General features: G+C 51.1%; 56 protein-coding genes, 1 tRNA gene and 3 pseudogenes (2 of these 60 only partly in view). 21 read left to right on the forward strand and 39 right to left on the reverse strand.

The features are described from left to right. From LPB400_RS02315 to galE, 7 genes and pseudogenes are all read right to left on the reverse strand, one after another. On the reverse strand, window positions 1-240 hold the start of the coding sequence (locus LPB400_RS02315) for a tetratricopeptide repeat protein (protein ID WP_219089262.1). Its footprint begins 1167 nt before the window's first position; only the first 240 of its 1407 coding nucleotides appear in the window; the start codon lies at window positions 238-240; its stop codon lies off the left edge, out of view. Between the two features lie 368 nt (window positions 241-608). Then, window positions 609-1292: pseudogene (locus tag LPB400_RS02320) on the reverse strand (capsule biosynthesis protein); the annotation flags it as partial. A gap of 114 nt (window positions 1293-1406) precedes the next feature. Next, window positions 1407-3371 (reverse strand): annotated as a pseudogene (locus LPB400_RS02325) (capsular polysaccharide biosynthesis protein); the annotation flags it as partial. 23 nt (window positions 3372-3394) lie between these two features. Then, on the reverse strand, window positions 3395-3934 hold the full coding sequence (rfbC, locus tag LPB400_RS02330) for a dTDP-4-dehydrorhamnose 3,5-epimerase (protein WP_039861926.1): 540 nt from the start codon (window positions 3932-3934) through the stop codon (window positions 3395-3397). A gap of 53 nt (window positions 3935-3987) precedes the next feature. Beyond that, entirely contained in the window at window positions 3988-4854 is an 867-nt protein-coding gene (gene rfbA, locus LPB400_RS02335) for a glucose-1-phosphate thymidylyltransferase RfbA (RefSeq protein WP_070584359.1), read from the reverse strand. Window positions 4855-4928: 74 nt separating this feature from the next. Then, complete coding sequence (rffG, locus tag LPB400_RS02340) at window positions 4929-5996, reverse strand: dTDP-glucose 4,6-dehydratase (RefSeq protein WP_070584357.1); 1068 nt, start codon at window positions 5994-5996, stop codon at window positions 4929-4931. A gap of 116 nt (window positions 5997-6112) precedes the next feature. After that, window positions 6113-7129, reverse strand: coding sequence for a UDP-glucose 4-epimerase GalE (gene galE, locus LPB400_RS02345; RefSeq protein ID WP_219089264.1), 1017 nt, complete (start codon window positions 7127-7129; stop codon window positions 6113-6115). Between the two features lie 129 nt (window positions 7130-7258). Here galE and LPB400_RS02350 point away from each other — a divergent pair, with 129 nt between their 5' ends. The 3 genes from LPB400_RS02350 to LPB400_RS02360 all read left to right on the forward strand — a co-directional run bounded on the left by LPB400_RS02350 (window position 7259) and on the right by LPB400_RS02360 (window position 11106). Continuing rightward, window positions 7259-9532, forward strand: a complete 2274-nt coding sequence (locus LPB400_RS02350; RefSeq protein WP_219089267.1) for a Tex family protein — start codon at window positions 7259-7261, stop codon at window positions 9530-9532. Window positions 9533-9614: 82 nt separating this feature from the next. Next, on the forward strand, window positions 9615-10628 hold the full coding sequence (locus LPB400_RS02355) for a hypothetical protein (RefSeq protein WP_219089269.1): 1014 nt from the start codon (window positions 9615-9617) through the stop codon (window positions 10626-10628). A 136-nt stretch (window positions 10629-10764) separates the two neighbouring features. Next, on the forward strand, window positions 10765-11106 hold the full coding sequence (locus LPB400_RS02360; protein ID WP_003683849.1) for a hypothetical protein: 342 nt from the start codon (window positions 10765-10767) through the stop codon (window positions 11104-11106). A gap of 57 nt (window positions 11107-11163) precedes the next feature. Here LPB400_RS02360 and LPB400_RS02365 read toward each other — a convergent pair whose 3' ends face one another. Continuing rightward, window positions 11164-12054 (reverse strand): LysR family transcriptional regulator, encoded by an 891-nt coding sequence (locus tag LPB400_RS02365; RefSeq protein WP_219089271.1) that lies wholly within the window; start codon window positions 12052-12054, stop codon window positions 11164-11166. 116 nt (window positions 12055-12170) lie between these two features. Here LPB400_RS02365 and LPB400_RS02370 point away from each other — a divergent pair, with 116 nt between their 5' ends. Together LPB400_RS02370 and LPB400_RS02375 are read left to right on the forward strand one after the other, a co-directional pair. Beyond that, entirely contained in the window at window positions 12171-12566 is a 396-nt protein-coding gene (locus LPB400_RS02370) for a DoxX family protein (protein ID WP_219089273.1), read from the forward strand. A 15-nt stretch (window positions 12567-12581) separates the two neighbouring features. Beyond that, complete coding sequence (locus tag LPB400_RS02375) at window positions 12582-13187, forward strand: nitroreductase family protein (protein ID WP_219089275.1); 606 nt, start codon at window positions 12582-12584, stop codon at window positions 13185-13187. Window positions 13188-13297: 110 nt separating this feature from the next. Here the strand turns inward: LPB400_RS02375 and cysS are convergent, their stop codons facing one another. The 16 genes from cysS to rpmE form a co-directional block, all read right to left on the reverse strand. After that, window positions 13298-14719, reverse strand: a complete 1422-nt coding sequence (cysS, locus tag LPB400_RS02380; protein ID WP_219089277.1) for a cysteine--tRNA ligase — start codon at window positions 14717-14719, stop codon at window positions 13298-13300. A gap of 65 nt (window positions 14720-14784) precedes the next feature. Beyond that, the gene (locus LPB400_RS02385; RefSeq protein WP_219089279.1) at window positions 14785-15399 is read right to left on the reverse strand and encodes a zeta toxin family protein; all 615 of its coding nucleotides are present in this window, start codon (window positions 15397-15399) and stop codon (window positions 14785-14787) included. Next, the gene (locus LPB400_RS02390) at window positions 15380-15568 is read right to left on the reverse strand and encodes a hypothetical protein (RefSeq protein WP_219089281.1); all 189 of its coding nucleotides are present in this window, start codon (window positions 15566-15568) and stop codon (window positions 15380-15382) included. Before LPB400_RS02390 ends, LPB400_RS02385 begins: the two co-directional genes overlap by 20 nt. A 79-nt stretch (window positions 15569-15647) precedes the next feature. Continuing rightward, entirely contained in the window at window positions 15648-16802 is a 1155-nt protein-coding gene (gene obgE, locus LPB400_RS02395) for a GTPase ObgE (RefSeq protein ID WP_219089283.1), read from the reverse strand. A 143-nt stretch (window positions 16803-16945) separates the two neighbouring features. After that, the gene (locus LPB400_RS02400; protein WP_219089285.1) at window positions 16946-17434 is read right to left on the reverse strand and encodes a peroxiredoxin family protein; all 489 of its coding nucleotides are present in this window, start codon (window positions 17432-17434) and stop codon (window positions 16946-16948) included. After that, window positions 17431-17814 (reverse strand): acyl-CoA thioesterase, encoded by a 384-nt coding sequence (locus LPB400_RS02405; protein ID WP_219089287.1) that lies wholly within the window; start codon window positions 17812-17814, stop codon window positions 17431-17433. Before LPB400_RS02405 ends, LPB400_RS02400 begins: the two co-directional genes overlap by 4 nt. Next, the gene (locus LPB400_RS02410) at window positions 17814-18176 is read right to left on the reverse strand and encodes a hypothetical protein (protein WP_003681812.1); all 363 of its coding nucleotides are present in this window, start codon (window positions 18174-18176) and stop codon (window positions 17814-17816) included. Before LPB400_RS02410 ends, LPB400_RS02405 begins: the two co-directional genes overlap by 1 nt. Before the next feature lie 114 nt (window positions 18177-18290). Next, entirely contained in the window at window positions 18291-19118 is an 828-nt protein-coding gene (locus LPB400_RS02415) for an MlaA family lipoprotein (RefSeq protein ID WP_219089290.1), read from the reverse strand. Further along, window positions 19115-19393: an STAS domain-containing protein gene (locus LPB400_RS02420; RefSeq protein ID WP_036493932.1), complete on the reverse strand. Its 279-nt coding sequence runs from the start codon at window positions 19391-19393 to the stop codon at window positions 19115-19117. Before LPB400_RS02420 ends, LPB400_RS02415 begins: the two co-directional genes overlap by 4 nt. Window positions 19394-19455: 62 nt before the next feature. Continuing rightward, window positions 19456-20046 carry an MlaC/ttg2D family ABC transporter substrate-binding protein gene (locus LPB400_RS02425; RefSeq protein ID WP_003681817.1) on the reverse strand — a complete coding sequence of 197 codons (591 nt, stop codon included), beginning with the start codon at window positions 20044-20046 and terminating at the stop codon, window positions 19456-19458. Window positions 20047-20078: 32 nt separating this feature from the next. Further along, the gene (gene mlaD / locus LPB400_RS02430) at window positions 20079-20573 is read right to left on the reverse strand and encodes an outer membrane lipid asymmetry maintenance protein MlaD (protein WP_003681819.1); all 495 of its coding nucleotides are present in this window, start codon (window positions 20571-20573) and stop codon (window positions 20079-20081) included. 49 nt (window positions 20574-20622) lie between these two features. Further along, window positions 20623-21399, reverse strand: coding sequence for a lipid asymmetry maintenance ABC transporter permease subunit MlaE (gene mlaE, locus LPB400_RS02435; RefSeq protein ID WP_049359439.1), 777 nt, complete (start codon window positions 21397-21399; stop codon window positions 20623-20625). A 65-nt stretch (window positions 21400-21464) separates the two neighbouring features. Next, window positions 21465-22265, reverse strand: coding sequence for an ABC transporter ATP-binding protein (locus LPB400_RS02440; protein ID WP_070748228.1), 801 nt, complete (start codon window positions 22263-22265; stop codon window positions 21465-21467). 222 nt (window positions 22266-22487) lie between these two features. Further along, entirely contained in the window at window positions 22488-23375 is an 888-nt protein-coding gene (locus tag LPB400_RS02445; RefSeq protein WP_225905452.1) for a hypothetical protein, read from the reverse strand. Window positions 23376-23523: 148 nt separating this feature from the next. Beyond that, a complete protein-coding gene (locus LPB400_RS02450; protein ID WP_219089292.1) occupies window positions 23524-25182 on the reverse strand; it encodes an ArnT family glycosyltransferase in 1659 nt (552 codons plus the stop codon). Window positions 25183-25421: 239 nt separating this feature from the next. Further along, complete coding sequence (gene rpmE, locus LPB400_RS02455; protein ID WP_107696777.1) at window positions 25422-25637, reverse strand: 50S ribosomal protein L31; 216 nt, start codon at window positions 25635-25637, stop codon at window positions 25422-25424. 281 nt (window positions 25638-25918) lie between these two features. Here rpmE and LPB400_RS02460 point away from each other — a divergent pair, with 281 nt between their 5' ends. Continuing rightward, window positions 25919-26452: an acyltransferase gene (locus LPB400_RS02460; protein WP_107768660.1), complete on the forward strand. Its 534-nt coding sequence runs from the start codon at window positions 25919-25921 to the stop codon at window positions 26450-26452. Window positions 26453-26514: 62 nt separating this feature from the next. Here LPB400_RS02460 and LPB400_RS02465 read toward each other — a convergent pair whose 3' ends face one another. The 4 genes from LPB400_RS02465 to LPB400_RS02480 all read right to left on the reverse strand — a co-directional run bounded on the left by LPB400_RS02465 (window position 26515) and on the right by LPB400_RS02480 (window position 29326). Next, entirely contained in the window at window positions 26515-26979 is a 465-nt protein-coding gene (locus LPB400_RS02465) for a four-helix bundle copper-binding protein (protein WP_107768661.1), read from the reverse strand. A gap of 296 nt (window positions 26980-27275) precedes the next feature. Then, a complete protein-coding gene (locus LPB400_RS02470; RefSeq protein ID WP_049329449.1) occupies window positions 27276-27704 on the reverse strand; it encodes a hypothetical protein in 429 nt (142 codons plus the stop codon). Window positions 27705-27712: 8 nt separating this feature from the next. Further along, window positions 27713-28228, reverse strand: coding sequence for an outer membrane protein assembly factor BamE (locus tag LPB400_RS02475; protein ID WP_070461158.1), 516 nt, complete (start codon window positions 28226-28228; stop codon window positions 27713-27715). A 459-nt stretch (window positions 28229-28687) separates the two neighbouring features. Beyond that, window positions 28688-29326, reverse strand: a complete 639-nt coding sequence (locus tag LPB400_RS02480) for an MBL fold metallo-hydrolase (protein ID WP_107792176.1) — start codon at window positions 29324-29326, stop codon at window positions 28688-28690. A 111-nt stretch (window positions 29327-29437) separates the two neighbouring features. Here LPB400_RS02480 and LPB400_RS02485 point away from each other — a divergent pair, with 111 nt between their 5' ends. Further along, on the forward strand, window positions 29438-30244 hold the full coding sequence (locus LPB400_RS02485; protein ID WP_107792175.1) for a DNA ligase: 807 nt from the start codon (window positions 29438-29440) through the stop codon (window positions 30242-30244). Between the two features lie 65 nt (window positions 30245-30309). On the opposite strand, the gene LPB400_RS02490 is transcribed toward LPB400_RS02485, so the two are convergent. Together LPB400_RS02490 and LPB400_RS02495 are read right to left on the reverse strand one after the other, a co-directional pair. Beyond that, window positions 30310-30960, reverse strand: a complete 651-nt coding sequence (locus LPB400_RS02490; RefSeq protein WP_219089295.1) for an HAD-IA family hydrolase — start codon at window positions 30958-30960, stop codon at window positions 30310-30312. A gap of 10 nt (window positions 30961-30970) precedes the next feature. Further along, entirely contained in the window at window positions 30971-31957 is a 987-nt protein-coding gene (locus LPB400_RS02495) for an RluA family pseudouridine synthase (RefSeq protein WP_107792173.1), read from the reverse strand. Between the two features lie 514 nt (window positions 31958-32471). On the opposite strand from LPB400_RS02495, the gene LPB400_RS02500 reads away from it, so the two are divergent. Beyond that, complete coding sequence (locus LPB400_RS02500) at window positions 32472-35357, forward strand: Rne/Rng family ribonuclease (RefSeq protein WP_219089296.1); 2886 nt, start codon at window positions 32472-32474, stop codon at window positions 35355-35357. A 252-nt stretch (window positions 35358-35609) separates the two neighbouring features. On the opposite strand, the gene mscL is transcribed toward LPB400_RS02500, so the two are convergent. Continuing rightward, window positions 35610-36053, reverse strand: coding sequence for a large conductance mechanosensitive channel protein MscL (gene mscL, locus LPB400_RS02505; protein WP_070591900.1), 444 nt, complete (start codon window positions 36051-36053; stop codon window positions 35610-35612). Window positions 36054-36440: 387 nt separating this feature from the next. Continuing rightward, window positions 36441-37229 carry an enoyl-ACP reductase FabI gene (gene fabI, locus LPB400_RS02510; protein WP_003748060.1) on the reverse strand — a complete coding sequence of 263 codons (789 nt, stop codon included), beginning with the start codon at window positions 37227-37229 and terminating at the stop codon, window positions 36441-36443. Window positions 37230-37437: 208 nt separating this feature from the next. On the opposite strand from fabI, the gene ppk1 reads away from it, so the two are divergent. Next, window positions 37438-39495 carry a polyphosphate kinase 1 gene (gene ppk1 / locus LPB400_RS02515; protein ID WP_049332845.1) on the forward strand — a complete coding sequence of 686 codons (2058 nt, stop codon included), beginning with the start codon at window positions 37438-37440 and terminating at the stop codon, window positions 39493-39495. A gap of 64 nt (window positions 39496-39559) precedes the next feature. Here ppk1 and LPB400_RS02520 read toward each other — a convergent pair whose 3' ends face one another. Then, window positions 39560-41752, reverse strand: a complete 2193-nt coding sequence (locus LPB400_RS02520; protein WP_219089299.1) for a TonB-dependent siderophore receptor — start codon at window positions 41750-41752, stop codon at window positions 39560-39562. 228 nt (window positions 41753-41980) lie between these two features. On the opposite strand from LPB400_RS02520, the gene LPB400_RS02525 reads away from it, so the two are divergent. Continuing rightward, complete coding sequence (locus LPB400_RS02525; RefSeq protein WP_219089300.1) at window positions 41981-43996, forward strand: prolyl oligopeptidase family serine peptidase; 2016 nt, start codon at window positions 41981-41983, stop codon at window positions 43994-43996. 248 nt (window positions 43997-44244) lie between these two features. Here LPB400_RS02525 and LPB400_RS02530 read toward each other — a convergent pair whose 3' ends face one another. Then, window positions 44245-44418 (reverse strand): DNA topoisomerase, encoded by a 174-nt coding sequence (locus LPB400_RS02530; RefSeq protein ID WP_219089302.1) that lies wholly within the window; start codon window positions 44416-44418, stop codon window positions 44245-44247. Between LPB400_RS02530 and LPB400_RS02535 the strand changes: the two genes are divergently transcribed. Beyond that, window positions 44417-44632, forward strand: a complete 216-nt coding sequence (locus tag LPB400_RS02535) for an aminotransferase class IV (protein ID WP_225905451.1) — start codon at window positions 44417-44419, stop codon at window positions 44630-44632. The genes LPB400_RS02530 and LPB400_RS02535 overlap by 2 nt on opposite strands. A 44-nt stretch (window positions 44633-44676) precedes the next feature. Here the strand turns inward: LPB400_RS02535 and LPB400_RS02540 are convergent, their stop codons facing one another. Beyond that, window positions 44677-46134 (reverse strand): DUF389 domain-containing protein, encoded by a 1458-nt coding sequence (locus LPB400_RS02540; protein ID WP_070734913.1) that lies wholly within the window; start codon window positions 46132-46134, stop codon window positions 44677-44679. Between the two features lie 274 nt (window positions 46135-46408). Continuing rightward, a pseudogene (locus tag LPB400_RS02545) lies at window positions 46409-47063 on the reverse strand (IS1595 family transposase). A gap of 252 nt (window positions 47064-47315) precedes the next feature. On the opposite strand from LPB400_RS02545, the gene acpP reads away from it, so the two are divergent. The 3 genes from acpP to LPB400_RS02560 all read left to right on the forward strand — a co-directional run bounded on the left by acpP (window position 47316) and on the right by LPB400_RS02560 (window position 49835). Next, window positions 47316-47552: an acyl carrier protein gene (gene acpP, locus LPB400_RS02550; RefSeq protein ID WP_003679644.1), complete on the forward strand. Its 237-nt coding sequence runs from the start codon at window positions 47316-47318 to the stop codon at window positions 47550-47552. Window positions 47553-47713: 161 nt separating this feature from the next. Beyond that, on the forward strand, window positions 47714-48961 hold the full coding sequence (fabF, locus tag LPB400_RS02555; RefSeq protein WP_039861923.1) for a beta-ketoacyl-ACP synthase II: 1248 nt from the start codon (window positions 47714-47716) through the stop codon (window positions 48959-48961). A gap of 181 nt (window positions 48962-49142) precedes the next feature. Further along, the gene (locus LPB400_RS02560) at window positions 49143-49835 is read left to right on the forward strand and encodes a hypothetical protein (RefSeq protein ID WP_219089304.1); all 693 of its coding nucleotides are present in this window, start codon (window positions 49143-49145) and stop codon (window positions 49833-49835) included. Window positions 49836-49890: 55 nt separating this feature from the next. On the opposite strand, the gene LPB400_RS02565 is transcribed toward LPB400_RS02560, so the two are convergent. Both LPB400_RS02565 and LPB400_RS02570 read right to left on the reverse strand, forming a co-directional pair. After that, entirely contained in the window at window positions 49891-50220 is a 330-nt protein-coding gene (locus tag LPB400_RS02565) for a rhodanese-like domain-containing protein (protein ID WP_003679997.1), read from the reverse strand. A gap of 52 nt (window positions 50221-50272) precedes the next feature. Continuing rightward, the gene (locus LPB400_RS02570; RefSeq protein WP_219089306.1) at window positions 50273-50929 is read right to left on the reverse strand and encodes a protein-L-isoaspartate O-methyltransferase family protein; all 657 of its coding nucleotides are present in this window, start codon (window positions 50927-50929) and stop codon (window positions 50273-50275) included. A gap of 182 nt (window positions 50930-51111) precedes the next feature. On the opposite strand from LPB400_RS02570, the gene tpiA reads away from it, so the two are divergent. The 5 genes from tpiA to LPB400_RS02595 all read left to right on the forward strand — a co-directional run bounded on the left by tpiA (window position 51112) and on the right by LPB400_RS02595 (window position 53489). After that, window positions 51112-51885: a triose-phosphate isomerase gene (gene tpiA / locus LPB400_RS02575; protein ID WP_004519014.1), complete on the forward strand. Its 774-nt coding sequence runs from the start codon at window positions 51112-51114 to the stop codon at window positions 51883-51885. A 7-nt stretch (window positions 51886-51892) separates the two neighbouring features. After that, entirely contained in the window at window positions 51893-52252 is a 360-nt protein-coding gene (gene secG, locus LPB400_RS02580; protein WP_003683944.1) for a preprotein translocase subunit SecG, read from the forward strand. A 15-nt stretch (window positions 52253-52267) separates the two neighbouring features. After that, window positions 52268-52353 (forward strand) — tRNA-Leu (locus tag LPB400_RS02585). Window positions 52354-52443: 90 nt separating this feature from the next. After that, window positions 52444-53001: a UbiX family flavin prenyltransferase gene (locus tag LPB400_RS02590; protein WP_219089307.1), complete on the forward strand. Its 558-nt coding sequence runs from the start codon at window positions 52444-52446 to the stop codon at window positions 52999-53001. A gap of 53 nt (window positions 53002-53054) precedes the next feature. After that, window positions 53055-53489, forward strand: a complete 435-nt coding sequence (locus LPB400_RS02595) for a pyridoxamine 5'-phosphate oxidase family protein (protein ID WP_070843303.1) — start codon at window positions 53055-53057, stop codon at window positions 53487-53489. Between the two features lie 53 nt (window positions 53490-53542). Here the strand turns inward: LPB400_RS02595 and ppk2 are convergent, their stop codons facing one another. Then, entirely contained in the window at window positions 53543-54472 is a 930-nt protein-coding gene (gene ppk2 / locus LPB400_RS02600; RefSeq protein WP_070583865.1) for a polyphosphate kinase 2, read from the reverse strand. A gap of 167 nt (window positions 54473-54639) precedes the next feature. Here ppk2 and LPB400_RS02605 point away from each other — a divergent pair, with 167 nt between their 5' ends. Together LPB400_RS02605 and LPB400_RS02610 are read left to right on the forward strand one after the other, a co-directional pair. Further along, window positions 54640-56424: a bifunctional chorismate-binding protein/class IV aminotransferase gene (locus LPB400_RS02605; RefSeq protein ID WP_219089309.1), complete on the forward strand. Its 1785-nt coding sequence runs from the start codon at window positions 54640-54642 to the stop codon at window positions 56422-56424. A gap of 101 nt (window positions 56425-56525) precedes the next feature. Beyond that, window positions 56526-56566, forward strand: partial view of a ParB/RepB/Spo0J family partition protein gene (locus LPB400_RS02610; protein WP_039863743.1) — the 5' end (the start) only. Its footprint extends 820 nt past the window's final position; the window shows 41 of its 861 coding nt (coding positions 1-41); its start codon is at window positions 56526-56528; its stop codon lies off the right edge, out of view.

The raw sequence follows: 56566 nt of genomic DNA on the forward strand, positions 1-56566 counted from the left end.
TTCGCGTTGTTGCAGCAGGGTAAAGAGTGCCTTAGGATGGCGTTGGGCCGCGGCGGCTTCCAGCCATGGAAGTGCCTGCTCCGGATGACCATTTTGCAGCAGATGATTGCCCAATACAAAAGCAGCTTCCGTATAACCCTGCTCTGCGGCCTGTTGCAGCAGGGGCAGGGCTTGGGCGGTATTGGATTGTTCCAAAAGGGCGGCGGCTTGCCGGTAGAGGATATCAGGAGCGGCGGTCATGGTTTGCGGGCGGATATAAAGTGGAAGACGGATGCTGCGGCATATGGGCGGCGATACCGGTTGAGGGTTTTGTAAAAATATTGCTCGCCACAGTTTTGTAAAGTGTATTGCCTTGCTGGCTTATCTTTAGGATGTTTGGCTTGTTATATTGTTTTGCCTGGGAGTACATCCATATTTTGTGTGTTATTAAGGCCTCAGCTTGAGTTGGTATGCTTTTATGACATCTCAGTTATTATACTGTCTTTGTAATTTATTGTTAATGATAAATGCAGTTTTTATGTTTTATTTACATGGTAGTAGCTAAGATATTGTTTGCTTCAGGCCGTCTGAAATGTTTTTCAGACGGCCTGAACTTTTCCTTCACTAAGTCAGGTTGTCGGTGTGGAAGAGTCGGATGTGTTTTTGTGAGGAAAAAAGACCTTACTGTAGAAGTTACCGTTAATTTGGGTCACGTTGAGGTGGTACATTCGGTAGGCATGGAACAGCTCTTTATCAGGCGGTGTCGGATGATTCCAAAATTCTGCCAAGGTATTTTGGTCAGTAATGCCGGGAATATCATAATAGGCACGGCCGAGCACTTTGACAGGCATATTGTGAATCAGGCCGGACAGGCCGCTGGTGCTGTTGATGGTGACCATGCCGAGGCCATGGCGCAGGAAAGCGGGCAGGGGGACATCATGGACGTAAGTCACGCGGCCTTTGAGTTCGGGGTGTTCTTTGATAAAGCGTTTAATGTCGCGCCAGTAGTCGATAAAGCCGCGGTCCATCGGATGATGCTTGATGATGATGTTGGTATCGGCAGGCGCGTGCGCGGCGAATGAGCTCAAAACATGGAGCAGGAAGCTGCGGACGCTGGGAAAGTCGCAATGGATACGGACTTGGCTGTCGTTGAATACCTGCAGAGGAACAATAAAAAACTTGCCGTATTTGCCCGCCTCCACGCGTTTGGCGATTTGGATGTCTTCAATATAGTAGTTCAAACGCTTGAGGATGGAGAGCGACCACAGTTTGAGGTAATGGCCGGCATTGGATGCGCGGTGGTGGATGTAGTCGAGGTGGTGGATGTAGTCGGGGTAGTGGATGTAGTCGGGGTAGTGGATGTAGTCGGGGTAGTGGATGTAGTCGGGGTAGTGGATGTAGTCGGGGTAGTGGATGTAGTCGGGGTAGTGGATGTAGTCGGGATAGTGGATGAGCGTGCCGGCAATCAGCTGCCAAAGCTCAAGCCTGCGGCTGCGGCGTGGAATGGGCAGCAGATCTTGGGTAAGCCCCCAGCCTGCATAGAAAGGCAGGCCATAGCAGCTGACTTTTTTGCCGCGCAACAAGGCTTCAAAACCAGTCAGCGAAGTCATGGTGTGAACTTCGTCTGCGTATTGGAGACAGGTCAGGATATCGGCTTGCTCGGCGGTTTGGTCGGCATATCGTGCCGTATCTTCAGGGGAAATATGGCCGATGCGGTTACCGCTGACTACATCGGGATGCGGTTTGTAGATGATATAGGCATCGGGATTGCGTTCGCGTACGGTACGGAGCAGATCCAGATTGCGATAGATTTGGGGTGAACCGTAGCGGATAGACGCATCATCTTCAACCTGGCCGGGAACGAGGATCACGGTTTTGTCGGTTGACGGGACGGTGAAGTCTGAGCTGCCGACGTTGTATTTACTGATGTGGTTTTCGGTCAGCATTTTTTGCAGCTTCAAGGCCGTCTGAAAGTCTTGATTGTCGAAGTTTTGGTTTTGCAGGATGTGTTCAAGACGGGACGGGGTTTCGGCGTTGAAATAAATGCCCATATCGTCGGTAACGAGCGACAGTGGTGGGACTAAATTAGAACCAAGCCCGACCGAGCGGATAAAGCCGTCTTCCATGCGCAGCAGGGGGATGTTGTGTTGTTCGGCAAAACGGACGATGGCCTCTTTGCCGTTGCCCCAAGCAAGGATGCGTGCATCGTTGGATAGTTTGACCCCGGCCAGTTTTTGGGTGGAGGAGATAAATTTCAGACGGCATGAGGGTACGTTAAAGAACGGTTTGGCAACCGCGCGTTTCCACAAAGACATGCCGACGCAATACAACTCGCCACGCAATTTGTCGTTTTTGCGTTTGACCGTCGTCAGATAGTCGATGACATCAAAGAGGCTGCCTGCTTCACCGGTATTGGGGTTGAGGTAGCGGCTGTATTGCAGATAGGCCGCGGCGAAGAGTTGTAGCAAGTTGCGGGGGGCGCGGCGTTGGGTTTGAACAAGGCGGTTGATTTCAGGATGGCGGTCGTCACTCACGCCCCATCCGGCATACCACGGCAGGCCGAAGGTGGTCAGCGGTTTGCCGCACAAAAGCGCCTCAAAACCCATTTGTGAGGTAACGCAATAAACTTTATCGACGTTTTGCAACAAAGAAATCGGATTGATGTCCTCTGCCAAAAGATGGACGCGGTGTTGCTGCGCCAGCTGGGTCAGATAGCCTTGTTTTTTGCCGCACAAAACATCGGGATGGGTTTTGACCCAGATATCGGCTTGCGGGTTTTCATTCAAGGCCGTCTGAAACATCAGTTCAAACGTAGAGGCATCTGCGCCGCCATATTGGATGGCCATATCGCCGAAGGTTTGATCAATGATGAGGACGGTTTCGGGTTTGGATGGGGAACGCAAAGGATGATCGTCTGAAAGTTCGGGCGCGTGGTTGTATTTGGACAGGTGGTGTTGCAGGATGGAATCCATCGCCTGTCGCGCCTGAGCCAAGGTTTTAGACGGCATGGTATCGGCGGCGAGAATCAGTTGTTCCAAACGCGAAGGACGCGTGGTGTCGTAGTAGATGCCGATGTCGTCATAGACGATGGAGTAGGGCGGATAACCGGTGACACCTAGTCCGAGCGATCGCAAAAAGCCGTCTTCCAAAGCAATAAAGGGAAGCTGGTGTTCGGCGGCAAAAGCACGCGCTTTGTGTGTCGTCGGGCGCAAACCCCAGCCAACAACAGCCTCTGCTCCTTTTCCATCTTTGCAGATATGAAATTCAGGCAATAGGGTGGAGAGATGGGGGATTTTGCGAATGCCACGAGAGGGAATGTAGGCGTTTTTCACAATGCGTTTTCGTCGATTATTGTTATTAATGGATTGTAGGCCGTCTGAAAAGAGGAACATTCTTTCAGACGGCCTGAATAGTCTTAAAACGTGACTGCTTCGGTCAATACTTTGCCTGCCAAGTCTTTAGGCGACAGGTTTGGCTCGCCTTGCAGCGGCCAGTCGATGCCGACGGTCGGATCATTCCAAATCAGCGAGTGTTCGGCTTTTGGGTTGTAATAGTCTGTGCATTTATAGACGAACTCGGCTTCATCGCTCAGTACATAGAAGCCGTGAGCGAAACCTTCGGGTACCCACAGTTGGCGTTTGTTTTCTGCGGACAGAATCTCGCCTACCCATTTGCCGAAAGTGGGGGAGTCTTTACGCATATCGACAGCCACGTCGAATACTTCGCCGACAACCACGCGCACGAGTTTGCCTTGTGTGTTTTCAGTTTGATAGTGCAGACCGCGCAATACGCCTTTGCTGGATTTGGAGTGGTTTTCCTGCACAAAGGTGCGGTCGCAGACTTGGGTCTTGAACCACTCGTCGCGGAAGGTTTCCATAAAAAAGCCGCGCGCGTCGCCGAAGACTTGCGGCTCAAGCAGTTTTACGTCGGGAATGGCGGTATCAATGATGTTCATCGTTTTATCTTTCATCTAAAGGCCGTCTGAAAAGTTTCAGACGGCCTCAAATATTATTTTTTCAACAGGCGCAGCAAATATTGGCCGTATTGGTTTTTCGACATCGGGCGTGCCAGCTCTTCCAGTTTTTCATCGGAAAGCCAACCGTTGCGCCAAGCAATTTCTTCCAGGCAGGCGATTTGCAGGTCTTGGATGTTTTGTACGGTTTGGACGAATGAAGCAGCTTCGTGCAGGCTCTCGTGAGTGCCGGTGTCCAGCCATGCAAAACCGCGTCCCAAAAGTTGCACCGACAATGAACCGTCTTCCAAATACATTTGGTTGAGGTCGGAAATTTCCAATTCGCCGCGGGCAGACGGTTTGATTTGTTTGGCGAACTCGACGACGCGTTGGTCGTAGAAGTACAAGCCGGTTACCGCCCAATCGGATTTGGGCTGTTGTGGTTTCTCTTCGATAGACAGGGCGTTGAAGTTTTCGTCAAATTCAACCACGCCGAAACGCTCGGGATCTTTGACCTGATAACCGAATACGGTTGCGCCGTGGGTCTTGGCGGCGGCCTGTTTCAATGTTTGCGTAAATGATTGGCCGTAGAAAATATTGTCGCCCAAAACCAAGCAAACATTGTCGTTGCCGATAAATTCTTCACCGATGATAAATGCCTGTGCCAAACCGTCCGGACTGGGTTGAACGGCATAGCTGATGGAAATGCCGAAATCGCCGCCGTCGCCAAGCAGGCGCTTGAAAGAGGCGTTGTCTTCGGGCGTGGTAATCACCAAAATATCGCGGATTCCTGCCAGCATCAGTACGGACAGCGGATAGTAAATCATGGGCTTGTCGTACACGGGCAGCAGTTGTTTGGATACTCCGCGTGTGATGGGGTAGAGGCGTGTGCCGCTGCCACCTGCAAGGATAATGCCTTTCATGGGTTTTCTCCTGAGTAGTGTGTGTTTGCGTGATTCTCAGACGGCCTAATAGTGGGAACAGGCCGTCTGAAAACTTATTTTCCGGTGCCTAAACGCTCTAAACGATAGCTGCCGTTCAATACGTTTTGCCACCAGGTTTTGTTGTCCAAATACCATTGCACTGTTTTGCGGATGCCGGATTCGAATGTTTCCTGAGGTTTCCAGCCCAGCTCCCTGCCGATTTTGGCAGCGTCGATGGCGTAGCGCACGTCATGGCCGGGGCGGTCTTGTACGAAAGTAATCAAATCTTCATAACGCGCCACGCCGGCCGGTTTTTCAGGAACAAGCTCTTCCAGCAGGGTGCAGATGGTTTTGACGACTTCAATATTGGCTTTTTCATTGTGGCCGCCGATATTGTAGGTCTCGCCGACAACACCTTCGGTAACAACCTGATACAGCGCGCGCGCGTGGTCTTCGACAAACAGCCAGTCGCGGATTTGCATACCGTCGCCGTAAACGGGCAGCGGTTTGCCGTCAAGCGCGTTCAGAATCATCAGCGGAATGAGTTTTTCCGGGAAATGGTAAGGGCCGTAGTTGTTGGAGCAGTTGGTTACAATGGTCGGCAAACCGTAAGTACGCAACCATGCGCGGACGAGGTGGTCGCTGGACGCTTTAGAGGCAGAGTAGGGGCTGGACGGCGCGTATGGCGTGGTTTCGGTGAACAAATCGTCCGTACCGTGCAAATCGCCATAGACTTCATCGGTAGAAATATGGTGGAAACGGAAGGCTTCGCGTTTTTCAGACGGCATTTGTTGCCAGTAGGCGCGGGCTGCTTCAAGCAGATTGAATGTACCGACGATATTGGTTTGGATAAACTCGCCTGCCGAATCGATAGAGCGGTCGACATGGCTTTCCGCAGCCAAGTGCATCACGGCATCAGGCTGGTGTTGTGCGAATACGCGGTCGAGTTCGGCGCGGTCGCAAATATCCACTTGCTCAAAAGCATAGCGAGGATTGCCTGCTACCTCGGTCAAAGATTCCAAATTGCCGGCATAAGTCAGCTTATCGACATTGACGACAGAGTCTTGGGTGTTTTGGATAATATGACGGACAACGGCAGAACCGATAAAGCCCGCGCCGCCGGTAACAAGGATTTTTTTCATAAGTTTCAGAGGATAGTCAAAATAATATAAACAGATTATAGCAGACAGAAAGTGTGTTTTTCAGATAAAGAGGCCGTCTGAAAACATCTCTTTCAGACGGCCTGTATCAGTTCAACTTAATCGTCGTAGCCATTTGGGTTGTTGCTGACCCAACGCCATGAATCTTCCATCATCTGCGCTAAATCACGCTTGGTTTCCCAACCGGTTTGCGCTTTGGTGTAGGCAGGGTCGGCATAGAAACAGGCCAAATCGCCATCGCGACGCGGTTTGATTTGGAATGGAATGGTCAAGTCGGAGGCCGCTTCAAAGGCACGGATGATTTCCAATACCGAATAAGCACGTCCCGAACCCAAATTAAACAGGTGTACACCCGAAATATCGCTTTTCGCCTGCATCGCCGCCACATGGCCTTCCGCCAAATCCATCACATGGATATAGTCGCGCATACCCGTACCGTCTGGGGTAGGGTAGTCATCGCCGAAAACCGACAATTGCGGCAGCTTGCCTGAAGCCACTTGGCAGATATAAGGCAGCAGATTGTTTGGGATACCGTTTGGCTGCTCGCCGATCAAACCGCTTTCATGCGCACCGATAGGGTTGAAATAGCGCAACAAAATCACGCTCCAACGCGGATCAGCCCTTTGGATATCCGTCAAAATGCGTTCCACCATAGACTTAGACGTGCCGTAAGGGCTGGTCGTATCCCCCGGTTGCATATCTTCCGTATAAGGCACTTTACCCGGATCGCCGTAAACCGTAGCCGATGAGCTGAACACAATCTTAAATACACCGGCACGCGCCATTTCTTCTACCAATACCAAGCTGCCAGACACATTGTTGTCATAGTATTTCATTGGTTCGGCCACGCTTTCACCGACTGCCTTCAAGCCGGCAAAATGAATGACAGCATCAATATCGTGTTCTGCAAAGATTTGACGCAACACTTCACGATCACGGATATCCCCTTGGTAAAAAGGCACAGACTTGCCGGTAATCTTTTCCAAGCGCGGGAGGATGTTGGCAGACGAATTGCACAAATTGTCCAAAATCACGGCATTAAAGCCTGATTTCAACAGGGAAACAACGGTATGGGAACCGATAAAACCGGTACCGCCGGTGATAAGAATAGTCATTGGTTTTCCTTATACAGCATATGTTATCTTGTTTTGAATGAAGTGTATCAGTATTATCCTTTGTCTTCCCAAAAATTATCTTACGTTGTGCTGTCCTATCAATCGTTCAGATGGAATATGAAGGAATATATGAACATTACCCAAATCCTCTCTCAAGAACTCTCTGCCACCACTGCGCAAATTAATGCCGCTATTGAGCTTTTAGATGACGGTGCGACCGTCCCCTTTATCGCCCGTTACCGCAAGGAAGCCACGGGTGGGCTGGACGATACGCAGCTGCGCCAGCTTGCCGAGCGGCTGCAATATCTGCGCGAGTTGGAAGAGCGCAAAGCCGTTGTTTTAAAAAGCATTGAAGAGCAAGGCAAACTTTCAGACGACCTCAAGGCGCAAATCGAAGCCGCCGACAACAAAACCGCGCTTGAAGACCTGTATCTGCCCTACAAACCCAAACGCCGCACCAAAGCGCAAATCGCGCGCGAACACGGGTTGCAACCGCTGGCGGACGCGCTGCTTGCCGAGCAGCCGCAGGACGTGGAAGCCGCCGCACAGGGCTACCTGAACGAAAACGTCCCCGACACCAAAGCCGCGCTGGATGGTGCGCGCGCGATTTTAATGGAGCAGTTTGCCGAAGACGCGGAACTCATCGGCACGCTGCGCAATAAGTTGTGGAACGAAGCCGAAATTCACGCGCAAGTCGTTGAAGGTAAAGAAACCGAAGGCGAAAAATTCAGCGATTATTTCGACCACCGCGAATCCATCCGCACCATGCCCAGCCACCGCGCGCTGGCGGTTTTGCGCGGCCGCAACGAAGGCGTGTTGAACATCGCGCTCAAATACCAGCCCGACGACACGCCGATTACGCAGCAAAGCGAATACGAGCAAATCATCGCCCGCCGCTTCAAGGTTTCAGAAGGCCACAAATGGCTGCGCGACACCGTGCGTCTGACTTGGCGCGCAAAAATCTTTTTGTCGTTGGAACTTGAAGCGTTGAACCGCTTGAAAGAAGCCGCTGATACCGACGCGATTACCGTGTTCGCCCGCAATCTCAAAGACTTGCTGCTCGCCGCGCCTGCCGGACGGTTGACCACGCTGGGTCTTGACCCGGGCTACCGCAACGGCGTGAAATGCGCTGTGGTGGACGACACGGGCAAGCTTCTGGATACGGTCATCGTCTATTTGCATCAAGAAAACGAAATGTTGGCAACGCTGGCTCGCCTGATTAAACAGCTCGGCGTGAAGCTCATCGCCATCGGCAACGGCACCGCCAGCCGCGAAACCGACAAAATCGCGGGCGAACTGGTGCGCGGAATGCCCGAAATGGGGTTGCACAAAATCGTCGTTTCCGAAGCCGGCGCGTCGATTTATTCCGCGTCAGAACTGGCGGCGCGCGAGTTCCCCGACTTGGACGTTTCCCTGCGCGGCGCAGTGTCCATCGCCCGCAGGCTGCAAGACCCGCTCGCCGAGTTGGTCAAAATCGACCCTAAATCCATCGGTGTGGGCCAGTATCAGCACGACGTGAACCAAAACCAGCTTGCCAAATCGCTGGACGCGGTGGTCGAAGACTGCGTGAACGCCGTCGGCGTGGACGTGAACACCGCCTCCGCCCCGCTCTTGGCGCGAATTTCCGGTTTGAATCAAACCCTTGCCCAAAACATCGTTGCCTACCGCGATGAAAACGGCGCATTCGACAGCCGCAAAAAATTGCTGAAAGTACCGCGCTTGGGCGAAAAAACCTTCGAGCAGGCGGCGGGCTTTTTGCGGATTAACGGCGGCAAAGAGCCGCTGGACGCGAGCGCCGTCCACCCCGAAGCCTATCCCGTCGTCGCCAAAATGCTGGCGCAACAAGGCATTAGCGCCGCCGAACTCATCGGCAACCGCGAGCGCGTGAAGCAAATCAAAGCGTCCGATTTCACCGACGAACGCTTCGGCCTGCCGACCATTCTGGACATCCTGTCCGAGTTGGAAAAACCCGGCCGCGACCCGCGCGGCGAGTTTCAGACGGCCTCATTCGCCGAAGGCATCCACGAAATCAGCGACTTGCAAGTCGGCATGATACTCGAAGGCGTGGTTTCCAACGTCGCCAACTTCGGCGCGTTCGTGGACATCGGCGTCCATCAGGACGGTTTGGTGCACATCTCCGCCTTATCCCATAAATTCGTCCAAGACCCGCGCGAAGTGGTGAAAGCCGGCGATGTAGTGAAAGTGAAAGTGCTGGAGGTTGATGCCGCACGCAAACGCATTGCGCTGACCATGCGACTGGATGATGAACCGGGCGGCGCAGCCAAAGGCAACAGGCCATCTGAAACCCGACATCAAGAACGCCGCGACCGCAAACCCCAACGCAACGAGCGTGTCCCAACCAATTCGGCAATGGCAGATGCGTTTGCGAAGTTGAAACGGTAAGGTAGAAAACCTTTCTGCTTGTCAAATTGAGGATGGCAAGCCAGAAACCTAATACATAGAAATCTATTTAAAGGATAAAAATATGACTTACCACGAACTTGCACTGTATGCATTACAGCAGTTGGCACGTCCCGCCTGTGCATCGGAAATTTGGGATTTTATCGAACAGAACCGGCTTTATACTGATCTGGACGGATACAACCCTGAAATGGGCTTGGCTTCGATAGGTAAAACGCCCTGGGCAACTATAGGTGCACAGTTGTATGTGGAAGCAAAAAAGACTGACGGCAAAATCACGGCACAGGGCAGTCGTCCTAAGCTATTTTCTCTGCGAAAGGAAGTTTCAGGTAGCTTAAAAGAGTTGAAGTTACCTGAAAATTCCATTAATGAGCAGCTCAAGCCTATCTCACAGACACAAAAGGTCAAATTCCATGAACGTGACCTGCATCCTCTGCTATGTAAGTTTTTGGATAAACACCCTGCTTTTGACGCGAAGTCACGTACTATATTCCATGAAAAAAGCGGCAAAAACCAAAAAGGTGCAGACAAATGGCTTTATCCCGATATGGTTGGTGTTCAGTTTGAATATGCCAATTATGAACACGATAACCTGCTGACATTGATGAAGAAATTTGACCGTTTGCCGATTAAAATTTTCTCATTCGAGATAAAAATCCGTTTGGATTTTGGTAATTACAAAGAATCTTTCTTTCAGGCGGTGAGTAATTCTAGTTGGGCGAATGAAGGTTATTTGGTGGCATTAGACGTGCAGCAGGATGTAGACTTCCGTGAAGCCCTGCAGAAACTGAGCCAGAGTTTTGGAATCGGCATCATCTTGTTAGACGCGACCAACGTCAGCCAAAGTGAAATCCTTTCGCCTGCACGGTATAAAGAGCAAATGGATTATTCGGTGATGGACGAGCTGGCATATAAAAACTCTGGTTTTGCACAATTTCTGCAAACCATTGCCGAATACGACCATCAAAATCATGACCGCTATGTGAAAGAGTTTGATCCAGTAAAAGATGATGCTGAAATGGCGGACTATTTGGTGGAGAAAGGGATTGTGCCTGATGAAAAGGCCGGAACTGTGTAGCAGCCTGAAATTTACCCTAGTATTATCCAATATATGGGTGAATTGTTTTCCATCATACTTGATGGCTTGCCGATATAAATAAGCGTATAGTTCCAAATATCACAAATCCATTATCACAACCTTAGGAGTTCAAACCATGAAACCTGTTTTGTTTGCCGCGCTGATTTCCTGTTTCTCCGTTGCTGCGTATGCGGCCTGTACCGACAGCCAGCAGCAGTGCGTGATTTATAAAAACGGCAATGTCGCGACAGAAGGCGGCTGTACAGTTAGCAAGTGCCAAAGTGCCGATGCGCAAGTGTTGAAATGGAAGCTGAAAAACGGCAAAGGCGTAACCGTTGAAATCGGAAAAAACGGTAAGGTCTTGGTGAACAAAAAACCGGGTGCGAAAGCGAACAACAGCAATGCGTCAGGCATGGGTTTGACATGCTATGCCGCCGATGCGGACAAACGCGAACAGTTCTGCTCGACCAATTATTGATTGGATTGTTGCTTTGATTAAAGGCCGTCTGAAAAGTGTTTCAGACGGCCTTGATGTTTATCCTTCCGATATTTTTTCATTAAGAAAGTCGATAAAGCTGCGCACTTTTGCGCTGAGAAAGGCCCTGTCGACATAAGTGGCGTTCAGTTGGTCTGTCCAGATGGTGTAATCGGGCAGGAGTTGGATCAATGTGCCGTCCTTCAATTCCTGCTGAACTGCCCAAAGGGGCTGATAGCCTATGCCTGCACCTGATTTAATCAGCTCGCGGATCATCAGTGTGTTGTCGCTGCGGATAACCGGGGAGAGATGGAGAATGGCTTTTTCTGCGGTAGCGCGGTGGGTAATTTCCCAATCTTGTTGACTGGTATAGGAAGGCAGGATGGCTTGATGCTGCATGACGGCTTCGGGTGTATCGGGTGTGCCGTGTCGGGCAAGATAGTCGGGGGCGGCAAGCAGGACGAACTCGATTTTGGCCAGCGGTTTGACGATCAGCGAAGGGGAGGGGGTTTTGGAAACACGCAAGGCGAGATCGAAACCTTCGGCGATGAGGTCGATATGGCGGTTGTCGAGGACGAGGTCGAGCGTAACTTTGGGATAACGCTGGCGGTATTCTGCCAACCATGCGCTCATATTGCCGCCTGCAAACCACAGGGGCATGGTAACGCGCAACATACCTTGCGACGTGTCGGCACCGCCAGCCGCTTTTTGGGCGGCGGTGTCCAAGGTATCCAGCGCGTAGCTGCATTGGCGGTAGTATTCTTCGCCTGCTTCGGTCAGATGGAGGTTGCGGCTGTTTCGGTGTAAGAGCTTGGCTTGAATGGTGTTTTCCAGATGGCTGACGTGTTTGCTGGCCATGGCAGTGGAAATGTCGAGCTGATCGGCGGCACGGGTAAAACTACCGCTTTGAACGACTTGGCGGAAAACTTTTAGGCTGAATAGGGTATCCATGATTTCTTATTAGGAAACGTTGTATCAATAATTCGAGTATATATCTCTTACTGGGAATTATCTATACTGCACTTATTGAAATTGCTCCCTACCTCTTTAAAATAAGGATTATTAAGATGTCAGTCCTCAAATCATTCCAACCTGTTGTATTGTCTGTTTTGCGTATTGTTACGGCGTATCTGTTTTTGCTGCATGGCACGGCCAAGTTTTTCAGTTTTCCGATGTCCATGGGCGGCGCGCCTGAAGGCTTGATGCTGGTGGCCGGTATTTTGGAAATTGTCGGTGGTATCTTATTGATATTGGGCCTGTTCACCCGTCCGACCGCGTTTATTTTGTCCGGTCAGATGGCTGTCGCCTACTTTATGGCACACGCGTCTTCTGGTAATGTTTTGTTTCCATTGGCCAACCAGGGCGAATCTGCCGTTTTGTTCTGCTTCGTGTTCCTGTATCTGGCAGTAGCCGGCGGCGGAGCATGGGCTTTGGATAACGTTTTTGGTAAAGATAAAGATTAATTTAAGGAAAAGATCATGACTTATTCTGTTTTGCAACAAGCTGCTGAAACCCGTCGTTCTATCTATGCATTGAACAACACCCTGCTTCTGTCCAATGAGGAAGTAACCAAAATTATCGAACACGCCGTTTTGCATACGCCGTCTTCTTTCAATTCGCAATCTGCCCGAGTGGTCGTATTGTTTGGCGAAGAACATGCCAAAGTGTGGCATTTTGTCGAAGAAGCGTTGCGTGCGGTTGTTCCTGCCGAGCAGTTTGAAGCCACTGCACAAAAACTGAACTTGTTTAAAGCAGGCGCGGCGACAGTTTTGTTCTTTGAAGATCAAGATGTTGTCAAAGGCTTGCAAGAGCAGTTCCCATCTTATGCGGCCAACTTCCCGATCTGGGCGGATCAGGCAAATGCCATGGTTCAATATGCTGTTTGGACAACATTGGCAGCTGCCGGTATCGGCGCCAATCTGCAACACTACAATCCGTTGCCTGATGCGGCCATTGCCAAAGAATGGAATCTGCCGGAAAGCTGGTTGTTGCGTGCGCAAATGGTGATCGGCGGTATCGCGGCTCCAGCCGGCGAAAAAGCCTTCCAACCAATCGAAGGCCGTCTGAAAGTATTCGGCGCATAAATGAAATGATGTTTTAAACAAAGGGCGCGATGTTTGCGCCCTTTTTGAAATAGCAAAATAAAAGGCCGTCTGAAAACAGTTTCAGACGGCCTTTTATCTATGCCATGAAATCAACCGCGGCGCCAAGTTGTACCGCCAGCGTTGTCTTCCAGAATGATTTTGTGTTCGTTCAGAAGGTCGCGGATGCGGTCGGATTCCGCCCAGTTTTTATCCGCGCGTGCCTGTTTGCGTTGGGCGATCAAATCGTCGATTTCCTCGTTGGACAGGCCGTCTGAAACAGCACCGCCTTGCAGGAATTCAATCGGATCGCGTTGCAACAGGCCGATGATTCCGCCCAAAGCTTTCAGGCAGCCGGCGAGGTGGGCATCATTGGTTTTGTTCACTTCGCCTGCCAGTTCAAACAACACGGCAACCGCTTCGACCGTACCGAAATCGTCGTTCATGGCGGCGTAGAAACGGCGGGTGTAGTCGTTGGCGTTTTCAGACAAATCAAACTCAGCCGCTGGTGTGTTTTTCAACGTAGTGTACAGGCGGGTCAGCGCACCTTTTGCGTCATCCAAATGCGCGTCGGAGTAATTCAACGGGCTGCGGTAGTGGGCGCGAAGGATGAAGAAACGTACGACTTCAGGGTCGTATTGTTTCAACACTTCGCGGATAGTGAAGAAGTTACCCAACGATTTGGACATTTTTTCGCCGTCCACACGGATGAAGCCGTTGTGCAGCCAGTATTTGACGTGGCTGGCGATGCTTTGACCGTGATGGGTTTGTGCGTGGTCATGACCGCAGGTATGACCGCTGGCACCGACGCTTTGGGCGATTTCGTTTTCGTGGTGCGGGAACTGCAAATCCGCGCCGCCACCGTGGATATCGAAAGTATCGCCGAACAGATTCTCACTCATGGCAGAGCATTCAATATGCCAACCCGGACGGCCGTTGCCCCAAGGGCTTTCCCATGCAGGTTCGCCTGCTTTCGCTGCTTTCCACAACACAAAATCAAGCGGATCGCGTTTGAAACCGTCCACTTCCACGCGCTCGCCTGCGCGAAGGTCATCCAGCGATTTGCCCGACAATTGGCCGTAAGCCGAAAACTCGCGCACGGCATAGTAAACGTCGCCGTTTGCGGCAGGATAAGCCTTGCCGTTTTGAATCAGGGTCTCAATCATGGCAATCATTTGCGGGATGTTTTCCGTTGCCTTCGGCTCGATGTCGGGACGCAACACACCCAGAGCATCGGCATCTTCGTGCATAGCCTGAATGAAACGCGCAGTCAGCTCGCCGATAGTTTCGCCGTTTTCAGCCGCACGGGCAATGATTTTGTCGTCGATATCGGTGATGTTGCGCACATAAGTGAACGGATAACCGCACTCGCGCAACCAACGAGCAATCATGTCAAACACAACCATCACGCGGGCATGGCCTAAGTGGCAGTAGTCGTAAACAGTCATGCCGCAAACGTACATACGCACGTTTTTAGGGTCGATGGGGGTGAAGGGTTCTTTTTGGCGGGTAAGGGTGTTGTAGATGGTGGTCATGGGATTTTCAAATTTTGTGTAAACAGAGGAAAATTATTTTGGATTTTTTTGTGCAGGCAAATTCTTTATTCATAAGCTAAAAAAGAATCAAAAATTAATCCATTTGAAAGTATGGTTTGTTCGATTGGCTTTACCCAGTCGGCTAACTGTTTGTTTTTCAAATATTGATATTGATTCATCCATATTTGCAGGTGAGGATAGACGGATGAGTTGTCAAAAATAAAACTTTCGTCAACAAACGGTAATGCGGTATGAAGGTTTCGCAGACTCACATGGTAGCGGTTGAGGATTAACTCAGGATCTATCCAGTGTCCGCCGCTTGCGACGCGCTCCTGCATACGGCGGATATTTAATTCTGGCGTCGCAAGACCGATATAGTTAAGTATGACGTAAAATCCGGCATTGTGGGCCGTTTGAATGCGGGTAAGGGCGGATTTGCCGGATAAGGTCGATTCCATGGAAAAAGAAATTCGATTATCCAACGCTTGACGGAATAAGCGCAATGCGGTTTTTCCCGCTTCCATATCGGCTAAGCGAGGCATTTCAGGATTAATTTCTGCTGCGATATGGTCAGAATCAATCACTAACGAGACACGATCTTGATTGAATTGGCGCAGGGTAGATTTGCCCGAACCGTTAGCACCACAGTAAAAAATCGCTTTAGGCCAGTTGTTTGACATGGCCTACTGTTCTTTGTTTACCGGAAGGATGGTATTCGATAAGTTTGCCTTCATTATCGACTACTGTGATGACGGCGTATTTCCGTTTTTCTGCCAGCCATGCCTGATACAAAGTTTTAAGCATGGCTTGCTTTTTCGCCAATTCGACACGTTGTTTATCAGAAATCATGGTCTTCCTTGCTTTTTGTTCCTGTATTCAGACGGCCCTATATTACATTAAACAGGCCGTCTGAAAACTTTTTATTTCCTTACTCCGGCTTAAATACACCTGTGTCCGTTTTAGGCTGCTGCTCAGCAATTTCGGCTTTTGTCGCTGCCTGCTCCGCTTCTGTCTTTTCGGCTTCGATGCGTTTTTTCTCGGTCAGATATTGGTTGATTTGGTGTACCAACTCCTGCGTGCCTTGGTGGGTCAGGGCGCTGATTTGGAAGAGGCGCGGGGTTTCCATGTCGAATTGGAAACGGTCGTCTGGTTTCGGGTAGTCCCAGCCGATTGCTTCGAGGAAGGCGGCGCTACGCGCTTGGGCCTCTTCTTCATCGAGCATGTCGAGTTTGTTCAGCACCAGCCAGCGCGGTTTGTCGTAGAGTTCTTCGTCGTATTTGCGCAATTCGTTGATGATGGCGAGTGCTTCTTCGGCGGGATTGACGGTTTCGTCGAAGGGGGCCAAATCAACGACGTGCAGCAGCAGGCCGGTGCGCGATAAGTGTTTGAGGAAGCGGTGGCCGAGGCCTGCGCCTTCTGCCGCGCCTTCAATCAGGCCGGGGATGTCGGCCATGACGAAGCTGTGGTTTTCATCGATGCGTACGACGCCTAAATTCGGATGCAGGGTGGTGAAGGGGTAGTTGGCGATTTTGGGGCGCGCGGCGGATACGGCGGTAATCAGGGTGGATTTTCCGGCGTTGGGCATGCCTAATAAGCCGACATCGGCGAGGACTTTAAGCTCGAGTTGCAGGGAGCGGGTTTCGCCTTCTTCGCCGGGTGTGGATTGTTTGGGCGCACGGTTGACGGACGATTTGAAGTGGATGTTGCCCAAGCCGCCTTTGCCGCCTTTGGCGAGGCAGACGCGCTGGCCGTGATAAGTGAGGTCGGCGACGATTTCGTCGGTATCGAGGTCGCGGATGAGGGTGCCGACGGGCATTTTGAGGACGATGTCGTCCGCACCTGCGCCATAGCGGTCGGAGCCGTGGCCTTTTTCGCCGTTTTTGGCTTGGTAGCGTTTGACGAAGCGGTATTCGACGAGGGTGTTGGTGTTTTCGTCGGCTTCTGCCCAAACGCTACCGCCTTTGCCACCGTCGCCGCCGTCAGGGCCGCCGCGGGGTACGAATTTTTCGCGGCGGAAACTGGTTGCGCCATTACCGCCTTTGCCTGCGGCGACTTCGATTTTTGCTTCGTCGATGAATTTCATGATGTTCTCTTACGGGTATTCGGTTGTTTCAGACGGCCTTTGTTGATAGAGGAGCTTGGTGTCTGAACGGATAAAATGTTGCTTATTATAAAGGATATTTCGGTTTTAGGCCGTCTGAAATATGGTTTCAGACGGCCTTGGATTTATTGGGCGAGGGCTTGGTCGATTTCTTGATAGAGTTGGGAGAAATTGGGTTCGCCAACGTAGGTTTTGAGGATGTTGCCGTTTTTGTCGATCAGGACGGAAGTCGGGTAAACCTGTGTGCCAAAGGCTTTTGCGGCAGTTTTGTCGGCATCGTACATGACGGTAAAAGGAATGCCGTATTCTTTGACGTACTGATGGACGCTTTCGATAGGGTCGATGGGCTGGGCAATGCCGAGGACTTGGAATTCTTTGCCTTGATAATCTTGGGCGGTTTTGATGATTTTAGGCATTTCGCTCACGCAACCGGGGCAGGAGGGGAACCAGAAGTTGATGAGGGTGACTTTGCCTTTCAAGTCGGCGTTGGTAATGGTTTTGCCTTGCAGATCGGGCAGGGCGAAATCAGGGGCGGCTTTGTTGCTGGGAATGAGGACAAAGGCAAGAAGCGCGCCAATCGTGGCAACGACAAGGAGTGTGAGTATTTTTTTCATGATTCGAGGTTTTGAATGGCGTGTGCTAAGGTTTGGGGAACGCTGATGCTGCGTCCGCTTTCGCTGCTGACGGGCATAAGGGTAACTTCCGCTTCGATGGCGGCTTTGCCGTTGGGCAGGGTCGCGGTTTGGCTGAGGATGATGTGGCGTGTGCCGATGTCTTTCAGACGACCTGTAAAGGTCAAGACATCGCCTTCAAGCGACGGGCGGCGATAGCGGATATCGACACGTGCAACAACGAGCATGATGCCTTTGAGTTCGGACAGAAGCTCATGCTCTTGAAAAAACGTCCAGCGCGCTTCTTCGAGAAATTCGAGATAGCGCGCATTGTTGACGTGGCCGTAGCCGTCGAGGTGGTAGTTGCGGACGGTCAGTTTCATCAGTTGAGATTGATGGGTTGGAACTCTTCGCGTGCGATTGGTTCGTGTTCGAGGTCGGTAATCACGGTGGAGAGTTGGATGTCGAACCATTCGTTGAAAATGTCGGCGTCCAAATCAGGCCATTCGCTTTCGTCTTCGCACCAGTCGGCCAATTCGGCAGCAAAAATATCTTCAAAACGCGCTTCGATTTCGTCCCATACTTCGTCAGCGGTTTCACACGGGCGAACGAGGTAGGAATTGGCATCGGCTTGGATATCTTCAAGCGTCAGACCGTCTAGGTGATTGCCGGGCAGGGATTTCAGCCAGTTCCAAAAAGGATCGAGGGGGATAAGCAGGAAGACGCTGCGGTTGACTTCGTACATGGTGTTTTCCTTGGTTTCTGTATAGTTGAATGATATAGCAAAGGTGGTGGACTGGCTATCTTTTGGGGGATAAAGGCCGTCTGAATTTCAGACGGCCTTTATTTTTGGGAACAATCAGGGATTTTCTGATGGTGTTTGATACAGGGTTTGGGGATTGGCTGTATCGGGGATTTCTGCCGGAGCGGTTGGGGGTGCTGCTACCGGTTCGGAAGTGGCGTTGCTGTCCACTAAGTCATCGATGTCGATGTTGTCGTCTTCGCTTTGAGGGAGCGTGCCGCCGGTTTGTTGGGAGCGGACTTTCATGTAAAGGTCGCGTGTGTAGCTGTATTTGTCGATGGCTGCGCCTTCGAGGCTGTCGGTCAGGTCGAGCAGTTCTTCACGGGTGTTGATGGCCTGCAGGCCGATTGTGCCCCAGCGTCCTGCTCTGGTGTGGAAGACGGCGTTTTTAACTGGGTAGACGGTGGTAACGGCGTTGCCAATGGTATCGCGTACGGTAGATGGGCCGAACAGGGGGACAACGAAGTAGTTGCTGTTTTTCCAGCCCCATGAGGCGAAGGTGTCGCCGAGGGTGTTTTTATTGCTGGGTACGCCGCCTGCACCGGCTACGTCGATTAAACCGCCAAGGCCGAAGGTGGTGTTGATGCCGACGCGGACGAGGTCTTCGCTGGCGCGTTTGACGTCAAGGCGCAGAACATTGCTGCCGAAGCTGACGACATCGCGCAGGTTGTTGAAGAAGTTGATCACGCCGGTACGCACTGGTTTGGGCGTTACTTTGCGATAGCCGCGTGCGACAGGGGAAAGGACGTATTTGTCTGCTTTGTCGTTGAACTTGGAAACGGTACGGTTGTAGCCTTCGTAAGGATCGGCCGGATTGCGTTCGGCCAGTGCGGGCGCGGAGGCAAGGCTGATGAGAAGGCAGAGGGAAGCGGTGGTTTTTTTCATGATTGCAACCAGTCTTTGATTTCGTAAAGTTCGGCCAGTGCGCGGACGGAATCGGGAATATTTTGAATGGTCGGTTTTTTGTCTGTCCGGCGCAGAGCGTTGAGCAGCAGGGAAACGCAGGCTGAATCTGCTTTGCCTACTTGGCTGAAGTCTATGCTGTCTGTTTCTTTCAGACGGCATTGTTGTTCGTAGCGCGCAAAGGCGGAGGCAGTCAGGGTTTTGACGGTAACGTCGCCGCTGATGTAGAGCGTGCCGTTGCGGATTTCTGTTTGCATGGTGTCTTTATGATGTAAGGCACCATGCCGTCTGAACATCAGGCGGCATGGTGCGGGGTGGATTATTTACCGCCGTTTTTGGCTTTCAAGTCGGCAATCAGGCCATCGATGCCTTTGGCCTTGATGGTTTCGCCAAATTGGTTGCGGTATACGGTAACCAAGCTTGCGCCTTCGACTGCGACATTGTATGCGCGGTATTTGCTGCCGCTTTGGTAGGTGGTGAAGTCCATGTTGACCGGTTTTTGGCCGGAAACGTTGATTTCGGCGCGGACAACGATTTCTTTACCGCCTTTGTTTACGACCGGGTTGTCTTTGATGTTGACCTTGGCGTTTTTGAATTTCAGCATGGTGCCGGAGTAGGTGCGGATCAGCAGGGTTTGGAACTCTTTGGTCAACGCTTGTTTTTGTGCGTCAGTTGCAGTACGCCATGGATTGCCGACGGCCAAAGCGGTCATGCGTTGGAAGTCGAAGTAAGGGATGGCGTAGGCTTCGGCTTTTTGGCGTGCGGTGTTGGCGTCGCCGCTGTTGAGGATTTTCAGCACTTGAACGGAGTTTTCACGGACTTGGTTGACTGCGTCGGCAGGAGAGGCAAATGCCATGCTGATACTCAATACGCCGATGCTCAATGCGCTGATGAAGGATGTTTTTTTCATGGGAGTGTCCTGAATATTGGGTTGATATGTGTTTATTGTTCGTTTTGACCTGCAGATTCACTGTCTGCGTTTTTCTCGGCAAAGCTGGTCATGAATTTGCCGATAAGGTTTTCCAAAACCATGGCGGAGCTGGTGACGGTAATGGTGTCGCCTGCCGCCAAAGAATCAGTATCGCCGCCTTGTTGCAGGCCGATGTATTGTTCGCCCAACAAGCCTGAAGTCAGGATTTGTGCGGAAACGTCGCTGCTGAACTGATATTGGCTGTCCAGATTGAGGGCGACTTTTGCCTGATAGGATTTAGGGTCGAGCTGAATGGAGGCAACGCGGCCCACCAGTACGCCTGCGGATTTGACCGGCGCGTTGGTTTTCAAGCCGCCGATGTCGCTGAAATCGGCATAGACGGTGTAGGTTTGAGAGGATTTGCCGAACGATTGTCCGCCGGCGGCGCGGAAGGCGAGAAAGCCGATAGCGGCCGCGCCCAGTAAGACAAACAGTCCTACCCAAAATTCCAAAGCATTTTTTTTCATGTGCTATTGTCCTTGTTTCATTCTTTTAAAGTGTCGTTTCAGACGGCCTTTAGTCGGTAAACATCCATGCGGTCAACATGAAGTCGACAGCGAGGATGGTCAGGGCGGAAGACACTACTGTGCGTGTACTGGCGCGCAAAATACCTTCTGAGGTCGGTACGCAGTGGAAGCCCTGATGTACGGCGATTAACGTAACGGCTACGCCGAAAGCGGCGGATTTGATTAAGCCGTTGAGTACGTCGTAATGGAAGGTAATGTTGTTTTGCATTTGCGACCAGAAAATACCGCCGTCCAAACCCAGCCATTCGACGCCGACCAAATACGCGCCGTAAATGCCGGCAACGTTGAAAATCGAAGCCAGCAAAGGCATGGAAAACACGCCCGCCCAAAAGCGCGGCGCAACCACGCGTGCCACGGGGTCGACCGCCATCACGTTCATTGCTTCAAGCTGCTCGGTGGTTTTCATCAAGCCGATTTCGCTGGTCATGGCGCCGCCTGCGCTGCTGGCAAACAGAATGGCCGCCAATACGGGACCCAATTCGCGCAACAGGGAAGCGGCAACCATATAGCCTAAAATATCGGCGGATTTGAATTTTGCCAGCTGCGTATAGCCTTGCAAGCCCAATACCATGCCGACAAACAGGCCGGACACGGCGACAATCAGGACGGACAACACGCCTGCAAAGTAAATCTGGCGGATGCTCAGGCGCGGACGGGCAAACGCCGTGCCTGATTTGGCCAGGATCTGCAGGAAAAACAGCGTAATGCTGCCCAGCGATTGGATGAAGCCGAGGGTTTTTGCCCCGACGGAACGGATAAAATTCATAGGTTTCAGTTGATTGGTTAAATGGTTTTCAGACGGCCTTGTTTAAGTTTCAGGCCGTCTGAACATCAGCCCAGCAAGTCTTGTTTTAAAGTCGTTTGCGCCGGATAGCGGTATGCTACGGGGCCGTCTGCCAAACCGCCGACAAACTGGCGTACCCAAGGCGAGTCGAGTTCGCGCATTTCTTCGGGCGAGCCGGAGAACATGATTTCGCCGTGTGCCAAGAAAATCACTTGATCGACGATTTCCAGCGATTTTTCGATGTCGTGCGTTACCATCACGCTGGTTGAGCGCAGGGCTTTGTTGGCACGGCTGATGAGGTGGGCGATGACGCCCAGCGAAATCGGGTCGAGGCCGGTGAAAGGCTCGTCGTACAACATGATTTCAGGGTCGAGCGCAATCGTACGCGCGAGGGCGACGCGGCGCGACATACCGCCGGAAAGCTCGGAAGGCATCAGGTTTTCAACACCCCGCAAACCGACTGCATTCAGTTTCAGCAATACTAAATCGCGAATGACCGCCTCGGGCAAATCCGTCAGCTCGCGCATGGGGAAGGCGATGTTGTCGAAGACGGATAAGTCGGTGAACAATGCGCCGTGTTGGAACAAAACGCCCATGCGGCGGCGGTGTTCGTACAGCTCCTGCGCCGAAAATGCAGCTAAATCGCGCCCTTCAATCAGCACTTTGCCCGATTGCGGGTGGATTTGCCCCGTAATCAGGCGCATCAGCGTGGTTTTACCGCTGCCTGAACCACCCATTACGGCGGCGAAATTGCCTTGTGGAATGCTGAAGTTGATGTTGTTCAGAATAGGACGGTCGCCATATGCGAAGGCAACGTCTTTCATTTCGATGAAGGGTGTGGAACTCATGCAGGAGAGGGGTGTCAAAAAATGTATTTTAATTACGGGTATTGTAAAGGGTATTGGATATTCGGGCAATTTTCAGACGGCCTGCGCTTAGGAATAACGGGTAAAAACGTGTGAAAGAATGCAGAAGCGTTGGTGCCACGGTCGTTTTGTCGCGTGTTGTGTCAAACATACAGACAGATGTGTATGTATATAAAGAGGCGGGCAAATATGCCCGCCTTGTTTTTAATATTTCTGCAAACCTTCTACCTTGATTTCTTTGGCATTGGCATGGATGAAGGCTTGAGTCGCTTTCATCGTGGCTTGGATGCGCGGATCGTTCCAGCGCACGATTTGGTTGTTTTCATCACGCTTGTCCGACCAGATAATCACGCCGTCAGTGTATTTTTTGCTGATTTCGAGCATTTTGCGCCAACGGACGGGATCGATGAATTGTTTGAAATAAGGACTGTTGGTGGCCGAATAATATTGCGGCCAGATGTAGCCGATGATTTTTTTGTTGGGAAAGCGTTGATGGATGTCGTCAACGGCGGTTTTCACGTCTTTTTCCCATTGCACCAAATCGGGGGAAGTGATGTAGAACACAGGATTGGCATAGTCGCTGATGGCGGCGGTGGGCACGCGGCGTTTGCTGACTTGCCGCCATTTGGCCAAGATGGCTTCGTTGTCAACGTTGGGGCGGTAGTGGCGGATGCCGTGCAGGTGTTCGGAAGGCATGCCGTAGTTGCTGATGAAGGCGCGCGGGTTTTCTTCTCTGAAGATTTGGTACATCCGCGCAAAGTCGGTTCTTAATTCGTCGGGGGTCAGCAGTTGGCCGTCTTTTTCGGCAAACCAGCTTTCGATGTCGGTGGAAATGGTGCGGTAGCCTTCGCGGCGCGATTGTTTGGCCAATTCACGGATACGCGCTTCGTTGAGTACGCCGTGTTTGCGTTTGCCCGTCGGATCGGGTTTGACCAGCTCGCTTTCGTAAACCAAGAACACTTTGGAGAGTTTGTCGGCAGTAAGGTCGGGTTTGCCGACATAGTCCATGCGGTCGTAGATAATGAAATCTTTGGCATGGGCGGAGAGGGCGGTTAATAAGAGGACGAGGGGCAAAAGGCGGTTGGGTTTCATGTTTTTAGGCAGATAAGGGAAAAGGGCCATTGTACGGGAAGCGGCGTTAAAGTAAGTCAAAGGCCGTCTGAAAGGATAAAAGTTCTTTCAGACGGCCTTTTATTTGAATGTAGCAGGAATATTCAGCTTTATGGCTAGTGTCACGGATTTATTGTGCCGCAGTTTTTTCCAGTAATAGGAAAGTCTCGGCTTTGTTACGCGGTCTTGCGCCTTGCCACAAGGTTTGCCAACCCGAAGGTGCGCCGATGTTGGCGGCTTGGCGGATGAGGCGGTAGCGGCAGGACGGGTCGTCGGTCGTGGTTTTAATATGGCTGTATTGTGTCCACGCGATGCGTGTGCGCTGGTCTTGGCTGTCGATGTTGATACATTCGAGGCCGTCTGAAAGTTTCTGTTTCAATTCGGAAGAAAGCGCGGCTTCCATTTGGTGTACGACCGGTGCATGGCTTTTGGCGGCGTTGAGCCACGGTAAAAACAGGGTCATCAGCAAGGCCCAGGCCAAGGTAACGCCGGCTGCCCAGTTGGTTACGGCTTGGCGGCCACGGATGTTTTTACGCGTAATCGCCCAGAGCCATAACGGGGTAAACAGCAGGGCGACGGTCATCGGAATCGGGTCAATGTCGGGGATGTAATACGGGCTGAAATAGGCGGCGCGTTCGGCCAGTTTGGCAGGCCAGCCGTAGTTCATGGCGAAAAAGCCCAGCCACAGGAAGACGGCAATCAAACCGAATGCCATGATGCCGAACCAGTTGATAAATGCCACTGCACCGCGACGCAGGCCGTCCAGTTGTGCCGCGCCGAGCAGGGCGAGCGGCGGCAACAGCCAAACGAGGTTGTCTTGCAGGCGTTGCGGGTTGATGGCAAGTAGGGCTGTCATAATAACCAGCCACGACAGGCTCAGAATGCCCCAGTTTTTATCGTGGATACGCGTGCGGCTGAGCGTCCATGCTGCCAGCGGCCAGGCAGGCAAGGCAAACCACAGCAGGTTTTTCAGATAATAGGGCAGGTTGAAGGCCGTCTGAATCTGATGGAAACCGCCGAATACGCCTAAGGAATAATGGCTGAACCAAATATCAAACCATTCGGGATTGGTTTTTGATAAAACCAGCGGATACAGAATCAGCAGGGGCAGGGAAACGACGATGGCGCCAATCAGGGTCAGCAGATAGCGTTTGCTTTGCCAAGTAGAATGGAACGACAGGGCAAGTGCCAAAAACATCATGGCCGCGGTCAGCAGATAGCCTAAGGAAAGGGAGAGTAAAACCCAACCGCCGCACAACAGCAAAATGGCAATAATGACGCGGCGGCGTGCCAGTGAAAAGCCGCACAGAATCAATCCAAATGCGGCAAAAGCGGCCGACATGGGATTGAGGAAGTGGGCGATGGGCAGCAAACCGATGCTGCCGATAAGGATCAAGACAACGCTGCGGCCGTGGTGTCTGCCGAGAAAGTTGAAACCGGCAAAACCGCAGGCGGTCAGTCCGATGGCGGTAAATACCACGCCGGCAAAACGTGCGGCATCATAGGCATCGGCCGCCCAAGGCGAAAACAGAGTTTGGAATGCGGTTGCCGCCCATAAAAAAGCAGGGGAGATGGTGAAATCGGGTTGGCCGAAGATTTGTGCAATCAGCAGGCTGCCGCCGTTTTTCATGGATTCAGAGGCGGTAAAGAGGGAGGGTTCGGCAGGGTTCCACAAGTCATGCGAGAACACGCCCGGCCACAGCCAGGCAAAAGCCATCAGCAGCAGTAGCCATGGTTTTTCATGGGTTTTTTGGGGGCGGCGCGGATCGGGCGGTGTGTAAGTCAGCATGGAAGGTCAAAAAACGGTTGGTTTGAATAGCAATGGTACAGGGTTTGACGGGTTTGCGCGATATGCCGGACTGGAGAGCTTTGTAAAATAATGCGTACGGCTCGTTTTTATCGGGTGTTTGGTTGGAATGATATGGCATTCGGTTGACGACAAAAAGCTCAGGCCGTCTGAAAGAAATGTTTCAGACGGCCTGAATGCAAAAAAGACTGCACGAAGCAGTCTTTTTGACAAAGCGGCAATTAGCGTTTGAACAGGTTGCCGAATTTGTTGTTGAATTTGTCCACACGACCGGTAGTGTCGACGATTTTTTGAGTACCGGTGTAGAAAGGGTGGCACAGAGAGCAAACCTCAACGTTGAAGTTGTCTTTTTCCATTGCGGATTTGGTCACGAATTTGTTGCCGCAAGAGCAGGTAACATTGATTTCGTGGTAGTTCGGGTGAATACCTTGTTTCATTTGATTTCCTTTCGATTAAGCGGGCACAGGGGTTTTGCCTGTACTTCAGTTAAGCGTGGAATTTTCGCTATTTTTGGCTGTTTCGTCAAGAGGATATTTTGTATGCAGGGTAGTTTCGCAACAGAAGAGAACAGTTTAGAATAGAATATCGAACCAAATATTATGCGATCAGATTGTAATCTAACTGAAAAGAGGATGTAAAACCTCCTCTAGATGTGAAACTTTAAGAAGAATAATAGTCTGAATAATATTTACGCTTGTACGGACAGGAGACGGAATCAATGTGGAAAAAGATATTGACGTGCATTTTGCGTGTTTTGGGAGGAATGTTGCCCCCGTCTTATTGCAAACCATTCGGCCGGATTGCGCAAAAATTCCGTGCTGCTTTGGCTGCGTGTATTTCTCCAAACATCGGTAAAAACGTCAATATTGAAAAAGGCGGGTACGTCTTTCCGGATACGGTAGTCGGCGACAATTCGGGTATCGGCGTAAATTGCGAAATCTGCCGCGGTTTGACCCTCGGCAAGAACGTGATGATGGGGCCGGAATGTCTGTTTTATTCGACCAACCACAAATTCAACCCTGAAACTCGCCGCTTTGAAGGTTATACAGACATCAGCCCGATTGTGATTGAAGATGATGTTTGGATTGGTCGACGTGCGATTATCATGGGCGGCGTTACCATCGGTAAGGGCGCGGTAATCGGTGCAGGTTCGGTGGTTACCAAAGATGTGCCGCCTTATTGCGTGGCTGCGGGCAACCCTGCGATTGTTCGGAAAAAACTGCTGGATGAGCAAGAGCTTGCAGCCGAATAGCGTAAACAAAATAGCAAAATAAAAGGCCGTCTGAATTTCAGACGGCCTTTTTTCAATAGTGCTTAAGCGGCAATTTTTTCGCATTCTTTAATGCAAGCCAAGCAAGATTCGTAGCAGGCTTTGCATTCAGCGTGGTGGCCGGCGTGTTCTTTGCAGGCGGTAGCACATTGTTTGCAGGCTTCGATGCACACTTTTGCCAAAGATGGGGTCAGGCGTGAATTTTGGGCGGCGAGGTTTTGCAAGGTGCCGCACAGTGCCAACATTTGGTTAACGCCGGTTGCGCAGTCTTTCATGGAAGTATCGCCTGTGCTCAACAGGGCAATGCAGTGTGCCAAACAGATTTGACCGGCTTCAACGCAATGTGCGGCCGCGTTGCGCGCAGCTTCGTAGGCGCGCGGTGCAGAATGCGCGTGACCGGCATGACCGGCATGGTGTGCATGGCCGGCATGGTCGTGAGCACGGGCGAAAGAAGCGGCGGCGGTGAGGGAAACAGCAGCGGCGCTGCCGATAAATTGACGACGGTTCATAAGATAGAGTCCTTTTTGCTTGGTGAAATGATATTACGAATAATTAAATCTATTCGATAACAATAGGTTAACATATTATTTGTTTATAAACAATAAAGGCTGTCTGAACTTTTAGGCAGCTTTTTTTAGATACGCGTTAGATTGATAGAGTTTTCTTTTTCTGAATCAGCAGCCTCAACGAAGTTGCCGTGCCATCAAGACTGTATCAGTATAGCCAGTCATAAAGGTTTTACGAATAAAAAGAAAAGGCCGTCTGAAAAATATTCAGACGGCCTTTATTCAAACTAAAGCCTACATCAGATGACTTCTAAAATGAAATACTGACGCAGTTTTTCGTACACATTATTTTGTACGTTGATACAACCATTGGTTATGATGCGGTCGGCCACATGAGGGGAGACGATGCGTTCCATGCGTCTTTCCTGTGGCTTGAGCGTCCATACCCTGTGTAACGCAAACAGAAAGTCATTTTCTTCTTTGAAGCCGATAACCTCGCCACCGTAACCCGGTTTGCTGGTCATCATCGGCGTCATATTGAATTTGCCTTTCGGCGTGGTCTTGCCAATCAGTACCGGATGGCACTGACCGTCGTCGGCAAAGCAAAGCTCCGCCTTAGCTGTATTGACCACAACTTTTTTACGCTGGATATAGTCGCTGACAGCATCGGCAGCGGCCAAAGAATTCAGACCTGCTGCCAAGGCTATACCCAATAGGATCCGTTTCAAATTTGTCCTTATTGACGGATGCGGTTAGGAGCTTCTTTAATGATCTCGCGGATGATCACTTGAGGCTCTTGTTTAGGTGTAGGTGCTGGAGGAGGACATACAGCATCTTTAGGGAATACTGGATTCCAGAAGAAGCTGCGTGCAAATTTGTCTTTGTCGTAGATCACTTTGTATTGGCAAGTAGTGATGCCTTCAACACCGGAAGTGTTTTCAGGGTCAACGCCTACGCCTGGGGTGTAGAAGTGGAACAGGTAGTCCCATTCACGCACGCCAACCATGCCTTCGTCGTAGTGAGGACGGCCGAGGATTTTGTAGATGTCGTCTTTGGTCAGGCCAGGACGCATTTGATCCAGCTCGTCAAAAGTCGGGAATGTACCGCGGTCTTTGTTGAAGGTCAGGGAGTAAGGTTTAGGGAAGCGTGGCTCGTCTGTAGTGCCTTCAGGAGTGATTTTGCTCTTAGTAGCACAGGCGGCCAGCAGGCCGGTAGCCAGCAGGACGAAGCCTACTTTTGCGATTTTTTTCATTTGATAATCCTTTTATTGATTTTACCGGCCGAACTTTTCAGACGGCCTGTTAGTGCCGGCAGCGAGTTTGCCGGTTTACCCAAATAATGTTGTGCTTCTTAAAGATGTACCCGACGGTTTGACAAACAGAACATTGGCACATTCCGGCAGGGCATTACGCCTCATCTCCGTTGTATCCGCCTGAATCGGCAGAACCGTTCAGACGGCCTGACTGACATTTATTGTCACTTTGTAACAATTTCACTTCGAGTAAGGCTTGGGGTTTAGAGATGTCCGGTTTTCGATAAATCAGGTTGTATTGCGTAATACCTTGTTATCTTTGTGCTTTAGTTCTTTTTGGCATTTGCCGGAGATTAGGTACTTAATCTTTCGGGTGTTATCCCTGCAAATTGTATGCCAGTTTTCTTTTATACGCATAATCTGAGTATGCCAAAATGTTGGCTTTATACAACATTCATATTAACGAACCAGAAACGGATTGTACCTTTTCTCATGCCCGATACTGGTCATACGGCCGTGTCCGGCTATAACTTGCGTGGTTTCGGGCAGGGTTAATAGTTTAGCGCAGATATTGTTTATGAGGTCATCATGATTGCCGCGTGGAAAATCTGTGCGACCGACAGTCTCATAAAATAAAACATCGCCTGCGACTAAAAGTTCATTTTCGGCGTTGTAAAAAACGACTTGGCCGGGAGTGTGGCCGGGAATGTGGAGGACTTGGAAGCTGTGATTGCCGACCTTGAGCGCTTCTCCTTCTTCCAACCAGCGTGTCGGCGTGAATGACGGAGAAACGGGGAAGCCGTATTGCGCCGTCGTTTGCGGAAGGGCTTGGAGCAGGAATTCGTCGTCTTTGTGCGGGCCGAGAACGGGTACGTCGCAGGTTTTCAAAAGTTCAACCACGCCGCCTGCGTGGTCAAGATGGCCGTGGGTCAGCCAAATGGCCGTCAGCTTGAGGCCTTTGTTTTGGACTTGTTGCAATAAATAGGGAACGTCGCCGCCGACATCGGTCAAAACGGCTTCTTTAGTTTCGTCATCCCAAATCAGCGTGCAGTTTTGACGGAAAGGGGTAACGGCGTTGATTTCAAATTGGAGTGCCATGGGTGTTCCTGGGAAAGGCTTATTTAATGTTGTTTACGTTTCAGACGGTCTTTTGTTATTATGCACATATAATAAAAAGCAAGTCTGGAAAAGTGTCTTATGAATAATGTAATGCGAACCATGATACCGATTTTTGCGGCTTCTTTCATCTCTGCGGCGTTTGGTGCAGATTTGTTGTTGGCGCAGGAATATAAAAATCAAGATATTGCCGGTTGGGCCATGAGTGAAAAGTTGGATGGCGTACGCGCTTATTGGGACGGCAGGCAGCTGGTCAGTCGTCAGGGTTATGCGTTTACACCGCCCAAAGGTTTTACAGCAGGTTTTCCGCCGTTTCCGATGGATGGTGAGTTGTACAGCGGACGAGGGCGGTTTGAGCAAATTTCCGCGACGGTGCGTTCTGCCTCGGGAACTTGGGACGGCATCCGCTTGCATGTTTTTGATGTGCCACAGGCGCAGGGTAATCTGTATCAGCGTCTGGAAACGGCTTCGAAATGGCTGAAATCACACCCGTCGGCACGGTTTACGGTTATTCCGCAAGTCAAGGTGCGCGACAAACAGCATGCTTTGGATTTTTTGAAACAAGTCGAAGCGCTGGGTGGGGAAGGTGTGATGCTGCGTCAACCTGAAGCCCGTTATGCAGGCGGTAGAAATGGGCAGCTGTTGAAGCTGAAAAGTGAATATGATGATGAATGTACGGTGACGCGTCATTATGAGGGCAAAGGGCGCAATGTCGGGCGTTTGGGTGCGGTAGGATGCAAAAACCAATATGGCGAGTTTCGTATCGGCAGCGGTTTTAAGGATAAAGACCGCGACCATCCGCCGAAAATCGGTGCGCTGATTACTTACCGTTATCGTGGTTTTACGCAAAAGGGAACGCCGAAATTTGCAACATTTGTCAGGGTGCGCTCGGATCGATAAAACAAATGAAAGGCCGTCTGAAAATAGGTTTCAGACGGCCTTTCATATAGATGTTGTATAGCCTTTTATATGGTTTCCAATACATCGGGCAATTCGGCCAAGCTATTGAGCATGGCAACATGGGGCATGGAGGAAAGCTGTTTGGCAGTATGTGCACCGGTGGTGACGGCGATGGCGCGGATTTTGGCGTTGGCGGCCATTTCTAGGTCGTGGGTGGTGTCACCGACGACGACGGCCTCTTCCGGTTCAATACCCAGTCGGTCACAGAGGGCAAGTACCATATCGGGCGCGGGTTTGGACGGATATTCGCTGGCGCAGGCGGTTTCCAGCCAAAAGTCTTGAGTGTCGGTTTGTGCGATGGCTTTGTCCAAGCCGCTTCGGCCTTTGCCGGTGGCGATGGCAAGCCAATAGCCTTGTTGTTTCAAGCGTTGCAGGCAGGGCAGGGCTTCGGGGAACAGAGTCATGTTGTGGTTGTTGGGATTGAGGTAGTGCGCGGCATAGGTCTCAATCAGGGTTTCCTGAATGTGTTCGCTGACGTTGTGGGCAAGGCGGCGAATGATGCCGGAGAGGCTGTATCCGATGAGCGGGCGGATTTGGTCGGCTTCGGGAACGGGCAGGCCGCAATCGGCAAAGCTTTGCTGAAAGGTGTGAATGATGGGGTTGGTGGTGTCGGCAAGCGTGCCGTCCCAGTCGAAAATAATGAGTTTGGGTTTCATGGGTTTCCTTTCAGACGGCCTTTTCCTGATTTTCCAGCATTAAAACAAATTGCGCCAATTCCTGCGGCAGGGGAGCTTTTAGGATCAGTTTTTCGCCGGTCAGCGGATGGGCGAGGTGCAGCTCGGAAGCGTGCAGGAACATTCTTTTCAAACCGAGTTTTTGCAGGCGTTTGTTGGCCTGATAGTCGCCGTAGCGTTCGTCGCCGGCAATGGGACAGCCTTGCGATTGTAGGTGGACGCGGATTTGGTGGGTGCGGCCGGTTTTCAGAGTAGCTTCGACAAAGGTCAGGTCGGAAAGGCCGACTTGGTGCAAAAGGCCGTCTGAAAAACGGTTTAACACGCGGAAGATGGTGTGGGCGGATTGGCCGTCTTTGCTGACGCGCACCATTTTTTCGCCTTGTGCGCCGGTGTATTTGAACAGGGGGAGCTTGACGTGGAAGCTGTCGTTCGGCAGTTTGCCTACGCCCAGCGCGAGGTAGATTTTTTTGGGGTGGTCGTTACGGATGGCTTCGTGCAGTTTGACAAGCGCGCTGCGTTTTTTGGCGATCATCAAAAGGCCGCTGGTGTCTTTGTCGAGGCGGTGGACGAGTTCGAGATAGCGGGCTTCGGGGCGGGCGCGGCGGATTTGTTCGATGACGCCGAAGCTCACGCCGCTGCCGCCGTGGACGGCAACGCCGGACGGTTTGTTGATGACCAAAAGCGCATCGTCTTCATAAACGATGTCAAACTCGCGTGCTGGCGCGGCCTGGCTTTCAGACGGCCTTTGTTTTTCGGCGATGCGTATCGGCGGAATGCGGACGGTATCGCCTGCCTGAATGCGGTTGTCGGGTTTGCAGCGTTTTTTGTTCAGTCGCACTTCGCCGGCGCGGATAATGCGGTGGATATGGCTTTTCGGGACGCCTTTGAGGATTTTTATCAGATAGTTATCAAGGCGTTGGCCTTCCTCGTGTTCGGCAACGGCAATCAGGTTGACTGAATCTTTGCGTATTGCGTGCATTTTCTCTATAATCCCAAACGTCCGTTTCGGGACCCGAACCTGCCGTCGCAGGCCGTCTGAAACGGATTTATTGTTAAAACGAGATTTTATATTAAAAACGCACTCCGCAAAGCATTTCCTTGTGTTTGTTCAAAGCCGGCAAACGCAATCCCGTAATTAAGTTTGAATTGAACCTGCCGTCCGGCCGGGCGTAAGACGCAGTCCGCGCAGCACCGTCCGAAATTACCGGCGCTACGATAATAAGAAGATGTAGGCTGCCTTATTTTGTCCGAAACATCAGCATTCGGACGGCAGCGGAACCATCAACCTTTCCGCCGCATTGTTCTTTATTTCCTTCTTTATCCGAATCCGTCCGCACATGGCTTGAGCTCAAGCATGCAACCTTGCGGATTTCAAATCAAATACTGGTTACACGGGGATTTTCCCATCTTGCCTTTGAAGAGTGCCAACCGGACAGACAGGCCGTCTGAAAAAGATATTCACAAATCAAACGGCCGCTGTTCACGAGGTGACTATGAAAAGAATGTTATTTAACGCAACGCAGGCCGAAGAGCTGCGCGTTGCCATTGTCGATGGCCAAAACCTTTTGGACTTGGACATCGAAACGCTGGGCAAAGAACAGCGTAAAGGCAATATCTACAAAGGTATCATTACCCGCATCGAGCCGTCGCTGGAAGCGTGTTTCGTCGATTACGGAACCGACCGCCACGGCTTTTTGCCGTTTAAGGAAGTATCGCGTTCATATTTCCGCGACTACGAAGGCGGCAGGGCGCGTATTCAGGACGTGCTCAAAGAGGGCATGGAAGTTATCGTCCAAGTCGAAAAAGACGAGCGCGGCAACAAAGGCGCGGCGCTGACCACTTTCATCAGCCTGGCCGGCCGCTATTTGGTATTGATGCCGAATAATCCGCGCGGCGGCGGCGTATCCCGCCGTATCGAAGGCGAAGAGCGCCAAGAGTTGAAAGCCGCCATGGCCGAACTCGATATTCCGAACGGCATGAGCATTATTGCCCGCACCGCCGGCATCGGCCGCAGCGCGGAAGAGTTGGAATGGGACTTGAACTACCTCAAGCAACTCTGGCAAGCCATTGAAGAAGCAGGCAAAGCACACCATGACCCTTACCTGCTCTTTATGGAAAGCTCGCTGCTGATTCGTGCGATTCGCGACTATTTCCGTCCCGATATCGGCGAGATTCTGGTGGATAATCAAGAAGTTTACGACCAAGTTGCCGAGTTCATGAGCTATGTCATGCCGAGCAATGTAGGCCGTCTGAAACTCTATCAAGACCACACGCCGCTGTTCTCCCGTTTCCAAATCGAACACCAAATCGAAAGCGCGTTCTCACGCAGCGTCAGCCTGCCTTCCGGCGGCGCGATTGTGATCGACCACACCGAAGCCCTGGTTTCCATCGACGTCAACTCTGCGCGCGCTACACGCGGCTCGGATATTGAAGACACCGCGTTCAAAACCAATATGGAAGCCGCCGAAGAGGTCGCCCGCCAAATGCGCCTGCGCGACTTGGGCGGTTTGGTCGTCATCGACTTCATCGACATGGAAAATCCGAAACACCAACGCGATGTTGAAAACGTCCTGCGCGACGCGCTCAAAAAAGACCGCGCCCGCGTGCAAATGGGCAAACTTTCGCGTTTCGGCCTCTTGGAATTGAGCCGCCAACGTTTGAAACCGGCTTTGGGCGAAAGCAGTCATGTTGCGTGTCCGCGCTGTGCCGGTACCGGCGTCATCCGCGGCATCGAATCCACCGCCTTGCACGTTTTGCGCATCATTCAAGAAGAAGCGATGAAAGACAACACCGGCGAAGTACGCGCACAAGTGCCTGTCGATGTTGCCACCTTCCTGTTGAACGAAAAACGCGCCGAGCTGTTTGCGATGGAAGAGCGCTTGGATGTGAACGTCATCCTGATTCCAAACATCCACTTGGAAAACCCGCACTACGAAATCAACCGTATCCGCATTGACGACGTAGAAGAAGACGGCGAACCGAGCTACAAACGCGTTGCCGAGCCGGAAGAAGACGAATCCGCCAAACCTTTCGGCAGCGAAAAAGCCAAAGCTTCCCGTCCTGAGCCAGCTGTCAAAGGCGTGCGCCATACCCAGCCTGCACCGACTGTCGCCCCTGAGAAAAAAGCCTCTTGGTGGGACAGCTTCAAAGCTTGGTTGAAACGCATTTTCGGCGGCGAGCCTGCCCCTGCCGCAGTTGCTCCAGAGCCTGCCGAAAAACGCACGGCAAACAACCGCAGCCCAAACAGCAACCGCCGTTCAAACAGCCGCCGTCAAAATCCACGCCGCAACAACAAACACGACGGCAGCAAAGTCGAAGTGCGCGAAGTGAATGCTGAAGCTGCCGACAGCAAGTTTGAAGAAAACAAATTAAACGAAAGCCGCAACGACGAGCGTAAAGACAGCCGCCGCAACCGCAACCGTAATAACCGCCGCGATGATCGAAACAACGAGCGCAACCGTGTTGAGGAAGTGGTTGAAGACGTAAACGTTCAAGAAGTGGTTGCACTGGCTGAGATGCCGTCTGAAAACCAAGCGGAACAAAACGGCAATAAACGCCGCCGCAACAACGGCCGTAACGAGCGCAACCGTCATCAATCTGCGGAAAACCGTGTTGAGGACGCGAACATTCAAGCAGCCGATGGCGAACAGGCGCAAGTTGAAGCGGACGATAACGCCCGCAGCGAAGAGGGTGTGAAAAACAACGGCCGTCAAGGACGCGACCGCAACAACCGTCAGCGCAACAACCGCAACGACCGCCGTTCCAACAGCAAAAAACGCAATATTCCGTCTTCGGCAAAAATCGAGCAATACCTGAACATTACCGATACCGCCGACAAAGTCCTCTTTGCCGTAGCGCATGTTTTGGGTTTGAACGAAACGGTTGAAGTTGCAAATGCGACATTGTCTTCTGAAAGCAACCAAGCCGAGCCGCTGGTAATTGTGGTATCCGAGCCTGAAGTTGCCAGCGCAGAGCCATTCGTATTTGCGATTGAAAGCGAAGACGAACCTGCCGTCGCGCAAACTGAAGGCGCTGATGCCGAACAAGCCCTGCTTGCTTCTGCAGTCAGCAACGTCAAAGAAGCCATTTCTGCAGTATTGTCTCCGAATGAAACGGCTACTGTTGCACCAGCCGAAGTGCCAACCGAAACTGTTGCCACACAAACTGAAACCGTAGCCGAAGCAGCGCCTGTTGCAATCGTTGTGCCTGAGAGCTTAGGCGATTTGATCTTCGTTGAAACCGATCCGCAAGCCGTTGCCGCTTTTGCCGCGCAACCACAACCTGAACTGGTTGCTAAAACACGCCGTTCGGATGTACCTAAAGTAGAAGTGGAAGACGTAGCAGTCGAAATGATTTTGGTGGAAACACGCAAAGACTAAGATTGGTTTTCCATTAAAAGCCCGATGTTGAACGCATTGGGCTTTTTTATTGGCAAGGAGGTGCGCTGCTCATTTTCTTTGTGTTTGCTATGAGGGTTGCTACATGGTTGAAAAAGCAGGATTGCTTGCTGAGAAAGGGAAGGGCGTGATTCTTTCAATGAGAAGGACTTAACGAAATAGATTGATATGAGAAAAGGCCGTCTGAAATGGTTTCAGACGGCCTTGGTTTGTGTGTATGTTTAGGTATTGTGATTATTTTTTGTTCAGAGAGTCACGGATTTCGCGCAACAACAGAACTTCTTCGCTAGGCTCTGCTGGTGCTTCTTCAGCAGGAGCTTCGGTTTTTTTCACGGAGTTGATGGCTTTAACCACGCAGAAGATGGCAGCGGCGATGATCAGGAAGCTGATCACAGTGTTGATGAACAGACCAATGTTCAAAGTAACGGCACCGGCTGCTTGAGCGGCCGCCAGGCTGGCGTAACCAGCTTCAGGAGCGGCTTGTGCGCCGTCTTTCAGCGTGATGAACAGGTTGGAGAAATCAACGCCACCAATCAGCAGACCGATAGGAGGCATGATTACATCGTCAACCAATGATTTGACGATGCCGCTGAATGCTGTACCGACAACCATACCGACTGCGAGGTCGATCACGTTGCCACGCATAATAAATTCTTTAAATTCTGAAGCGATTGACATAATTAATCTCCTGTATGTGTTTGAGTCAAAATCAGATGTGATTCAATAAATTGGCAGGCATATTAACGCTTTATCGGTTAAGAAAAATTCATTAATGTTAAATTTTGTATTTTAGGCCAAAAATGCCCTGCTTCTATGCCTTCTGTATGAAAAACAGGCCGTCTGAAATTTTTCTGTTACTTTTTTGCACCACTTTTTATTAGTGGCTAAGTATCAGATAACATGAATGTTATCTTTGGAATCAATGCTCTATCTTGCCTTTTAAATGAGATGAAATGATAATGTTGTAATGTTAGTAACATAATACGCCAAAGCATACGACAATCATGTTTCATGCGCATAAAAAACGCACTTTCATCATGAAAGTGCGTTTTGCGTGAAAGCTGTTTAGTTCTCTTCGTCGTTCAGCGCGTTGATGCTGTAACCGCCGTCAACGTAGGTAATCTCGCCGGTGATGCCGGAAGCGAGGTCGGACAGCAGGAAGGCGGCTGTGTTGCCGACTTCTTCGGTGGTAACGTTGCGGCCCAATGGGTTGTGGGAAGCGACGTGGCCCAAGAGTTTGCTGAGATCGGCGATGCCGGAAGCAGCCAGGGTTTTGATCGGGCCTGCGGAGATGCCGTTGCAGCGGATGCCTTCTTTGCCCAGGCAAGCGGCAGTGAAGCGGATGCCGGCTTCGAGGCTGGCTTTGGCCATGCCCATAACGTTGTAGTTAGGAATGGCACGAACGGCGCCCAAGTAGCTCAGGGCAACGATTGCGGCGTTGCGGCCCTGCATCATCGGACGGGCGGCTTTTGCCAGTGCAGGCAGGCTGTATGCGGAGATTTCGTGAGCGGTGTTGAACGCTTCGCGGCTGATGCTGTCGAGGAAGTCGCCGCTCAAAGCTTCTTTAGGGGCGAAGCCGATGGAGTGAACCAAGCCGTCCAAGCCGTCCCAGTGTTTGCCCAAGTCAACGAAAACTTGGTTGATTTCGTCGTCGCTGGCAACGTCGCAGCGGAACACGAGTTCGGAGCCGAGTTCGGCAGCCATTTTACGGACGCGCTCTTCCAGTTTGTCGACAACATAAGTAAATGCCAATTCCGCGCCTTGTTCGCGGCAGGCTTTGGCGATGCCGTAAGCGATGGAACGCTCGGAGATCATGCCGGTAATCAGAATTTTTTTGCCTTGCAAAAAGCCCATTTTCTTATCCTTTAGCAGTGGTATTGCGGTTGCATTAAACTGCGCATTATAGCAAAAACCGCTGTTTCGGCATAGAAAACAACGGATAATTCTTTGTCTTGCCTCAAATAGGGATGAGGTTGTCTGCCGGGGCCGTCTGAAACCTGACGGAACGGCGGCAAAACGTTATACTTGATAGTCTTAATGACCGATGTTTCAGGAGTGAACCATGCCCGAGCAAAACCGCATTCTTTGCCGAGAACTCAGCCTGTTGGCGTTTAACCGCCGTGTACTGGCTCAGGCGCAGGATACGAAAGTTCCTTTGTTGGAACGTTTGCGTTTCCTGTGCATCGTGTCTTCCAATTTGGACGAATTTTTTGAAGTGCGCATGGCGTGGTTGAAACGCGAAAACAAATTGCGTCCGCATCAGCTGCTCGACAACGGCAAAACCGCGGCCGAAACCATCGAAGCGGTGGCGAAAGAGGCGCAGGCCTTGATCCGCGAGCAGTACGATCTGTTTAACAAAGTATTGCAGCCTGCACTCAGCCGCGCCGGCATTCATTTCTATCGCCGCCACAAATGGACGGCCGCGCAGAAAAAATGGATCGAGAACTATTTCGACAACGAGCTGTTGCCCATTCTCACACCCATTGGACTTGATCCGTCACACCCGTTTCCGCGCCCGTTAAACAAATCGCTCAACTTCGCCGTCGAACTTGAAGGCACGGATGCGTTCGGCCGTCCGTCAGGAATGGCGATTGTGCAGGCTCCGCGCATTTTGCCGCGCGTCGTCCCCATGCCGTCTGAAATTTGCGGCGGCGATGCAGGCTTTGTGTTCTTGTCTTCGATTTTGCATGCCCATGTCGGCAAACTCTTTCCCGGCATGAAGGTCAAAGACTGCCATCAGTTCCGCCTCACGCGTGACAGTGATTTGACGGTTGATGAAGAAGATTTGAAAAACCTGCGTGCCGCGATTCAAAACGAATTGCACGACCGCGAATACGGCGACGGCGTGCGCTTGGAAGTGGCGGATACTTGTCCGGCGCATATTCACGACTTCCTGCTTGCCCAGTTCAAACTGACTTCTGCCGAGCTGTATCAGGTCAAAGGGCCGGTCAATTTGGTGCGCCTCAATGCCGTCCCCGATTTGGTGGACAGGCCAGATTTGAAGTTTCCGCCGCGCAATGCAGGCCGTCTGAAAGCCTTGCGCAAAAACGGCTCCGTATTCAAACTGGTTAAACAGTCGCCTATCTTGCTGCACCACCCGTATCAGTCTTTCGATCCGGTTGTCCAAATGATACGCGAGGCTGCAGCCGATCCGGATGTATTGGCCGTCAAAATGACCATCTACCGCACCGGCAGCAATTCCGAGCTTGTGCGCGCATTGATGAAGGCCGCCCTTGCCGGTAAACAAGTAACCGTCGTTGTCGAACTGATGGCGCGTTTTGACGAAGCCAACAACGTCAACTGGGCGAAACAGCTGGAAGAGGCAGGTGCGCACGTCGTGTACGGCGTATTCGGCTACAAAGTCCATGCCAAAATGGCTTTGGTTATCCGTCGCGAAGACGGCGTGCTCAAGCGTTATGCCCACCTCGGTACCGGCAACTACCACCAAGGCACATCGCGCATCTACACCGACTTCGGCATCATCACCGCCGACGAACAAATCACTGCCGATGTGAACATTCTGTTTATGGAAATCACAGGTTTGGGCAAGCCGGGCCGTCTGAACAAGCTCTATCAAAGCCCGTTTACCCTGCACAAAATGGTCATCGACCGCATCAAGCAGGAAACCGAACACGCCAAAGCAGGCAAACCGGCGCGGATTACCGCCAAGATGAATTCCCTCATCGAGCCGAGCGTAATTGATGCGCTGTATCAAGCCAGCGCGGCAGGCGTGCAAATCGACTTGATTGTGCGTGGTATGTGTACTTTGCGTCCGGGTGTAAAAGGCTTGTCCGAAAACATCCGTGTCCGCTCCATCATCGGCCGCCAACTCGAGCACTCGCGCGTGTATTGCTTCCATAACAACGGCGCAGACGATACCTTTATCTCCAGCGCCGACTGGATGGGGCGCAACTTCTTCCGCCGCATTGAAGTTGCCACGCCGATTACCACACCCGAACTCAAAGAACGCGTGATCCGTGAAGGTTTGGAAATGGCCTTGGAAGACAATACCCAGGCTTGGCTGATGCAGCCTGACGGCAGCTATGTTCGCACCCAGCCGCAAGACGGCGAGCCTGCGTTTGGTTTGCAGGAAGGTTTGTGGAAAATATACGGACGTTGAGTTAAATAATGTCTTAGGCCGTCTGAAACGCAGGTTTCAGACGGCCTTTTTGCTCAGCGTTATTTTAGAAACTCAGCTTCGCGCCGAGGGTAACAGTACGCGGTTCGCCGATGGAGAGGAAGGGCATAGTGCTGTTTGAGCCGGTGCTGGAGATGTAATGCACTTTGTTGCCGAGGTTTTTACCGGTGAGGCGGACGGTCAGGGGCAGTTTGCCGACTTTGGTGTCGTAGGTCGCGAAGGCGTTATAGACCGTAGCGGACGGCAGGGTGAACCAGTTGCCGCGTGTGTCGCCCACACCCCATGAGCCGATATAGCGCGCTCCTGCACCGACACGCCAGTTGCCGCCCAGGGCTTTACCGAAATCGTAGGTCAGGGTCAGGCCGGCTTCGTGTTCGGGCACGCTGTCAAAAGCCTGTCCGACAACGGCGGGATTGGAGGCGTTTTCGAGGATTTTGGTGTCGGTATAGGTGTAGTTGGCGGAAATGCCGAGCTTGTCGGTGATTTTGCCGTTGACATCGATTTCGGCACCGTAAGCGCGGTTTTTGCCGGTTACGCGGGTTTCGTCGTCCACAGTGCCGATGATGTTGCGTTTGGTAATGTGGAACAGGGCGAGGTTGGCACTGAGCAACTTGCCATTGTATTTGGTGCCGACTTCATACGAACGCGAAGTTTCGGGCGGCAGCTCTTTGCCTTTGAAATCGGTACCGCGGGCCGCATTGGGGTTGAGCGATTGGGCATAATTGGCATAAATCGACCAGTCGGGGCGCAACAGATAGACGGCGCCGATTTGCGGCAGCAGTTTGAAGCCTTCGCTGTAGTTGCGGAAACGGTTTACCCCGTAGCCTTTGCCGGAAATGCTGCGGTAGTATTGTCCGCGCAGACCGGCAGACAATATCCATTTGTCGCCGATATAAGCGTTGTCCTGCATCAAAATTGCGGCGGTTTTCATGCGCTCGTATTGGCCGCTGTCTTTGGCATTGGGCTTGGTGCCGGAGGAAGCGATCAGGCTGTCGCCGACGTATTGCGGGTTGTCGATGGAGAAGCCCGGGATATTTTTGCTTCGGTACATATCGCCGAAGGACAAAGTGTTGTCTTGGGCTTGGACGGCGAAGCGCAGTTTGTGGGTAATGTTTTCGTTTTGGTCAACCAGACCGTTGAGCGAGAATTGCAGGTTTTGCCCTTCGTGTTTGGCGGGGCGCGTACCGTCCACGCGGCGGACGACTTGGCGGGTAGCGGCGTTGTAAGACATGATGCGCGCCTGCCAGTCGTTGTAGAGGTTGCGGCTGTAACCGTACACGCCTTTGACGGTCCAATTATTGTTGAGTTTGTGTTCGCCGCTGATTTGCAGGTTGTGTGCGTCTCCTTTGGAGATATTGAAAGGCTCGTCCAAGCGGCGGCGCGCCGGAATGTCGATAGGCTTGCCGTAGCTGACGGAATCTTTGTTTTTGGGACTCAAATCCAGGTAGGTACCCCGGTCAAAGGGGACAGAATAGTTTTGGTATTCGTATGCAGCTAAAAACTTGGTGCGGCCGTTCTGCCAAGAAATCGATGGAGCGAGGACGTTTTGGCGGAACTTGCTGTGTTCCGAACCGTGTTCGCGCCAATGCTCTTTACCCAGATAGTCGGCGATGAAGCGGTAAGCAAAGCCGCTGTTGCCTATGGGGCCGGTCGTGTCCAGACCGACTTGGCGCATATTGTGGTTGCCGACTGTCGCGCTGATGCTGTTTTCCGCTTGATAAAGCGGTTTTTTAGCAACAATATTGATGACGCCGCCGGGGTCTTGCACACCGTATAGTACAGATGCCGGCCCTTTTAACACTTCCACGCGCTCGGCGGTTGCCGTGAAACTGCGCGATTGGGTCGATTCCACACCGTTGCGCATCACGGAATGGTCGCGGTTGCCGCCGTAGCCACGCTTCACAACCGCATCCAGCGTCCCCGCCATATTGTTGCCCTGATGCAGGCCGCTGATGCCCACCAGTGCATCTTCCAACATATGTGGCTGCTTGTCCTCAAGCTGTTGCTTCGTTACCGTGTCAATACTGTAAGGTGTATCCAGGATGGAGGTATTCACGCCGGTGATGTCCGACCGCTCAGCCTTGTAACCTGTCTCCATCACCAAACGGCGACCTCGGACTTGTACGGTTTCCAAATCTACTTTTTGTTCGGCGGGTGCATCGGTGTCATTATTGCCTGCAGCCTGGCTTTGACTGCCGATTGTAAGCAAAATCAATGCAATGGGAGTAAAGCGAAACATTATTTAATCCTTGTTAATAATGGAAATCTCGATATTGTTTATAAAAGGGAGCGTTATTTTACATTAATCGCGAAAATAAATAAATTTTATTCCTATTTAAAAAGAAGAAATAATTTTCAAGTGGGATGACGGGGATTAAAGACAGCTTATTCATTTCGTATAAACTGTCTGGCAAGTAGGCTTTGCCGTTATAATTCCGTTTCCCAATCTTTCAGACGGCCTTTTCCTATGAAATCCTACCCTGATTCCTATCTCCATTTTGAAAACCTCGAATCTCCCGAAACGCAAGATTTTGCCGCCGCAGCGCATGCCGAAACGCGCGCGCGTTTTTTAGAAAACGACAAAGCACGCGAATTGTCTGACGGCATTTTGGCGCAGATGCAGGACACGCGGCAGATTCCGTTTTGTCAGGAACACCGCGCGCGGATGTACCATTTCCATCAGGACGCGGAGTATCCGAAGGGCGTGTACCGCGTGTGCACGGCGGCGACTTATCGTTCCGGCTATCCTGAGTGGAAAATCCTGTTTTCAGTGGCGGATTTCGACGAATTGCTCGGCGACGATGTGTATTTGGGCGGTGTGTCGCACTTGGTGGAAAAGCCCAACCGCGCGCTGTTGACTCTAAGCAAATCGGGCGGCGATACGGCGTACACGCTGGAAGTGGATTTGGAAGCAGGGGGGGTGGTAGAAGGTGGCTTTCACTTTCCGGCAGGTAAAAACCATGTGTCGTGGCGCGATGAAAACAGCGTGTGGGTGTGTCCGGCTTGGGACGAACGCCAGTTGACCGAATCGGGCTATCCGCGCGAAGTGTGGCTGGTGGAGCGCGGCAAAAGTTTCGAGGAAAGCCTGCCGGTGTACCAAATCGATAAAGGTGCGATGATGGTGAACGCGTGGCGTTACCTTGATCCGCAGGGTTCGCCGATTGATTTGATTGAAGCGTCGGACGGTTTTTACACCAAAACCTATTTGCAGGTGTCGTCTGACGGCGAGGCAAAACCGTTAAACCTGCCCAATGATTGCGATGTGGTCGGCTATCTGGCGGGGCATCTTTTACTGACGCTGCGCAAGGACTGGAACCGCGCGAACCAAAGCTATCCGAGCGGCGCGCTGGTGGCCGTAAAATTAAACCGCGGCGAATTGGGTGCGGCGCAGCTTTTGTTTGCGCCCGATGAAACGCAGGCATTGGAAAGCGTGGAAACGACCAAGCGTTTTGTGGTGGCGAGCCTGCTGGAAAACGTACAAGGCCGTCTGAAAGCGTGGCGCTTTGCCGATGGCAAATGGCAGGAAGTCGAGTTGCCGCGCCTGCCTTCGGGCGCGTTGGAAATGACCGACCAACCGTGGGGCGGCGACGTGGTTTACCTTGCCACCAGCGATTTCACCACGCCGCTGACGCTGTTTGCGCTGGATTTGAACGTGATGGAGCTGACCGTCATGCGCCGCCAGCCGCAGCAGTTTGATTCAGACGGCATCAACGTGCAACAGTTTTGGACGACTTCGGCCGACGGCGAGCGCATTCCTTATTTCCACGTCGGCAAAAACGCCGCCCCCGACACGCCGACCTTAGTCTATGCCTACGGCGGTTTCGGCATTCCCGAATTACCGCATTATCTGGGCAGCGTCGGCAAATATTGGTTGGAAGAGGGCAACGCCTTCGTGTTGGCGAATATCCGCGGCGGCGGCGAATTCGGCCCGCGCTGGCATCAGGCGGCGCAAGGCGTGAGCAAACACAAAAGCGTCGACGATTTGCTGGCTGTCGTGCGCGATTTGTCCGAACGCGGCATGAGTTCGCCCAAACACATCGGTTTGCAGGGCGGCAGCAACGGCGGCCTGATTACCGCCGCCGCCTTCGTGCGCGAACCGCAAAGCATAGGCGCGCTGGTGTGCGAAGTGCCGCTGACCGATATGATCCGCTATCCGCTGCTGTCCGCCGGTTCAAGCTGGACGGATGAATATGGCAATCCGCAGAAATACGAAGTCTGCAAACGCTGGCTGGGCGAATTGTCGCCGTATCACAATCTTTCAGACGGCATCGATTATCCGCCAGCGCTCATTACCACCAGTCTCAGCGACGACCGCGTCCATCCCGCCCACGCGCTCAAGTTCTACGCCAAACTGCGCGAAACCTCGCCGCAATCTTGGCTCTACTCGCCCGACGGCGGCGGCCATACTGGCAACGGCACGCAACGCGAATCCGCCGATGAACTGGCCTGCGTGTTGCTGTTTTTGAAAGAGTTTTTGGGGTAGAAGCAAGCAGCAGGACTGACCGTTTTGTAAAGTTGAGAAACAAAATACTCTTGTTTCGGCAAGTAAAAAGAAGGCCGTCTGAAAAACGAATATTAAAGTTTTTCAGACGGCCTTCTTTTCTTTTAACTTTCAACATATCCCGATAAAATGGACACTTTGTAAGTGATCATTGATGGAAGACGCAATTATGGCAACCGAACCGAAAAATTATACACGATTTAGAAAATAATTTCAAACAAAACAATATATTAAAACTCAAACAAATCTTTCCCGAAGTCTTTTGCGAAGACCAAATCGACTTTGAGAAACTCAAACTCGTCCTTGGTGCAGAAAACCTTGCCGGTGTGGGCGAACGTTATCAACTCGATGCTGTAGAAACTAGTAGCGTTGTTTACAGTATTTCCAGGAGAATACTGAAACATGAACATGCACAAAAACACCCGTCTCACCCCGTCTCTGGATTTGAATATCCTCAACGGCATCATGCGCCAAGCCGTGTTGCAGCAGCTGCAAACCTACTTGGGCGCGGACACCATCATCGAAACGCACATCACCCGCGACATGCTCGAACGCGCAGAAAAAATCCGCCTCTCCAACGCCTTGAGAGGCGTGTTTGAGGCGGATTTGGTGTACTAGGAACAATCAATGATTTCTCGGAAATGGATAAAGCCTGAAGGCGATTATTCATTAGACGGTTTATCTGTCTGAGACTTGTGAGTTTGTAATATGCGCACGACCTTACCCTCATAACGCTGGCTTAACCACGCCTGTATCCGCTCGTGATCTTTGGCAGGTAGTGGCTGCTCCAATTCGAGAGAGACAACGACGATATCGTCATATGTATCTGTCTTCGGTTCTGCGTTTTTTTGGCTTTCAGACTGTTCGGAAACAGGCGTTGTTTGCGCTTTATCCCAAGCCAAGCCGCGTCCGACAACGATTTTTTCCGCTTCCGGATATTGGGCTTTTAATTCCTTGAGTACCGCTGCATCGTCGATATCGGAGGCTTTGCCTGCCAGTATGGTATCGATATAGGCCTGCTGCTCTTTCAGCTCATTTTGCTGCTGAACCGGGTTGTTTCGGCTTGCCAGCAATTCTTCGATTTTGGCATCGTTCCCTCCCGCATAGACCACGTTGACCTTCGGCTCTTTCACCCCCGACGCGTTAAGGCTTTTCACCAGCAAGGCGGAAATTTTCTCGGCATTGCCCGTTCCATTGACAATCAGACCGACTTTATTTTCTCTGTGGTTCAACATCTTACGCAGCACGAAAAAACCTTCCTGTTGCTGCGCAGTGGCAATGGCGGCATTGGCTCTGGTGTTGAAGATCTCCTGACGCACCAGTCCTGATGCCATATAGCCGCTCGGAATCATCACAGCCAACACGACGGCAGTAATAATGATGCTTTGCAACCGGCGTTTGGATTCCGTTACCAACCCCCTGCGCGGCAGCTTGAGCAGCTTGGAAAACAACAAGGTCGAAAAAGCGATGAACACGCAGTTGATGGCAAAAAGATATGAAGCACCGAGAAAGTAGTGCCAGTTGCCATGTGCCAGTCCGTAGCCCGCAGTACACAGGGGTGGCATCAATGCGGTAGCAATCGCCACACCCGGTATGGCATTGCCTCCTTCTTTTCGAGTCAGCGCCACAATACCCGCACTACCGCCGAAGAAGGCAATCAACACATCCCAAAGGGTCGGCTGAGTACGCGCCAAAAGCTCGCTTTGCGCCTCTTTAAGCGGGGTTAACAGGAAATACAACGTAGCGGTAATCAAGCTGATGACGACGAATATAATAATATTGCGCACGGCTTGACGGATCAGCGCAGTATCCCCTACCGCCAAACCGTAACCCATACCTACAATCGGCCCCATCAACGGCGAAATCAACATCGCGCCGATCACTACAGCCGTGCTGTTTACATTCAGACCGATACTCGCCACGGCAATGGCAAACATCAATACCCACATATTGGTTCCGGACACCCGAGTATTGGCGCGGATGACGGCATCAATTTTATCGGGATGGGCCTGGTCATGCGCAAGATTGAACACATCTTGCAACTTGGTCATGGCACCATTGTCTTCTTTTGGCTGATTTTCTTGTTCTTCTTGGTTTTTAATGTTTTCTTGGTCTTGCATTTTCATCCTTAAATCAATCTTAACGATTGTCTCTGAATATTTAATTAACTGGAATTTCGGATACTGATAATTATGCTTTAATACTGATTTCAAATATGATTAAGCAGATACCTTGCAGAAGGTTAGCATACACATGAAAACGCTGACAACGCTGATCCTGCGTAGGCCTTCACGAAACCAGCATATGCAAAAACCTTCTCTCAAATCCAATTCCTACTTTTTCAGCAGCAACCGCCATCAAAATTTTTTAAGGGGCTGTACTAGTAGATTAGCCCTAAATTTCACACCATTTTTGCAGGATTTTTAGCTGCCGGGACGGTGTGCCGAAGTTAAATCGAAATTCGCATTCTTTCAAGAACAGCGGGAAAGATTTGCGATCGATTCCGTTGTATTTGCGCAAGACGCGTTTTGCCTGATTCCAAAAATTTTCAATGCCGTTAATGTGGTTCTGACGGTCGGCAAATTCCTTGGAATGGTTGATGCGGTAATGGATGAAACCGCTCACGTCCAACTTGTCGTAGCTGCTCAGGCTATCCGTGTAAACAATGCTGTCCGGCATGATTTTCTTTTTAATGACAGGGAGTAACGTTTCAGACTTGGCATTATCCACCACAACGGTAGAGACCCGTCCGTTGCGTTTCAGAATGCCGAAGACAACCACTTTTCCTGCCGCACCGCGACCACGTCTGCCTTTACGCCGTCCGCCGAAATAGCTTTCGTCCAACTCGACAGGGCCCTCAAAAACCTCATCGGCAACCAAGGCCAGATAATGGCGGATAACCATACGAATTTTGCAGTAGAACAGAATAGCGGAGTTGGGCTGAATGCCCAAAATATCGGCAGCGGAACGGGCGGTAACTTCGAGTACAAAAAAACGAAGCAGTTCTTTCTGTACTTTTTTTCTTTAATTTGCAGTGTGTTATCTTCATATTTCGAGGGTAACATATCTGCTAATCTAGTACAGCCCCTTTTTTTAATAATGTTAATGTTAATACGTAACAAAACAAATTCCCGCTTGTAGGTTAAAATCAGGCTATGCTAATATGCACAACAACAGGTTTTTACTGAATAATCTGTGCTAAAATGCAGGATTAGATGGAAAACTCTATCCGAATTCGGTACAATACCGACGAATTATTTCCCTTAAACAACCTGCCGCAAGGCGAAAAGGAACGACTGACATGTCAAACATCGAACAACAAGTTAAAAAAATTGTTGCTGAACAACTGGGCGTAAACGAAGCCGAAGTGAAAAACGAATCTTCTTTCCAAGACGATTTGGGTGCTGACTCTCTGGACACCGTAGAACTGGTGATGGCTTTGGAAGAAGCTTTCGGCTGCGAAATCCCTGACGAAGACGCTGAAAAAATCACTACCGTACAATTGGCTATCGACTACATCAACGCCCACCAAGGCTAATCGGTCGCACCAAACATCCAGCCTCTGCTGCGCCATCGCAATAGAGGCTTTTACCTTATTATTAAACCCCTGAAATTTCAGACGGCATGAGTTTTGCCCGTTTCACGAAGAAAAAGAGCAAGGCTGCCGCGAAAATCCCGACAACCAACAGCGAGATTATCATGAGTCAGAGAAGAGTAGTCATCACAGGTCTTGGCCAAGTATCACCGGTCGGCAACGACGTCGCCACCGCATGGAGCAATCTGCTCGCAGGCAAAAGCGGCATCGGACGGATTACCCGCTTTGACGCATCCGACATCAACAGCCAAATCGCCGGCGAAGTGCGCGATTTCGACATCGGCCAATACATCAGCGCGAAAGAAGCGCGCCGTATGGACGTGTTTATCCACTACGGTATCGCCGCCGCCCTGCAAGCCATCAACGATTCAGGCTTGGATGATTTGGAAACCCTCGACAAAGACCGCGTCGGTGTCAACATTGGCTCCGGTATCGGCGGCCTGCCGAGCATCGAAGCGACCGGCAAAGCCGTTATCGAAGGCGGCGCGCGCAAAATCAATCCTTTCTTTATCCCAGGCTCGCTGATTAACCTGATTTCCGGCCACGTAACCATTCTCAAAGGCTACCGCGGCCCGAGCTACGGCATGGTTTCCGCCTGTACAACCGGTGCACACTCCATCGGCGACTCTGCACGACTGATTAAATACGGCGACGCAGACGTGATGATTGCCGGTGGCGCAGAAGGTGCGATCAGCACTTTGGGCGTTGGCGGTTTTGCCGCCATGAAGGCACTTTCCACTCGCAACGACGACCCTGCTACCGCTTCCCGTCCGTGGGACAAAGGCCGTGATGGTTTCGTTATCGGCGAAGGCGCTGGCGTGCTGGTGTTGGAAGAATTGGAACACGCGAAAAAACGCGGCGCGAAAATTTACGCTGAAATCGTCGGCTTCGGCATGAGCTCCGATGCCTACCACATTACCGCGCCTAACGAAGAAGGCCCTGCATTGGCTGTTACCCGCGCGCTGAAAGATGCCGGCCTGAATCCTGAAGACGTTGATTACGTCAACGCACACGGTACATCGACTCCTTTGGGCGATGCCAATGAAACCAAAGCCATCAAACGCGCTTTGGGCGATCATGCGCGCAAAGTCATCGTTAACTCCACCAAATCCATGACCGGCCACTTGCTTGGCGCGGCTGGCGGCGTGGAAGCGTTGTACAGTGTATTGGCAGTACACGAGCAAAAATCTCCGCCGACCATCAATATCTTTGAACAAGACGTTGAAGCCGGTTGCGATTTGGACTACTGTGCCAACGAAGCGCGTGACGCGAAAATCGACGTTGCCATCTCCAATTCCTTTGGCTTTGGCGGTACCAACGGCACATTGGTATTTAAACGCTTCAAAGACTGATAGAAGGTTTTAAGTAGATTGAAAAGGCCATCTGAAACTAGGTTTCAGACGGCCTTTTTTATTTTAAAATACAAATATTCTTGATAATCTGTATCATTTATATAAAAATATCGACTCCTATCAATATCGCCCGGATTTTATCGGGTAATCAACCCAATTACATTTTTATCAGGAGTCTGCAATGAAAACCATCCGTATTCTGGCATTGGCCGCCGCACTGACCGCTATACCTACATTTGCATCTGATTTCGGCCATGAACAGGCATTGACCATAGACGGCAAGCCTGCCCATTTGGCAGAAACTTCAGCCCGTATTTTGGCAAACGAAACCCTGACTGCGCCGCAACTGGTCGAAGACATTACCGATGGATTCGGTTCGAAAAAAATTCCAGGTTATAAATTGATGATTATGGGCCGCACTTATTCGGTGGCGGCAGAAACCAAACCGCCGAAAGAGGGCCAAACTCAGTGGCGGGACAATACGTTCATTCATCGCGGCGTAAAACTGTTTGTCGGTATTCCGGTCAAAAACGGCAAGATGGATTTGGTGTCTGCCAAATTGATTAATATCGGCGTGGTTGACGATAACGGTGGTGCCGCGCCTCATGATGAGGGTGAAAAAATCCGTCCGGTCGGCAAACAGCTGATGTCTCCCGATACCAAAGTGGAAAATGCGAAACTCAATATTGCCAAACTGACGTTGCCAAATATGAAATTAGGCGAAACCAGTGGCGGTGGTGTGAAATTGGAAGCATCGGCAACATTGGACGGTAAGCCGATACAGACCAAAATCGACAGCACTTTCTCCCGCTTCTATTCCGCTAAACCAGCCGCTACACGGCCGTTTATGGCAGATGCACGGTTTGTGAAATAATCGTAAAGGCCGTCTGAAACCCAGTTTCAGACGGCCTTTTATTTATCAAACCGATTCAATACCGCATCATTTTGCTGTCCACCTGCATTGCCCAAGCATCAATACCGCCTTGCAGGTTGTAAAGGTTTTCAAATCCGGCATCTTCTAGATACATTGCCGTGTGCAGGCTGCGGATGCCGTGGTGGCAGTAAACGACGATGGGTAAATCGTCGTCGGGCAGCTCGTTTTGGCGCAGGGGGATGAGGTTCATCGGGATGTGAATGGCAGCGGGCAGGGTGCAGATGGCGCGTTCTTCATCGGTGCGGACATCGAGCAGATGAAATGCGCGGCCTTCGTCCTGCCATTGTTTCAATTCGGTGGGCGAGAGTTGGATAATGTCGGTCATAGGGTCGGGTATAAAAGTATGAGGCCGTCTGAATTTTCAGACGGCCTGTTGTTTAAAAATCGAAATCGCCGAACGGATTGGCCGATTTGTCTTCCAAGTGTGCCACGACGGTGTCGAACAACACCTTTTCGGAAAATTCATTGCCGTTGCGCGTCAGCAAAAGCGCGCATTGCACCGGTTTGCGACCGACAATGACCACCATACGGCCGCCGTCTTTCAGTTGCTCTTTCAGAATTTCAGGTACGCTGTCTACTGCGCCGCCCACATAAATCGCATCGAAAGGCGCGCCTTTCGATGCTTCGGTCAGGCCGTTGTTTTGCACATAATCGACGTTGGTAAAGCCCAATTCGTCCAAAACTTTTTTGGCGCGTTGCTGCTGCTCGGCGTCGATGTCGTCGGTCACGACTTTGCCGGCTAGTTTGGACAGCAGGGCGGTTGCATAGCCTGAGCCTGTACCGATTTCTAAGACAGTTTCGTCTTTTTTCAGTTTCAAACCTTGAGCTAGGCGGGCAACGACTTTGGGTTCCAACATTTTATGGCCGTTGGCCAGCGGCAGCTCCATATCCGCATAGGCCAAACCTTGAAAAGCCTCGCCGACAAAATGTTCGCGCCCGATCTCCTCCAAAGCATCCAAAATGTCGAAGTCCAAGACATCCCACGGACGAATCTGCTGTTCAACCATATTGAAACGCGCTTTTTCAAAGTCCATATTTGTGCTCCGTTCAATTCTTAATTTTATCGAAGCATACATTATAAATCCTTGTCGGAGAGTGTGCCATCTTTCAGACGGCCTCGAGGCTTGTTAATAATTGCCAAGCGCACATATATCCACTAAACTTTCACATTACACGACGCTACAACAAGCAACAACCAACACACGGAGCAATAAAGATGTATCACCAAATCGGAATGTGGGACCAAAAATGGGTTATCGGCAACTGGAAAATGAACGGCCGACTCCAAAACAACAATGCGCTTATGCACCGCTTCCGTGTCATGCCAACCGCAGAACGCGTGTTAATCGGCCTGGCCGCTCCAACCGTTTATCTGTTGCAACTGCACAACGCCATGCAGATTGTTTTGAACAACCGCATCTTAACCTGTGCGCAAGACGTGAGCCGTTTCCCGAATAACGGCGCATACACTGGCGAAGTGTCCGCCGAAATGCTTGCCGACATCGGTACAGACATCGTTCTCATCGGCCACTCCGAGCGCAGCCTTTATTTCGGCGAGAAAAACGAAATCCAACGCCGCAAAATGGAAAACGTCCTCAACGTCGGCCTGATTCCATTGTTGTGCGTCGGCGAAAGCTTGGAAGAACGCGAAGCCGGTAAAGAACACGAAGTCATTGCCCACCAGCTTTCCATCCTGCAAGGTTTGAACACCAAAAACATCGCCGTTGCCTACGAGCCGGTTTGGGCGATCGGTACAGGCAAAGTCGCCACCGTCGAACAAATCGCCGATATGCACGCATTTATCTACAAAGAAATCTTGTCTTTGTGCGGAAGCGATGTTAAAATCCGCGTTCTTTACGGCGGAAGTGTGAAAGCGGATAACGCAGCCGACATCTTCGCAGTACCTCATGTAGACGGCGCATTGGTTGGTGGCGCGTCATTATCATATGACTCCTTTACCGCCATCATCAACGCAGCACAAGCCTCGTAGAAAACATATGGAAGCCTTTAAAACCCTTATCTGGATCATTAATATTATTTCCGCTTTAGCCGTAATCGTGTTAGTATTGCTGCAACACGGTAAAGGCGCGGATGCCGGCGCAACGTTCGGTTCCGGCAGCGGTAGCGCGCAAGGCGTATTCGGTTCTGCCGGTAATGCCAACTTCCTCAGCCGCTCGACTGCCATTGCCGCAACATTTTTCTTTGCGACCTGTATGGCGATGGTGTATATTCACACCCACTCCAGTAAGCACGGTTTAGACTTCAGCGATGTGAAGCAGACCCAGCAAGCTCCTAAGCCTGCAACGCCTGCACAAAACAATACAACTCCTGTTGCACCAAATCCTCAGCAGCAGTAAGACAATTTGATTTATGCCGACATGGTGGAATTGGTAGACACGCTATCTTGAGGGGGTAGTGGCCGTAGGCTGTGCGAGTTCAAATCTCGCTGTCGGCACCACATTAGAAAATCTAACCGCTTTTTAGCGGTTATTTTTTCGTCTTGAGAATCTGCCTTTTATTTATCTTTAGGCCGAGACAGGGAAATACAATGAAGCGTTTGGTTGTCGGCATCAGCGGTGCCAGCGGTTTTCAGTATGGCGTGAAGGCTTTGCAGCTTTTGCGTGCGCATCAGGTAGAAACGCATTTGGTGGTTTCACAAGGGGCGGAAATGACCCGTACTTTGGAAACGGATTACACCAAAGAAGACGTTTATGCTTTGGCAGATGTCGTGCATTCCATCCGTAATGTCGGGGCAAGCATTGCCAGCGGTTCGTTTTTGACGGACGGAATGTTGATTGCGCCGTGTTCAATGAAAACTTTGGCTTCGGTTGCTCACGGGTTTGCCGATAATTTGCTCAGCCGTGCGGCGGATGTAACGTTGAAAGAGCGGCGCAGGCTGGTGTTGATGGTGCGTGAAGCGCCGTTAAACTTGGCGCACATTGAAAATATGCGCCGCGTGACAGAGATGGGCGGTATCGTGTTTCCTCCCGTTCCGGCTTTATATCAGAAGCCTGAATCCATCGAAGATATGATTACACACAGCGTCTCTCATGCTTTGGACTTGTTCGGCATCATTCAAAACGATGTGCCGCGCTGGCAGGGCTGATGTTTCAGACGGCCTGAGCATAATTTCGTCTACTGCGAAGGAAGATAAAAACCATGCAAACGATTCCTGTCAATATAGTGAAGTTTTTGAGCAATCATCATGTCGTCAGTATTGCTGCTGCGGAAGAGGGCGAAGTTTGGGCAGCTTGCTGTTTTTATGTGTTTGATGAGGTGAATGCCCGATTGATTGTGCTGACATCTTTGAAAACGAAGCATGGCGGAATGATGAGTCGTTCTGCCAAAGTAGCCGGTACCATTGCCGGACAACCTGACAGCATCGCAAAAATCAGCGGCATTCAGTTTGCGGCGACTGCCGCTTTGATTGAGGATGAAGCGGATTTGAAAGCGGCGCAGTCTTTGTATTACAAAGCGCATCCTGCTGCTCGAGTGATGAAAAGCGATGTTTGGGCATTGAATTTGGACAGTTTGAAATTCACTGACAATAAATTGGTATTCGCACAAAAAACGTACTGGAATCGCGAGGATTAAGAAAAGGCCGTCTGAAAGATGAAATTTCAGACGGCCTTTGGTAATGTTACAAATTAATCGTGTCCGAGATCGACAGTTTTGTCTTTGTAACGTGTATCGGGAACCAAAACGATTTTCTCGTCCACTTTGCCGATGGCTTTCACGTCTTTGCCCGGATAGTCCAGCTGATGCAGGAAGTAGCGGATACAGTTCAAACGTGCACGTTTTTTGTCATCGGAACGGATGATGACCCAAGGCGCGTCGCCGGTGTGGGTGTGGAAGAACATGGCGTTTTTGGCTTCGGTGTAGTCGTCCCAGCGGTCGAGCGACTGGATATCCACAGGGGACAGTTTCCAGTGTTTCAGGGGGTCGTCGCGGCGGGAGATGAAGCGGCGGAGTTGTTCTTCACGAGATACGGAGAACCAGAATTTGAACAGATGGATGCCGCTGGCAACCAGCATACGTTCCAATTCAGGGGTTTGACGCATGAAGAGCAGGTATTCGTTAGGTTCGCAGAAGCCCATTACGCGTTCTACGCCGGCACGGTTGTACCATGAGCGGTCGAAGAATACCATTTCGCCTGCGGTCGGCAGGTTTTGGATGTAGCGTTGGAAATACCATTGGCCGCGTTCGGTAGTGGTTGGTTTTTCCAAAGCAACCACGCGCGCGCCACGTGGATTCAGGTGTTCCATGAAGCGTTTGATGGTACCGCCTTTACCGGCTGCGTCGCGGCCTTCAAACAGGCTGACGATACGCTGACCGGAATCTTTAACCCAGCTTTGTACTTTCAACAATTCGATTTGCAGCTTCTGTTTTTCTTTTTCGTAAACAGAGCGGCGCATACGTTGTTTGTACGGGTAGTTGGCAGGAAGCGGTGCGCTGCTGGAATCTTCGTCAGTGCCGCGTCCTTCGTGTTCCAAAACAGCCTTTTCGAATACTTGCAGCTGGTCTTGTTTCTCGCCCAGTTCAACATTCTCGAACGGTTCTAATTGGTGGTCTGCCATAAAGTCTCCTTATCGATTAAGTTTTAAATGATATGGTTTGGTATGACTTGATTTTACCTCTTTATGCTGTGTTAGCCTACATAAAATTACACATAAGCGATTTTTTTCGGCTTGTTTGATAATTTTTGTAAAAACAGCGTATAATCAGCCTATTTGTATAATACATCATGCCTTATTTCGCCCTGTTCGACGATGCGGTAAGCGGTCGTGCAAAACTCTATCAAAATCATGTGGAAAGCTGCCTTTTTCATCATAACGAACTGGCGTCGTTGGAAGATGTTTTGCAGGCAGGTTGGAAAAAAGGCCTGCATGCAGTGTTGTTTGCAGACTACGAATTCGGATTGCCACTGATGGATATTTCATCCGCGCGCAGTGGCAATTTGCGTTTGCACTGGTTTGCTGATTATGCAGAAATCGATACCGAAAGCTGGCTGGCTAATCATTCAGACGGCCTTGAGGCAGGCATCTCCACTCCCCGATTCTCTGTATCCGAAGCCGATTATCTCGAGCATATCCGTCAAATCCACGAAGCCATCCGCCGCGGCGATACTTATCAAATCAATTACACCGCACGCCTGCACCTGCAAACTTACGGCAATCCGATTCAGCTTTACCGCCGTTTGCGTCAGCCTGTGCCATATGCCGTGTTGTCTTGTCTGCCCGACGGGGCAGGGCAGGATGCGTGGACTTTGTGTTTTTCTCCCGAACTTTTCCTCAAAATCTATTCAGACGGCCTGATCACAACCGAGCCGATGAAAGGTACTGCGCCGATTCTTCACGATGGGAAAGATGAACGCCGCGCCGTTGAATTGCGAAACGACCCGAAAAACCGTGCCGAAAACGTGATGATTGTCGATTTGTTGCGCAACGACCTCGGCAAAATCGCGCAAACGGGCAAAGTACGTGTGCCTGAACCGTTTAAAGTTTCCCGTTTCGGCAGTGTTTGGCAGATGACCAGTGCCATCGAGGCGCAGGCGCTGCCTGATGTTTCGGTTTCTGATATTTTCCGTGCAGCCTTCCCGTGCGGCAGTATTACTGGTGCGCCCAAACGCATGAGTATGCAGATTATTGAGTCTCTTGAATCCGAACCGCGTGGTTTATACACAGGCAGCATCGGCTTTTTGCATCCGTGCGATACGGGTTTGGGGTTTGAAGGTGTGTTCAATGTCGTGATTCGCACATTATCTTTGAAGCCGGTTTCAGACGGCCTTTATCAAGGCGTTTATGGTGTGGGTTCGGGGATTGTGATTGATAGCGATCCTGAAGCTGAATATCGCGAGTGCGGTTGGAAGGCGCGTTTTCTGAATGAATTGCGGCCTGATTTCGGTATTTTTGAAACCATGCGTGCGGAAGACAAACAATGCCGTTTGCTCGATTTGCATTTAGGCCGTCTGAACAGCTCGGCACAAGCGCTCAACCTGCCTTGGTCTCAAAATGCGGCAGAGCAAATTCAACACTATATAGATGCGTTGCCAATTGGGTTATTTAGAGTCAAAGCTGCTTTGTTTTCAGACGGCCTTGCATTGAGCCATGCGGCTGTTTCCGAATTGGATGGGCAGCAATACGTCATCTTGAGTGAGCACACATTAAGCCAACGCGATTATCTGCGCCGTTTCAAAACCACACGCCGTGAAACTTTTGACCAAGCATGGAAAACGGCAGAAGGGCAGGGCGCATTTGACAGCTTGTTTTTCAATTCAGACGGCCTGTTGTTAGAGGGTGGAAGAAGCAATGTGTTCGTCAAATATCAAGGACAATGGCTCACGCCGTCTTTGGATTTGGATATTTTGAACGGAGTAATGCGCCAAGCGGTATTGAGGCAGCCGCAGCTATATTTAGGTGTGGATACAATCAAGGAAACCCACATAACGCGCGCGATGTTGGAAAATGCGGAAGAAATCCGTTTGAGTAACGCTTTAAGGGGCATGTTTGCGGTTTCGCTCCGTAAATAAATGGCAATAGTCAAATCATCGTGATTCAAATTGTCGTAAAGCGGCAATATCCGATAGAATACGTCATTTCAACAATGAGGCCGTCTGAAAGGGAAAACAATATGGCAAAAGCAAAAGGTGGATTGGGACGCGGTTTGGATTC

Origin of the sequence: Neisseria perflava (assembly GCF_019334725.1) — a bacterium.
Taxonomy (GTDB): Bacteria; Pseudomonadota; Gammaproteobacteria; order Burkholderiales; family Neisseriaceae; genus Neisseria; species Neisseria subflava_A.

Bases quoted from the DNA above. Each gene is read 5' to 3' on its own strand.
- LPB400_RS02525 (WP_219089300.1), top strand. From the start codon at position 41,981: ATGAAATCCTACCCTGATTCCTATCTCCATTTTGAAAACCTCGAATCT.
- fabI (WP_003748060.1), bottom strand. From the start codon at position 37,229: ATGGGCTTTTTGCAAGGCAAAAAAATTCTGATTACCGGCATGATCTCC.
- LPB400_RS02360 (WP_003683849.1), top strand. From the start codon at position 10,765: ATGAAACCTGTTTTGTTTGCCGCGCTGATTTCCTGTTTCTCCGTTGCT.
- LPB400_RS02480 (WP_107792176.1), bottom strand. From the start codon at position 29,326: ATGGCACTCCAATTTGAAATCAACGCCGTTACCCCTTTCCGTCAAAAC.
- LPB400_RS02535 (WP_225905451.1), top strand. From the start codon at position 44,417: ATGAACATGCACAAAAACACCCGTCTCACCCCGTCTCTGGATTTGAAT.
- cysS (WP_219089277.1), bottom strand. From the start codon at position 14,719: ATGACCACCATCTACAACACCCTTACCCGCCAAAAAGAACCCTTCACC.
- LPB400_RS02385 (WP_219089279.1), bottom strand. From the start codon at position 15,399: ATGTCAAACAACTGGCCTAAAGCGATTTTTTACTGTGGTGCTAACGGT.
- LPB400_RS02405 (WP_219089287.1), bottom strand. From the start codon at position 17,814: ATGAAACTGACCGTCCGCAACTACCACCTCGACGGCTACGGCCACGTC.
- LPB400_RS02520 (WP_219089299.1), bottom strand. From the start codon at position 41,752: ATGTTTCGCTTTACTCCCATTGCATTGATTTTGCTTACAATCGGCAGT.
- obgE (WP_219089283.1), bottom strand. From the start codon at position 16,802: ATGAAATTCATCGACGAAGCAAAAATCGAAGTCGCCGCAGGCAAAGGC.
- LPB400_RS02565 (WP_003679997.1), bottom strand. From the start codon at position 50,220: ATGACCGACATTATCCAACTCTCGCCCACCGAATTGAAACAATGGCAG.
- LPB400_RS02370 (WP_219089273.1), top strand. From the start codon at position 12,171: ATGTCAGTCCTCAAATCATTCCAACCTGTTGTATTGTCTGTTTTGCGT.
- secG (WP_003683944.1), top strand. From the start codon at position 51,893: ATGGAAGCCTTTAAAACCCTTATCTGGATCATTAATATTATTTCCGCT.
- ppk1 (WP_049332845.1), top strand. From the start codon at position 37,438: ATGCCCGAGCAAAACCGCATTCTTTGCCGAGAACTCAGCCTGTTGGCG.
- LPB400_RS02485 (WP_107792175.1), top strand. From the start codon at position 29,438: ATGCGAACCATGATACCGATTTTTGCGGCTTCTTTCATCTCTGCGGCG.
- LPB400_RS02425 (WP_003681817.1), bottom strand. From the start codon at position 20,046: ATGAAAAAAACATCCTTCATCAGCGCATTGAGCATCGGCGTATTGAGT.
- LPB400_RS02420 (WP_036493932.1), bottom strand. From the start codon at position 19,393: ATGCAAACAGAAATCCGCAACGGCACGCTCTACATCAGCGGCGACGTT.
- LPB400_RS02595 (WP_070843303.1), top strand. From the start codon at position 53,055: ATGCAAACGATTCCTGTCAATATAGTGAAGTTTTTGAGCAATCATCAT.
- tpiA (WP_004519014.1), top strand. From the start codon at position 51,112: ATGTATCACCAAATCGGAATGTGGGACCAAAAATGGGTTATCGGCAAC.
- LPB400_RS02475 (WP_070461158.1), bottom strand. From the start codon at position 28,228: ATGAAAAAAATCGCAAAAGTAGGCTTCGTCCTGCTGGCTACCGGCCTG.
- LPB400_RS02450 (WP_219089292.1), bottom strand. From the start codon at position 25,182: ATGCTGACTTACACACCGCCCGATCCGCGCCGCCCCCAAAAAACCCAT.
- LPB400_RS02365 (WP_219089271.1), bottom strand. From the start codon at position 12,054: ATGGATACCCTATTCAGCCTAAAAGTTTTCCGCCAAGTCGTTCAAAGC.
- LPB400_RS02590 (WP_219089307.1), top strand. From the start codon at position 52,444: ATGAAGCGTTTGGTTGTCGGCATCAGCGGTGCCAGCGGTTTTCAGTAT.
- mlaE (WP_049359439.1), bottom strand. From the start codon at position 21,399: ATGAATTTTATCCGTTCCGTCGGGGCAAAAACCCTCGGCTTCATCCAA.
- LPB400_RS02415 (WP_219089290.1), bottom strand. From the start codon at position 19,118: ATGAAAAAAACCACCGCTTCCCTCTGCCTTCTCATCAGCCTTGCCTCC.
- ppk2 (WP_070583865.1), bottom strand. From the start codon at position 54,472: ATGGCAGACCACCAATTAGAACCGTTCGAGAATGTTGAACTGGGCGAG.
- LPB400_RS02400 (WP_219089285.1), bottom strand. From the start codon at position 17,434: ATGAAAAAAATACTCACACTCCTTGTCGTTGCCACGATTGGCGCGCTT.
- fabF (WP_039861923.1), top strand. From the start codon at position 47,714: ATGAGTCAGAGAAGAGTAGTCATCACAGGTCTTGGCCAAGTATCACCG.
- acpP (WP_003679644.1), top strand. From the start codon at position 47,316: ATGTCAAACATCGAACAACAAGTTAAAAAAATTGTTGCTGAACAACTG.
- LPB400_RS02530 (WP_219089302.1), bottom strand. From the start codon at position 44,418: ATGTTTCAGTATTCTCCTGGAAATACTGTAAACAACGCTACTAGTTTC.
- LPB400_RS02375 (WP_219089275.1), top strand. From the start codon at position 12,582: ATGACTTATTCTGTTTTGCAACAAGCTGCTGAAACCCGTCGTTCTATC.
- LPB400_RS02605 (WP_219089309.1), top strand. From the start codon at position 54,640: ATGCCTTATTTCGCCCTGTTCGACGATGCGGTAAGCGGTCGTGCAAAA.
- LPB400_RS02350 (WP_219089267.1), top strand. From the start codon at position 7,259: ATGAACATTACCCAAATCCTCTCTCAAGAACTCTCTGCCACCACTGCG.
- LPB400_RS02440 (WP_070748228.1), bottom strand. From the start codon at position 22,265: ATGAGTTCCACACCCTTCATCGAAATGAAAGACGTTGCCTTCGCATAT.
- LPB400_RS02390 (WP_219089281.1), bottom strand. From the start codon at position 15,568: ATGATTTCTGATAAACAACGTGTCGAATTGGCGAAAAAGCAAGCCATG.
- LPB400_RS02410 (WP_003681812.1), bottom strand. From the start codon at position 18,176: ATGTACGAAGTCAACCGCAGCGTCTTCCTGCTTATCCCCCTCGATCCT.
- LPB400_RS02560 (WP_219089304.1), top strand. From the start codon at position 49,143: ATGAAAACCATCCGTATTCTGGCATTGGCCGCCGCACTGACCGCTATA.
- LPB400_RS02490 (WP_219089295.1), bottom strand. From the start codon at position 30,960: ATGAAACCCAAACTCATTATTTTCGACTGGGACGGCACGCTTGCCGAC.
- LPB400_RS02500 (WP_219089296.1), top strand. From the start codon at position 32,472: ATGAAAAGAATGTTATTTAACGCAACGCAGGCCGAAGAGCTGCGCGTT.
- rpmE (WP_107696777.1), bottom strand. From the start codon at position 25,637: ATGAAACAAGGTATTCACCCGAACTACCACGAAATCAATGTTACCTGC.
- mlaD (WP_003681819.1), bottom strand. From the start codon at position 20,573: ATGAAAAAAAATGCTTTGGAATTTTGGGTAGGACTGTTTGTCTTACTG.
- LPB400_RS02465 (WP_107768661.1), bottom strand. From the start codon at position 26,979: ATGAACCGTCGTCAATTTATCGGCAGCGCCGCTGCTGTTTCCCTCACC.
- LPB400_RS02540 (WP_070734913.1), bottom strand. From the start codon at position 46,134: ATGCAAGACCAAGAAAACATTAAAAACCAAGAAGAACAAGAAAATCAG.
- galE (WP_219089264.1), bottom strand. From the start codon at position 7,129: ATGACTATTCTTATCACCGGCGGTACCGGTTTTATCGGTTCCCATACC.
- LPB400_RS02445 (WP_225905452.1), bottom strand. From the start codon at position 23,375: ATGAAACCCAACCGCCTTTTGCCCCTCGTCCTCTTATTAACCGCCCTC.
- rfbC (WP_039861926.1), bottom strand. From the start codon at position 3,934: ATGAACATCATTGATACCGCCATTCCCGACGTAAAACTGCTTGAGCCG.
- LPB400_RS02495 (WP_107792173.1), bottom strand. From the start codon at position 31,957: ATGCACGCAATACGCAAAGATTCAGTCAACCTGATTGCCGTTGCCGAA.
- rffG (WP_070584357.1), bottom strand. From the start codon at position 5,996: ATGAAAAAAATCCTTGTTACCGGCGGCGCGGGCTTTATCGGTTCTGCC.
- LPB400_RS02570 (WP_219089306.1), bottom strand. From the start codon at position 50,929: ATGGACTTTGAAAAAGCGCGTTTCAATATGGTTGAACAGCAGATTCGT.
- LPB400_RS02460 (WP_107768660.1), top strand. From the start codon at position 25,919: ATGTGGAAAAAGATATTGACGTGCATTTTGCGTGTTTTGGGAGGAATG.
- mscL (WP_070591900.1), bottom strand. From the start codon at position 36,053: ATGTCAATCGCTTCAGAATTTAAAGAATTTATTATGCGTGGCAACGTG.
- rfbA (WP_070584359.1), bottom strand. From the start codon at position 4,854: ATGAAAGGCATTATCCTTGCAGGTGGCAGCGGCACACGCCTCTACCCC.
- LPB400_RS02355 (WP_219089269.1), top strand. From the start codon at position 9,615: ATGACTTACCACGAACTTGCACTGTATGCATTACAGCAGTTGGCACGT.